This window comes from Pseudomonas sp. 15C (genome assembly GCF_055484735.1).
In genome coordinates this window covers 1-52,683 of the sequence record NZ_JBUDGD010000040.1, presented here as the reverse complement: position 1 = coordinate 52,683, position 52,683 = coordinate 1, and the positions used below count along the sequence as shown (strand labels likewise).

44 protein-coding genes and 1 tRNA gene are annotated in these 52,683 nt (G+C 60.5%); 37 read left to right on the top strand and 8 right to left on the bottom strand.

What is annotated here, in order from left to right; translation table 11 throughout:
- A partial coding sequence (locus ACYYKW_RS19090; RefSeq protein WP_464990843.1) for a retention module-containing protein occupies nucleotides 1-1,278 on the bottom strand: 1,278 nt, incomplete at its 3' end.
- Nucleotides 1,279-1,638: 360 nt separating this feature from the next.
- On the opposite strand from ACYYKW_RS19090, the gene ACYYKW_RS19085 reads away from it, so the two are divergent.
- From ACYYKW_RS19085 to ACYYKW_RS19035, 11 genes are all read left to right on the top strand, one after another.
- A complete protein-coding gene (locus ACYYKW_RS19085; RefSeq protein WP_464990842.1) occupies nucleotides 1,639-2,991 on the top strand; it encodes a TolC family outer membrane protein in 1,353 nt (450 codons plus the stop codon).
- Nucleotides 2,992-3,024: 33 nt separating this feature from the next.
- Nucleotides 3,025-5,181: a type I secretion system permease/ATPase gene (locus ACYYKW_RS19080; protein ID WP_464990841.1), complete on the top strand. Its 2,157-nt coding sequence runs from the start codon at nucleotides 3,025-3,027 to the stop codon at nucleotides 5,179-5,181.
- The gene (locus tag ACYYKW_RS19075; protein ID WP_090288088.1) at nucleotides 5,171-6,538 is read left to right on the top strand and encodes an HlyD family type I secretion periplasmic adaptor subunit; all 1,368 of its coding nucleotides are present in this window, start codon (nucleotides 5,171-5,173) and stop codon (nucleotides 6,536-6,538) included. Before ACYYKW_RS19080 ends, ACYYKW_RS19075 begins: the two co-directional genes overlap by 11 nt.
- A 357-nt stretch (nucleotides 6,539-6,895) precedes the next feature.
- The gene (locus tag ACYYKW_RS19070; RefSeq protein ID WP_464990840.1) at nucleotides 6,896-7,801 is read left to right on the top strand and encodes a TauD/TfdA dioxygenase family protein; all 906 of its coding nucleotides are present in this window, start codon (nucleotides 6,896-6,898) and stop codon (nucleotides 7,799-7,801) included.
- Nucleotides 7,802-7,822: 21 nt separating this feature from the next.
- On the top strand, nucleotides 7,823-8,683 hold the full coding sequence (locus ACYYKW_RS19065; RefSeq protein ID WP_464990839.1) for an ABC transporter ATP-binding protein: 861 nt from the start codon (nucleotides 7,823-7,825) through the stop codon (nucleotides 8,681-8,683).
- A 20-nt stretch (nucleotides 8,684-8,703) separates the two neighbouring features.
- Nucleotides 8,704-9,570, top strand: coding sequence for an ABC transporter permease (locus ACYYKW_RS19060; protein WP_464990838.1), 867 nt, complete (start codon nucleotides 8,704-8,706; stop codon nucleotides 9,568-9,570).
- A 192-nt stretch (nucleotides 9,571-9,762) separates the two neighbouring features.
- A complete protein-coding gene (locus ACYYKW_RS19055) occupies nucleotides 9,763-10,680 on the top strand; it encodes a LysR family transcriptional regulator (protein WP_090288096.1) in 918 nt (305 codons plus the stop codon).
- A 221-nt stretch (nucleotides 10,681-10,901) separates the two neighbouring features.
- Nucleotides 10,902-12,440: an MFS transporter gene (locus tag ACYYKW_RS19050; protein ID WP_464990837.1), complete on the top strand. Its 1,539-nt coding sequence runs from the start codon at nucleotides 10,902-10,904 to the stop codon at nucleotides 12,438-12,440.
- Nucleotides 12,441-12,466: 26 nt separating this feature from the next.
- On the top strand, nucleotides 12,467-13,534 hold the full coding sequence (locus ACYYKW_RS19045) for an HlyD family secretion protein (protein WP_464990836.1): 1,068 nt from the start codon (nucleotides 12,467-12,469) through the stop codon (nucleotides 13,532-13,534).
- Nucleotides 13,531-15,126, top strand: a complete 1,596-nt coding sequence (locus tag ACYYKW_RS19040) for an efflux transporter outer membrane subunit (RefSeq protein WP_464990835.1) — start codon at nucleotides 13,531-13,533, stop codon at nucleotides 15,124-15,126. Before ACYYKW_RS19045 ends, ACYYKW_RS19040 begins: the two co-directional genes overlap by 4 nt.
- 78 nt (nucleotides 15,127-15,204) lie before the next feature.
- Complete coding sequence (locus ACYYKW_RS19035; protein ID WP_464990834.1) at nucleotides 15,205-15,450, top strand: DUF2789 domain-containing protein; 246 nt, start codon at nucleotides 15,205-15,207, stop codon at nucleotides 15,448-15,450.
- Here the strand turns inward: ACYYKW_RS19035 and ACYYKW_RS19030 are convergent, their stop codons facing one another.
- Nucleotides 15,451-15,732, bottom strand: a complete 282-nt coding sequence (locus ACYYKW_RS19030; protein WP_093096013.1) for a type II toxin-antitoxin system RelE/ParE family toxin — start codon at nucleotides 15,730-15,732, stop codon at nucleotides 15,451-15,453.
- Nucleotides 15,729-16,007 (bottom strand): antitoxin of toxin-antitoxin stability system, encoded by a 279-nt coding sequence (locus ACYYKW_RS19025; RefSeq protein ID WP_090288106.1) that lies wholly within the window; start codon nucleotides 16,005-16,007, stop codon nucleotides 15,729-15,731. Before ACYYKW_RS19025 ends, ACYYKW_RS19030 begins: the two co-directional genes overlap by 4 nt.
- A 194-nt stretch (nucleotides 16,008-16,201) precedes the next feature.
- Here ACYYKW_RS19025 and ACYYKW_RS19020 point away from each other — a divergent pair, with 194 nt between their 5' ends.
- The 11 genes from ACYYKW_RS19020 (at nucleotide 16,202) to pgaD (ending at nucleotide 30,389) form a co-directional block, all read left to right on the top strand.
- The gene (locus ACYYKW_RS19020; protein WP_090288108.1) at nucleotides 16,202-16,630 is read left to right on the top strand and encodes a MarR family winged helix-turn-helix transcriptional regulator; all 429 of its coding nucleotides are present in this window, start codon (nucleotides 16,202-16,204) and stop codon (nucleotides 16,628-16,630) included.
- Nucleotides 16,627-18,690, top strand: coding sequence for an FUSC family protein (locus ACYYKW_RS19015; protein ID WP_464990833.1), 2,064 nt, complete (start codon nucleotides 16,627-16,629; stop codon nucleotides 18,688-18,690). Before ACYYKW_RS19020 ends, ACYYKW_RS19015 begins: the two co-directional genes overlap by 4 nt.
- Nucleotides 18,687-18,896, top strand: coding sequence for a DUF1656 domain-containing protein (locus tag ACYYKW_RS19010; RefSeq protein WP_016772264.1), 210 nt, complete (start codon nucleotides 18,687-18,689; stop codon nucleotides 18,894-18,896). The genes ACYYKW_RS19015 and ACYYKW_RS19010 overlap by 4 nt, the downstream gene beginning before the upstream one ends.
- Nucleotides 18,893-19,783, top strand: a complete 891-nt coding sequence (locus ACYYKW_RS19005) for an efflux RND transporter periplasmic adaptor subunit (RefSeq protein WP_093096007.1) — start codon at nucleotides 18,893-18,895, stop codon at nucleotides 19,781-19,783. Before ACYYKW_RS19010 ends, ACYYKW_RS19005 begins: the two co-directional genes overlap by 4 nt.
- On the top strand, nucleotides 19,780-21,222 hold the full coding sequence (locus tag ACYYKW_RS19000) for an efflux transporter outer membrane subunit (RefSeq protein ID WP_464990832.1): 1,443 nt from the start codon (nucleotides 19,780-19,782) through the stop codon (nucleotides 21,220-21,222). The genes ACYYKW_RS19005 and ACYYKW_RS19000 overlap by 4 nt, the downstream gene beginning before the upstream one ends.
- 93 nt (nucleotides 21,223-21,315) lie before the next feature.
- Nucleotides 21,316-21,951 carry an NADH:ubiquinone oxidoreductase subunit N gene (locus ACYYKW_RS18995; protein WP_464990831.1) on the top strand — a complete coding sequence of 212 codons (636 nt, stop codon included), beginning with the start codon at nucleotides 21,316-21,318 and terminating at the stop codon, nucleotides 21,949-21,951.
- Between the two features lie 302 nt (nucleotides 21,952-22,253).
- Nucleotides 22,254-23,759 carry a YdgA family protein gene (locus ACYYKW_RS18990; protein ID WP_464990830.1) on the top strand — a complete coding sequence of 502 codons (1,506 nt, stop codon included), beginning with the start codon at nucleotides 22,254-22,256 and terminating at the stop codon, nucleotides 23,757-23,759.
- Between the two features lie 258 nt (nucleotides 23,760-24,017).
- On the top strand, nucleotides 24,018-26,498 hold the full coding sequence (gene pgaA / locus ACYYKW_RS18985; protein WP_464990829.1) for a poly-beta-1,6 N-acetyl-D-glucosamine export porin PgaA: 2,481 nt from the start codon (nucleotides 24,018-24,020) through the stop codon (nucleotides 26,496-26,498).
- 12 nt (nucleotides 26,499-26,510) lie between these two features.
- Nucleotides 26,511-28,508 carry a poly-beta-1,6-N-acetyl-D-glucosamine N-deacetylase PgaB gene (gene pgaB, locus ACYYKW_RS18980; protein ID WP_093095989.1) on the top strand — a complete coding sequence of 666 codons (1,998 nt, stop codon included), beginning with the start codon at nucleotides 26,511-26,513 and terminating at the stop codon, nucleotides 28,506-28,508.
- Nucleotide 28,509: 1 nt separating this feature from the next.
- Complete coding sequence (pgaC, locus tag ACYYKW_RS18975; protein ID WP_464990828.1) at nucleotides 28,510-29,865, top strand: poly-beta-1,6-N-acetyl-D-glucosamine synthase; 1,356 nt, start codon at nucleotides 28,510-28,512, stop codon at nucleotides 29,863-29,865.
- Nucleotides 29,862-30,389: a poly-beta-1,6-N-acetyl-D-glucosamine biosynthesis protein PgaD gene (pgaD, locus tag ACYYKW_RS18970; RefSeq protein ID WP_336356181.1), complete on the top strand. Its 528-nt coding sequence runs from the start codon at nucleotides 29,862-29,864 to the stop codon at nucleotides 30,387-30,389. Before pgaC ends, pgaD begins: the two co-directional genes overlap by 4 nt.
- 43 nt (nucleotides 30,390-30,432) lie before the next feature.
- On the opposite strand, the gene ACYYKW_RS18965 is transcribed toward pgaD, so the two are convergent.
- Nucleotides 30,433-31,956: an FAD-dependent oxidoreductase gene (locus ACYYKW_RS18965; RefSeq protein ID WP_464990827.1), complete on the bottom strand. Its 1,524-nt coding sequence runs from the start codon at nucleotides 31,954-31,956 to the stop codon at nucleotides 30,433-30,435.
- A 138-nt stretch (nucleotides 31,957-32,094) separates the two neighbouring features.
- Here ACYYKW_RS18965 and ACYYKW_RS18960 point away from each other — a divergent pair, with 138 nt between their 5' ends.
- The 7 genes from ACYYKW_RS18960 to ACYYKW_RS18930 all read left to right on the top strand — a co-directional run bounded on the left by ACYYKW_RS18960 (nucleotide 32,095) and on the right by ACYYKW_RS18930 (nucleotide 37,953).
- Nucleotides 32,095-32,655, top strand: a complete 561-nt coding sequence (locus tag ACYYKW_RS18960; RefSeq protein ID WP_090288133.1) for a YbhB/YbcL family Raf kinase inhibitor-like protein — start codon at nucleotides 32,095-32,097, stop codon at nucleotides 32,653-32,655.
- A 337-nt stretch (nucleotides 32,656-32,992) separates the two neighbouring features.
- Nucleotides 32,993-34,009 carry a glycosyltransferase gene (locus ACYYKW_RS18955; protein ID WP_093095974.1) on the top strand — a complete coding sequence of 339 codons (1,017 nt, stop codon included), beginning with the start codon at nucleotides 32,993-32,995 and terminating at the stop codon, nucleotides 34,007-34,009.
- Entirely contained in the window at nucleotides 34,009-35,157 is a 1,149-nt protein-coding gene (locus tag ACYYKW_RS18950; RefSeq protein WP_464990826.1) for an FAD-dependent oxidoreductase, read from the top strand. The genes ACYYKW_RS18955 and ACYYKW_RS18950 overlap by 1 nt, the downstream gene beginning before the upstream one ends.
- Entirely contained in the window at nucleotides 35,158-35,940 is a 783-nt protein-coding gene (locus ACYYKW_RS18945) for an NAD-dependent epimerase/dehydratase family protein (protein WP_093095964.1), read from the top strand. It begins immediately after the preceding gene.
- Nucleotides 35,937-36,773: a sugar phosphate isomerase/epimerase family protein gene (locus tag ACYYKW_RS18940; RefSeq protein ID WP_464990825.1), complete on the top strand. Its 837-nt coding sequence runs from the start codon at nucleotides 35,937-35,939 to the stop codon at nucleotides 36,771-36,773. Before ACYYKW_RS18945 ends, ACYYKW_RS18940 begins: the two co-directional genes overlap by 4 nt.
- Nucleotides 36,770-37,126, top strand: a complete 357-nt coding sequence (locus tag ACYYKW_RS18935) for an EamA family transporter (protein ID WP_464990824.1) — start codon at nucleotides 36,770-36,772, stop codon at nucleotides 37,124-37,126. The genes ACYYKW_RS18940 and ACYYKW_RS18935 overlap by 4 nt, the downstream gene beginning before the upstream one ends.
- Before the next feature lie 11 nt (nucleotides 37,127-37,137).
- The gene (locus tag ACYYKW_RS18930; protein WP_090288146.1) at nucleotides 37,138-37,953 is read left to right on the top strand and encodes a glycosyltransferase family 2 protein; all 816 of its coding nucleotides are present in this window, start codon (nucleotides 37,138-37,140) and stop codon (nucleotides 37,951-37,953) included.
- 92 nt (nucleotides 37,954-38,045) lie between these two features.
- On the opposite strand, the gene ACYYKW_RS18925 is transcribed toward ACYYKW_RS18930, so the two are convergent.
- Together ACYYKW_RS18925 and ACYYKW_RS18920 are read right to left on the bottom strand one after the other, a co-directional pair.
- Nucleotides 38,046-39,833, bottom strand: coding sequence for a hypothetical protein (locus ACYYKW_RS18925; RefSeq protein WP_464990823.1), 1,788 nt, complete (start codon nucleotides 39,831-39,833; stop codon nucleotides 38,046-38,048).
- Nucleotides 39,834-40,159: 326 nt separating this feature from the next.
- Nucleotides 40,160-40,236, bottom strand: a tRNA-Arg gene (locus ACYYKW_RS18920).
- Between the two features lie 431 nt (nucleotides 40,237-40,667).
- Here ACYYKW_RS18920 and gabD point away from each other — a divergent pair.
- The 3 genes from gabD to ACYYKW_RS18905 all read left to right on the top strand — a co-directional run bounded on the left by gabD (nucleotide 40,668) and on the right by ACYYKW_RS18905 (nucleotide 44,938).
- Nucleotides 40,668-42,110 (top strand): NADP-dependent succinate-semialdehyde dehydrogenase, encoded by a 1,443-nt coding sequence (gene gabD / locus ACYYKW_RS18915; RefSeq protein ID WP_024011131.1) that lies wholly within the window; start codon nucleotides 40,668-40,670, stop codon nucleotides 42,108-42,110.
- 199 nt (nucleotides 42,111-42,309) lie between these two features.
- A complete protein-coding gene (gabT, locus tag ACYYKW_RS18910) occupies nucleotides 42,310-43,587 on the top strand; it encodes a 4-aminobutyrate--2-oxoglutarate transaminase (RefSeq protein ID WP_464990822.1) in 1,278 nt (425 codons plus the stop codon).
- A gap of 139 nt (nucleotides 43,588-43,726) precedes the next feature.
- The gene (locus tag ACYYKW_RS18905) at nucleotides 43,727-44,938 is read left to right on the top strand and encodes a response regulator (RefSeq protein ID WP_090288155.1); all 1,212 of its coding nucleotides are present in this window, start codon (nucleotides 43,727-43,729) and stop codon (nucleotides 44,936-44,938) included.
- A 136-nt stretch (nucleotides 44,939-45,074) separates the two neighbouring features.
- On the opposite strand, the gene ACYYKW_RS18900 is transcribed toward ACYYKW_RS18905, so the two are convergent.
- Together ACYYKW_RS18900 and desA are read right to left on the bottom strand one after the other, a co-directional pair.
- Entirely contained in the window at nucleotides 45,075-46,064 is a 990-nt protein-coding gene (locus ACYYKW_RS18900; RefSeq protein ID WP_093095941.1) for a GGDEF domain-containing protein, read from the bottom strand.
- 145 nt (nucleotides 46,065-46,209) lie between these two features.
- Complete coding sequence (gene desA, locus ACYYKW_RS18895; RefSeq protein ID WP_090288158.1) at nucleotides 46,210-47,394, bottom strand: delta-9 fatty acid desaturase DesA; 1,185 nt, start codon at nucleotides 47,392-47,394, stop codon at nucleotides 46,210-46,212.
- A 146-nt stretch (nucleotides 47,395-47,540) separates the two neighbouring features.
- On the opposite strand from desA, the gene dibA reads away from it, so the two are divergent.
- From dibA to ACYYKW_RS18870, 5 genes are all read left to right on the top strand, one after another.
- A complete protein-coding gene (gene dibA / locus ACYYKW_RS18890; protein WP_464990821.1) occupies nucleotides 47,541-49,460 on the top strand; it encodes a phosphodiesterase DibA in 1,920 nt (639 codons plus the stop codon).
- Nucleotides 49,461-49,675: 215 nt separating this feature from the next.
- Nucleotides 49,676-49,858, top strand: a complete 183-nt coding sequence (gene oscA / locus ACYYKW_RS18885; protein ID WP_007917682.1) for a sulfur starvation response protein OscA — start codon at nucleotides 49,676-49,678, stop codon at nucleotides 49,856-49,858.
- Nucleotides 49,859-49,987: 129 nt separating this feature from the next.
- Nucleotides 49,988-51,001 (top strand): sulfate ABC transporter substrate-binding protein, encoded by a 1,014-nt coding sequence (locus ACYYKW_RS18880; RefSeq protein ID WP_090288162.1) that lies wholly within the window; start codon nucleotides 49,988-49,990, stop codon nucleotides 50,999-51,001.
- A gap of 173 nt (nucleotides 51,002-51,174) precedes the next feature.
- Complete coding sequence (cysT, locus tag ACYYKW_RS18875) at nucleotides 51,175-51,993, top strand: sulfate ABC transporter permease subunit CysT (protein ID WP_090288164.1); 819 nt, start codon at nucleotides 51,175-51,177, stop codon at nucleotides 51,991-51,993.
- Between the two features lie 12 nt (nucleotides 51,994-52,005).
- Nucleotides 52,006-52,683, top strand: a 678-nt coding sequence (locus ACYYKW_RS18870) for a sulfate ABC transporter permease (RefSeq protein ID WP_464990820.1), incomplete at its 3' end; no start/stop codon positions are given.

Here is a 52,683-nt window from a genome sequence, read left to right as displayed (position 1 = left end):
GACGCTGCCAGTGGTCTGGCCCGCGCCGATGGTGATGGTCGAGCCGTTCGACAGGGTGACGGTGACCGGGGTTTGCGCCGGGTTGGTCAGTGTCGCGGTATAGGTGATCTGACCACCTTCAACGACGTTGTTGGTCGCGGTCAGGGTCAGGCCGGTGTTGTCGACCGAATCGGTAATGGTTGTCACCGCTGGCGTCGGATTCGGCACCAGATTTTCAAAGTTGCCACCGGTAGCGCCAGTGATCGTGGTGCTGACGGTGCTGCCATTGTTATAAACGTCGTTTGTCGGGGTCGGCACGTTGACGCTGCCAGTGGTCTGGCCCGCGCCGATGGTGATGGTCGAACCGTTGGACAGAGTGACGGTCACCGGGGTCTGGGCTGGATTGGTCAGCGTCGCGGTGTAGGTAATCTGCCCGCCTTCAGTAACGTTCGGGGCCGTCGTCAGGGTGACGGTGGTGGTGTCGACGGTATCGGTGACCTGGGTAGTCGCCGGAGTAGTCGGCGGGGTCACGGTGATGCCGTTGCCGCCGGTGGTCCCGGTGACGGTCACGTCGATTTGCGTCGGGTCGTTGTACACCGTGTCATTCGGCGCCAGCGGCACGTTGACAGTGCCGGTGGTGGAACCGGCCGGAATCACGATCACCGCGCCGTTGGACAGGGTGATGGTCAGGTCAGTCAGTGGTGCCTGGGTCAGGGTCGCAGTGTACACCAGCACGCCGCCGGCTTCGGTAATGGTCGGCGTGGCAGTCAGGCTCAGGGTCGAGGCGCGCAGGGCGTTGGTGGTGGTGTCGCTTGTCAGGCCACCGGTGGTGTCCTGGGCGACTTGCCCGGCAGCGTTGATCCCGGCAGTCGGGAAACCAATGGTCGGGTCGACCCGGCCCGCGGTCGCGTCGAGCATGACAAAACTGTGGCCGCCACCGGCGGCACCACCGGTACCCGCGGCGCTTGGGCCCGCAGCGGTGGATTCAAGGGCGGTGGTCGGGTCGACGCCGGCGGCGATGGCTTGCTGCAGCTCTTCTACAGAAGGCGCAGCTTGCGCGGTGGCTTCAGCCAGGTCGGTGCTGGAATCGGGCGCGCTGGCGCTCCACTGCGTATCGCGACCCAGATCGAGGGTGCGGCCATCGGCCATTTCCAGCGACACGGCGCCGGACAGGCCGGTGTCGATCTGATCGCCAACATAAAGGCGATCGCCTTCAACGAGTACGCGTCGCACGCCCTCTGGGGACACCACGAAAACCTGACCGACAATGCTTTTGACGATGGCAACAACACTGCTCATTGAAGACTCTCCGGGGTGTCGCGTTCAGTTGACTTCCATGGACCTGACGGGCGTCGGCGCCACTTCAGTCTGGACGTGTTTCTAGAAAATGGATAACTTGTTGACGCTGTATTTCGTCAATAAATTGGCTATAAATTTTCGCAATTAACTTTATGCCAAACTATTGACCTTATGGGTGCCATCCTAAACAATCGCCCCACTAATGTCACATTGATATTTCCGCGGCGACCTGTCCTTCAGCCTGTCATCCAGTTCCTCTTTTGAACTTTCCGACATACGGTCTTTCGGGTTGCCATCATCCGACGCAGCGCCGCGTTTTTGCTGTGATTCAAGACAAGAAGTTCTGGGAAAATTCCAACCATGCGTTCGCTTTTGCTCCTTGCCGTACCCTTCGCTCTCGCCGCTTCATTCGTACAAGCACAATCCTTACCAGAAGCCATGCAACAGGCACTGGATGTCCATCCGGAGATCCAGGCGGGAGTCAACGGTCGATTGGCAGCGGATTATCAGTTGAAGGCGGCGAAGGGCGGCTACCTGCCCAAGGTCGATCTACTGGGCGGTTACGGCCGCGAAGGCACCGACAGCGTGACCACTCGCGCCAACGGCGGCGGCAATCACTGGGAGACGTTGAATCGCAGCGAGTCAAGTTTACGTCTCTCGCAAATGGTTTTTGACGGTTTTGCCACCTCCAACGAAGTTGCGCGTCAACAAGCCAACGTCAGCTCGCGTGCCTACTCGCTGCTCGGCACTTCCGAACGTACCGCGCTGACTGTCGCTCAGGTTTATCTGGATGTGCTGACCCGCCGCGAATTCGTGCGTCTGGCCGAGGAAAATCTCAAGAGTCACCAGCGCATCTACGACCAGATCCAGTTGCGCACTCAGCGCGGCGTAGGCAGTGGCGCCGACCTCGATCAGGCCGAAGCGCGGATGGCCCAGGCCCGCAACAACCTGATCACCGAGCAGACCAACCTCGCCGACTCGGAAACCAATTTCCTCAGCGCCGTCGGCCAGATGCCCGATCAACTGGAGCGCCCGGCGCCGTTCATGGCAATGATGCCGGCCAACCTCAACGAGGCCCGCGCGCAGATGCTGGAAAACAGCCCGATCCTGCGTTCGGCCGAGTCGGATATCGCCGCTGCCGAGAAGCAGTACGCCACCGCCAAGTCGACCTTCTACCCACGTTTCGATGCCGAGCTGGGCCGCACCGCCGACAACGACCTCGACGGCCAGAACGGCCACAACAATGAATGGCAGGCGATGCTGCGCATGCGCTTCAACCTGTATTCCGGTGGCAGCAACAAGGCTGATCTGGAGTCCAAGTCGTACCTGGCCAATCAGGCGCTGGACATCCGCAACAACGCCCTGCGCCAGTTGAACGAGGAGCTTGGCCTGGCCTGGAACGCCCTCAACAACGCCAATGCGCAGGTGCCGATCGCCCAGCAATACGTCGATCACAGCACTTCGGTGCGCACCGCCTACCAGCGTCAATTCAGCCTTGGCGAACGCACCCTGCTGGACTTGCTCGACAGCGAAAACGAACTGTTCACCGCGTCGCGCCGTCTGGCGGAAATCAAGAACATTCAGTTATTTACTCAGTACCGAATCAAGGCGACCATGGGCCAATTGCTCAAAAGCCAGGGAGTGGTCGCGCCGTTGGCATCCGTTGTGCAGAACGATGTGAAGCCCAAGGTCCAGCTGCCTGGGATGAATTGAGTTATCCCTTTCAACTGTCAAAGAGTGTCGAGCGTGGAATCAGAAGTCAGTCGAGTTCAACTCAGCCATGATCCACGCGCGTTGCATGACGATCCGTTACTGGACGGTCTGCTCGCCCTTTGCATGCTGCACCAGAAGCCGGCCAGCGCAGCGATGCTGACCACCGGCCTGCCGCTGCCCAAACAACGTCTGAGTGTCGAGTTGCTGCCGCGTGCGGCGGCTCGCGCCGGCCTGCAAGGGCGAGTGCTGCAGCGCAAACTCGAAGAAATTCCGGCGATCGCCATGCCGGCCTTGCTGCTGCTCAAGGACGGCCGCAGTGCCGTGCTGCTCGGCTGGCAGGGCGATAACGACGCGCGGGTGCTGCTCAGCGAAAGCGATGGCGGCGAGTCGACCGTCAGCCGCGAACTGCTCGCTGACGACTACACCGGCAAAGTCTTCTTCGCTCAGCCGCAACATAAATTCGACGTCAACCACGGCACGCTGATTCCGCGTGCGCGCTCGTGGTTTCGCGACACCCTCAAACGCTCGCGCTGGCTCTACGCCGATGCGATCGCCGCGAGTTTCCTGATCAACATCATCGCCATGGCCGCGCCGCTGTTCGTGATGAACGTGTATGACCGTGTGGTGCCGAACCAGGCTGAAGCGACCCTGTGGGTGCTGGCGCTGGGGATTACCGGCGCGTACATCTTCGACCTGATCCTGAAAAGCCTGCGCAGTCTGTGCCTGGACCTGGCCGGGAAGAAAACCGACCTGATCATCTCGGCGACGCTGTTCGAACGCATCGTCGGCATGGCGATGAAATACCGCCCGGCGCGGGTCGGCAGCTTCGCCCAGAACATCCATGAGTTCCAGAGCCTGCGCGACTTCCTCGCCTCGTTGACCCTGACCAGCCTGATCGACCTGCCGTTTACCATTCTGATTTTCATCGTGATCGCCATTCTTGGCGGGCATCTGGTGTGGATTCCGGTGCTGGCCTTCCCGATCGCCTTGCTGATTGGCTACGCGTTGCAGAAGCCACTGGTCGCGACCATGGAGCGCACCATGGCCCTCGGTGCCGAGCGCCAGTCGAGCCTGATCGAAACCCTCGCCGGCCTCGACGCGGTCAAGGTCAACAACGCCGAAAGCGAGCGTCAGTATCAGTGGGAGCAGACCATCGGCACCCTCAGCCGCCTCGAGCTGCGGGTGAAAATGCTTTCCGGTCTGGCGATGAACATCACCCTGCTGATCCAGCAACTGGCCGGGGTGATCATGATCGTCTTCGGCGTCTACCAGATCATCGCCGGCAATCTGAGCATGGGCGGGCTGATTGCCTGCTACATGCTCAGCGGTCGCGCCCTCAGCCCGCTGGCCTCGCTGTCCGGTCTGCTCACGCGCTATCAGCAGGCACGGGTGACCATGACTTCGGTCGACCAGATGATGGAGCTGCCGCAGGAACGCAATTTCGAAGAACGCCCGCTGAGCCGCAAGGTGCTGCAAGGTGCCATCGAGTGCCGCCAGCTGAGCTTCACCTACCCGGAACAACAGAACCCGGCGCTGAAAAACATCAACCTGGTGATCCGTCCGGGCGAGAAGATCGGCATCATCGGCCGCAGCGGCTCGGGCAAGAGCTCGCTGGCGAAACTGCTGGTCGGCCTCTATCAACCGGACGACGGCGCGCTGCTGGTCGATGGCGTGGACATCCGCCAGATCGACGTCAGCGAACTGCGCTACAACATCGGCTACGTCCCACAAGACATCCAACTGCTGGCCGGCACCTTGCGCGACAACCTGGTTTCCGGGGCGCGTTATGTTGAAGACGAACTGGTTTTGCAGGCAGCGGAACTGGCCGGCGTTCACGAATTTGCCCGACTGCATCCGCAGGGTTATGAGCTGCAAGTCGGCGAGCGTGGGCAGAACCTCTCCGGTGGCCAGCGGCAGAACGTTGCCCTGGCTCGGGCGCTGCTGCTCAATCCGCCGATTCTGCTGATGGACGAGCCGACCAGCGCCATGGACAACACCGGCGAAGAACGCCTCAAGCAACGCCTCGCGGCGGTGATCGAAAACAAGACCGTGGTGCTGGTGACGCACCGGGCCTCGCTGTTGTCGCTGGTCGATCGCCTGCTGGTGGTCGATCGCGGGCAGATTCTTGCCGACGGCCCGAAAGCCGCGGTGATGGAAGCGTTGAAAAAGGGGCAGATCAGTGTTGCTTAAGTCCGGTGTCAAGGAATCGATCCGTCGCTACTTCAAGGGCTCTGCTTCGCTGCAGGGCCAGCCGCTGCCGGAGGTCAACAAGGCGCTGATCGAAGACGCCCCGCGCGTCGTGCGCCTGACCATCTGGGCGATCATCGGCTTCTTCGTGTTCCTCATGCTCTGGGCCAACTTCGCCGTGATCGACGAAGTGACCAAAGGCGACGGCAAGGCGATTCCGTCGTCGAAGATTCAGAAAATCCAGAACCTGGAGGGCGGCATCGTCTCGGAACTATTCGTCAAGGAAGGCCAGATCGTCGAAGCCGGCGCGCCGCTGATTCGTCTCGACGACACGCGTTTTGCCTCCAACGTGGGCGAAACCGAGGCCGATCGCCTGTCGATGTTGTTGCGCGTCGAGCGCCTGAGCGCGGAAGTCGATGATCGTCCGCTGAATTTCCCCGAGGACGTGCTCAAAGCTGTACCGGGCCAGGCTAAAAGCGAAGAGTCGCTGTACATCAGCCGTCGTCAGCAATTGCACGACGAGATCGGCGGCTTGCAGGAGCAGTTGATTCAGCGCCAGCAAGAGCTGCGCGAGTTCAGCTCCAAGCAGGCGCAGTACCGCCAACAACTGGGCCTGCAACGCCAGGAAATCAACATGTCCGAGCCGCTGGTGGCGCAGGGCGCGGTGTCGCCGGTGGAAGTGCTGCGGCTCAAGCGCGCGGAAGTCGAAACCCGTGGTCAGCTCGACGCAACCACCCTGGCCATCCCGCGTGCCGAATCGGCGATCAAGGAAGTGCAGCGCAAGATCGACGAGACCCGTGGCAAATTCCGCAGCGAAGCGCTGACTCAGCTCAACGAAGCGCGCACCGATCTGAACAAGGCCCAGGCCACCGGCAAGGCCCTTGAAGACCGCGTCAGCCGTACGCTGGTTACCTCACCTGTGCGGGGTATCGTCAACAAGTTGCTGGTCAACACCATCGGCGGCGTCATCCAGCCAGGCAGCGACATGGTCGAAATCGTGCCGCTCGATGACACCCTGCTGGTCGAAGCGAAAATTCGTCCACAGGACATCGCTTTCCTGCATCCGGGGCAGGAAGCGATCGTCAAATTCACTGCGTACGACTACACCATTTATGGCGGGCTCAAGGCGCAGCTCGAGCAGATCGGCGCCGACACGATCACCGATGAAGACAAGAAAACCACCTACTACATGATCAAGGTGCGCACCGAGCGCAGCCATCTGGGCACGGATGAAAAGCCGCTGCTGATCATTCCGGGGATGGTCGCTTCGGTGGATATCATCACCGGCAAGAAGTCAGTGTTGAGCTACCTGCTCAAACCGATCATTCGCGCGCGGGCCGAGGCGTTGCACGAACGCTGATTTTCAGTGGCCTCACTGGCCTCATCGCTGGCAAGCCAGCTCCCACAAGGTTCTTGGTTGGAACTTGATTATGTATCCGACACAAAAAACTGTGGGAGCTGGCTTGCCAGCGATGGCGTCAGCAAAATCGCCACTTCGTGCTTGTAAGTGACACAAATCGTCACCCAACCCGTACCAACCGCCATATCGTTATTCTCTAACGGTATTTAAGTTCCAATTCTTATACCTATAAAGTCGTCCCCCTGCGTACCTGCCGACCAATCGGCGCGCCGCACGACCTGAACCAACACGCAATCCAGCGTGAGTGTCTGATCGACGAGCGCGCCCGTGAGCGCGCCGTGCGTGGGAGATGGAAAGATGTCCACAGCTACTGCCACCCTGAGCGCCGCGACCGCCGCGCCGCAAACTTTCGAAGTTCGCCCGTTCAGCGGTGCCGTCGGTGCCGTCGGTGCCGAAATTATCGGACTCGACCTGAGCCGACCGGTCAATGACCAGGATTTCGCGCGCATTCATCGCGCGCACCTCGATCACCATGTCGTGGTGTTTCGCGACCAACGGATCACCCCGCAACAGCAGATCGATTTCAGCCGCCGCTTCGGTGTGCTGCAGATTCACGTGCTCAAGCAGTTCCTGCTGGCCAATCATCCGGAAATCCTCATTGTTTCCAATATCATCGAAAACGGCCAGAACATCGGCCTCGGTGACGCCGGTAAGTTCTGGCATTCCGATCTCTCCTATAAAGAGCTGCCGAGCCTCGGTTCGATGCTTCACGCCCAGGAGTTGCCGGAGGAGGGCGGCGACACGCTGTTTGCCGACATGCACAAAGCCTGGGACAACCTGCCCGCCGCGCTGCGCAAGGCTGTCGAAGGCCGCTTCGCTGCGCACTCGTACACCGCGCGCTACAGCGAAACCAGGTTCGAGGGCAACTGGCGCCCGACCCTGACCCCGGAACAACTGGCGCAAGTCGCCGAAGTGGTGCATCCGGTGGTGCGCACACACCCTGAAAACGGCCGCAAGGCCCTGTTCGTCAGCGAAGGCTTCACCACCCGCATCGTCGGCCTGCCGCAAGACGAAAGTCAGCAACTGCTGAGTGAGCTCTACGCCCACAGCGTGCTGCCGCAAAACATCTACCGCCATCAGTGGCAACCCCATGACCTGGTGTTCTGGGACAACCGCTCGCTGATCCACCTCGCCGCTGGTTGCCCCGCGCACCTGCGCCGCAAGCTGTATCGGACGACCATCCAGGGCGATGCGCCTTTCTGATTCGCGGAGATTGCCAAGACCATGAACGCTCCCTTGCCAGGCCACGCGGCCAGCAACCCGGTCGTCCGCAGCGAAGCGCTGCTGGCGGTCGATCGCGTCAGCCTCGAATACCGCACGCCGCAACGCGTGGTGCGCGCCACCCATCAGGTCAGTTTCGAAATCGACCCGGCCGACCGTTACGTGCTGCTCGGCCCGTCCGGCTGCGGCAAGTCGACCTTGCTCAAAGCCGTCGCCGGTTTCATCCAGCCGTCCGAAGGCGAGATCCGTTTGCAAGGCCAGCGCGTCGATGCGCCGGGGCCGGACCGAATTGTGGTGTTTCAGGAATTCGATCAACTGCCACCTTGGAAAACCGTCAAACAGAACGTGATGTTTCCGCTGCTGGCCTCGCGAACGTTGAACAAAAAACACGCCGAAGAACGTGCGCTGCACTATCTGGAAAAGGTCGGGCTGGCGGCGTTCGCCGACGCCTATCCACACACCCTGTCCGGCGGCATGAAAGCGCGGGTCGCGATTGCCCGGGCACTGGCGATGCAACCGAAAATCCTTCTGATGGACGAGCCGTTCGCTGCGCTGGATGCGCTGACCCGGCGCAAGATGCAGGAGGAGCTGCTGCTGCTCTGGGACGAGGTGCGTTTTACCTTGCTGTTCGTCACCCACTCGATCGAAGAGGCGCTGGTGGTCGGCAATCGCATTCTGTTGCTGTCGCCCCATCCGGGGCGCGTGCGCGCCGAAGTGCACAGCCATCAATACGATCTGCATAGCCTTGGCGGTGTGGCGTTTCAGGAGTCGGCGCGGCGCATTCACCGGCTGCTGTTCGATGAAGGCCAGTCGCCCGACACCGAACGTGATCATGACTTCAACGACATTCGCATCGCCTATTGAGCGGCCAGGAGGACTACCCGATGAGCCATTCATCATCCGTGCGTGAAGAATTCGAAATCGAGCTCGAGCCGCTGACGGCGGTGCCGGTCGAGCGTGAGCTGGCGCTGGGTACGCGGCTGTGGCAACAGGGCTGGCTGCGCAAGAGCCTGATCCTGATCGTGCTGGCGCTGCTGTGGGAAGTGGTCGCGCGAGTCCAGAACAATGACCTGATGCTGCCGAGTTTTCTGCAGACCAGCCATGCGCTGTTCGACGGCTTGCTCAGCGGTGAGCTGTTGGCCAAGGTATGGATTTCCCTGGTGGTGCTGATCAAGGGTTATCTGATCGGTATCATCCTCGCCTTTGGCCTGACCACGCTGGCGGTGTCGACGCAGTTGGGCCGCGATCTGCTCAGCACAATGACTTCCATGCTCAACCCGCTGCCGGCGATAGCCTTGTTGCCGCTGGCGCTGCTGTGGTTTGGCCTGGGGCAGAACAGCCTGATTTTCGTGCTGGTGCATTCGGTGCTGTGGGCGTTGGCGCTGAACACCTATGCCGGTTTCATGGGTGTCTCCGAAACCCTGCGTATGGCTGGGCGCAATTACGGTTTGAAGGGCTTGCGCCTGGTCCTGTTCATTTTGATCCCGGCGGCGCTGCCGTCGATTCTGGCCGGGCTGAAGATTGGCTGGGCGTTTGCCTGGCGCACCCTGATCGCGGCAGAACTGGTGTTCGGCGCCACCAGCGGCAAGGGCGGGCTCGGCTGGTACATCTTCCAGAACCGCAACGAGCTGTACACCGACAAGGTGTTCGCCGGGTTGGCCGTGGTGATCCTGATTGGATTGCTGGTGGAGAATCTGGTGTTCGATTCGCTGGAGCGGGTGACGGTCAAGCGTTGGGGTATGCAGCGCTGATTATGGTGTGACCGCCGGCCTCATCGCTGGCAAGCCAGCTCCCACAGGTTTTGTGATGGTCGCAATATTGTGAGCTCCCAAGGCACTGTGGGAGCTGGCTTGCCAGCGATGGCGTCCTATCCAGCGCCGCCATTTCTGGATGTTTGCTAGCATTGCGCCCAGATCAATCCCGATCAGCCAAGAGTGCTCAGCATGCAACTCCCGGACATGAACCTGCTCGTCGCCCTCGACGCTCTGCTCGACGAGGGCAGTGTGGTCGGTGCGGCGCGGCGGATGAATCTCAGCCCGGCGGCGATGAGCCGCACGTTGACGCGTATCCGCGAAGCCATCGGCGATCCGATTTTGGTGCGCGCCGGCCGCGGTCTGGTGCCGACACCCAAGGCTCTTGAGCTGCGCGAGCAGGTGCGCGACGTGGTCGAGCAGGCCGCGCTGCTGTTCCGGTCTGCCGATAGCGTGGAACTGGGCACCCTGCGGCGGCGCTTCAGCATTCGCGCCAATGACTTTTTCGTCGGCGTCTATGGCGGCAAGTTGTTCGACACCCTCGACAAACTCGCCCCGCACTGCGAACTGCGCTTCGTCCCGGAAGGCGACGGCGACGACGAGGCGCTGCGCGAAGGACGCATCGACCTGAGCGTCAGCAACACCCGGCCGGTCACGCCTGAAGTGAAAGTGCAGAACCTGTTCTCGACGCATTTTGTCGGTCTGGTGCGCGAGGACCATCCGCTGCTCGATGGCGAAATCACCGCCGAGCGCTACGCCGGGTTTTCCCATATCAGCATGTCGCGCCGGGGCATCGCCCGCGGCCCGATCGATACGGCGCTGAATGCGCTGGGCCTGGAGCGGCGGGTGGCGGTGATTGCGCCGAGTTTCCATGCGGCGATGTTTGCCCTGCCGGACTCCGACCTGATCCTGCCGGTGCCCAAGGAAGCCCTGCTGAGTGTCCGTCGCCTGGGCCTGAAACTGCGCTCGTTCAACCTGCCGATTCCCTTGCCGATGCTGATGCTGACCCAGGCCTGGCACCCGCGCTTCGACAAGGACCCGGCACACCGCTGGCTGCGCGAAACCTTGAAAACCTGCTGCGATGAAACGTGGCTGGCGGCACAGCCCTAGACCTGGAACCGACACAAATCCCTGTAGGAGTGAGCCTGCTCGCGATAGCGGTGTGTCATTCGACACCTGAATCAACTGACACACCGCTATCGCGAGCAGGCTCACTCCTACAAGTCTCATTGTTGTGTCTGATGCACTTATAACCTGCCAATAAGTCAATTTTCGGCATTGCCAAGCCCCACTAAAATGCTCCGGTATTTTTCTCTCCGGAGTGTGTATTCATGACATCCCTGACGGCTGCTGCACCTATTGCTGCGGCCAATCCGGCGACGGCGGCTGCGCCACCGGTGTTCGGGGCGCGGATCATCATTGGCCTGGTCGGCGTGCTGCTGGCAGTGCTGGTGTCGGGCCTCAACGAGATGGTGACCAAGGTCGCCCTCGCCGATATTCGCGGCGCGCTGCACATCGGTTACGACGAAGGCACCTGGCTGGTCGCCAGTTACACCGCCACCTCGGTCGCGGCCATGGCGTTCGCGCCGTGGTGCTCGGTGACCTTCTCGCTACGGCGCTTCACCTTGTGCGCGATCAGCCTGTTCACCTTGCTCGGTGTGCTGTGCCCGTTCGCGCCTAACTACGAAAGCCTGCTGCTGATGCGCACTGTGCAGGGGCTGGCGGGCGGCGCCTTGCCGCCCATGTTGATGACCGTCGCCCTGCGTTTCCTGCCAGCGAACATCAAGCTGTACGGACTGGCCGGTTATGCGCTGACCGCGACCTTCGGCCCGGGACTGGGCACGCCACTGGCCGGTTTGTGGACCGAATACGTCGGCTGGCAATGGACGTTCTGGCAAATCGTCGTGCCGTGCCTGATCGCCATAGCGGCGGTGGCCTATGGCATTCCGCAGGATCCGCTGCGTCTCGAACGCCTGAAGACCTTCAACTGGAAAGGTTTGCTGTTGGGGTTTCCGGCGATCTGCATGCTGGTCATCGGCCTGCTGCAAGGCAATCGCCTGGACTGGTTCGAATCGAACCTGATCTGCGCCTTGCTCGGCGCCGGCTCGCTATTGCTGGTGGCGTTTCTGATCAACGAGTGGTCGCAGCCGATTCCGTTTTTCAAATTGCAGATGCTCGGCATTCGCAACCTGTCGTTCGCCCTGATGACGCTGGCCGGCGTATTGGTCGTATTGCTTGCTGTGGTGCTGATTCCGTCGAGTTATCTGGCCCAGGTGCAAGGTTATCGCCCGGTGCAGACCGCGCCGATCATGCTGATCGCAGCCCTGCCGCAGTTGCTCGCGCTGCCGCTGGTGGCGGCGCTGTGCAACCTGCGCTGGGTCGACTGCCGCTGGGTGCTGGGGATCGGTTTGAGCCTGCTGGCGCTGTCATGCCTGGGCGGGTCGCACCTGACCTCGGCGTGGATCCGCGATGATTTTTATGTGCTGCAGTGGTTGCAGATTCTCGGCCAGCCGATGGCGGTGCTGCCGTTGCTGATGCTGTCCACTGGCAGCATCACCCCGCTGGACGGACCGTTCGCCTCGGCGTGGTTCAACACCGTCAAAGGGCTCTCGGCGGTAGTTGCCACCGGAGTGATCGAGGCGCTGACCACTTCGCGCCTGCATTTTCATTCGAGCATGTTGGTCGACAGCCTTGGCAATTCGCCGCTGGCCGATCACCGCGATCCGGGGCTCGCCCATCGCCTGCACGAACAGGCGGTGGTGCTGACGTCCTCGGATCTTTACATCTGCATGGCAGGCGTCGCGCTGGCGCTGATTCTGCTGATTTTCTGGCTGCCGACGCGGATCTATCCGCCGCGCGCGCCGACTTGATCGCTGCACTGAAACAGAAGGTTTTTATGACGACTCAAGCAAAGCAAAAACTCGCGGTGGCCGTTGCCGCTGCGCTGGCTGTCGGCGTGCTGGTGTACCTGGCGCTGCCTGGCCTGTTTGGTAAACGGACCGAGCAAAGCACCAACGATGCCTTTGTCTCGGCGGATTACACGCTGGTGGTGCCGCGCGTCGCCGGGTTCATCAAGCAAGTGCTGGTCGAGGACAACCAGCAGGTGAAGGCCGGGCAATTGCTGGCGCTGATCGACGACCGCGATCTGCGTGCCGCAGCCGAAGCGGCGGACGCGCAAACGCTGGTCGCGCGAGCGCAGCTACAGAATGCCCAGGCGACGCTGGAGCGCCAGACTTCGCTGATCGCCCAGGCTCAGGCCTCCGTGGTGTCGGCCAAGGCTGAGATGGCTTTCGCCCAGCAGGAACTGAACCGCTACAACCACCTCGCCGGTGTCGGTGCCGGTACGGTGCAGAATGCGCAACAGGCGCGCACGCGGATCGATCAGGCCTTGGCGCGGCTCGACACGGCGACGGCGAAGCTAGCCGCCGAGCGCAAGCAAGTGGAAATCCTCACGGCGCAACGGGACGCCGCCGAAGGCAGTCTGAAACACGCGCAAGCGGCGCTGGAAATCGCCAGTTTCAACCTCTCCTACACGCGCATCACCGCGCCGCAGGACGGCATGATCGGCGAGCGCGCGGTGCGGGTCGGTGCCTACGTGACGCCGGGCAGCAAACTGTTGGCGGTGGTGCCGTTGCAGCAGGCCTATGTAGTAGCTAATTTTCAGGAAACCCAGCTGACCGATGTGCAGCCGGGGCAGGACGTGCAGGTGCGAGTCGACAGCCTTGGTGGTGAAACGTTAAGCGGCCGCGTCGAAAGTATCGCACCAGCAACCGGTGTGACATTTGCCGCGGTGAAGCCGGACAACGCCACCGGCAATTTCACCAAAGTCGTGCAGCGGATTCCAGTGAAGATCATGCTGGAGCCGGGCCAGCCATTGGCCGAACGATTGCGGGTGGGGATGTCGGTGGAGGCGAGTATCCATACGGCGCAGGCGAAGGTGGATCGCGAGGTGGTACAGCGATGACCAGTGTTGAATTGACTGGCCTCATCGCTGGCAAGCCAGCTCCCACAGGGTCCATGGGCAGCCCTGAAAAATCTGGACAGCCTGCACAATCCCTGTGGGAGCTGGCTTGCCAGCGATGGGGCCAGTGGCAGCAAATCACTTCAAGTGCCTTGCTCACCCTATGCCTCAGCGCCTGCACTGTCGGCCCCGACTTCCAAAGGCCCGAAGCCACGCCAATCACCAACTGGGCCAAACCCGCCAAATCCGCCCCCAGCCAAGCCGTCAGCGAACCGCTCAACGAGCGCTGGTGGGAGGTCTTCAAAGATCCGCAGCTCTCGGCTCTCACCCAGCGTGCCGTGCGCAGCAACCTCGACCTGCAACTGGCCAGCCGTCGTCTGCAGCAAAGCCGCGCCGCCCGTCAGGTGATCACTGCCGAGCGTTACCCGAACACCGCTGCCAGCGGCAGCTATGGACGCAAGCGCAACAGTGGCGAAGGCCTCAACGATCCTTCCGGGCATAACGGCGATTCGGCCTTCAACCTGTGGGATGCCGGTTTCTCTGCGTCCTGGGAGTTGGACTTCTGGGGCCGCGTGCGCCGTGAAACCGAAGCCGCCAACGCCAACCTGCAAGTCGCCGAAAACGACCGCCGTGGCGTCTTGTTGACCGTGCTCGCCGACACCGCGCAAAACTACATTCAGTTGCGCGGCGTGCAGAACACCCGCGCCGTCACCGAACAGAACCTCGACGTCGCCCGTCACAGCCTCAAGCTTTCACAACTGCGTCTGGCCGACGGCGTGGCGACCGATCTGGACGTCGCCGAAGCCGCCGCGCAGGTCGCCGCCATCGAAGCGCGCCTGCCGGCGCTGGAGCAGCGCCAGGCGCAACTGATCAACGCGATCAGCCTGTTGATGGGCGAGCCGCCGCAGGCCTTGGCCAGAGAGTTATCCACAGACGCAGCGGTGCCGCAGCCGCCGCTACAAGTGGCGATCGGCTTGCCGTCGCAACTGGCCGAACGACGCCCCGACATCCGCCAGGCCGAAGCACGTCTACATGCGGCTACCGCCACTGTCGGCGTGGCCAAGGGCGATTTCTACCCACGCATCACCTTGTCCGGCAACCTCGGCTCGCAAGCCATGCAACTCAGCGACTTCGGTTCCTGGGGCTCGCGCGCGTTCGGCATCGGCCCGCAATTCAGCCTGCCGCTGTTCGACGGCGGACGCCTGCGCGGCATGCTGCAACTGCGCGAAGCGCAACAGCAGGAAGCTGCCATCGCTTATCAGCAAACCGTACTGCGCGCCTGGCACGAAATCGACGATCAACTGACCGCCTACAACGCCAGCCAGCGCCGCCGTGACAGCCTCGCCGAAGCCGTGCGCCAGAACCAGATCGCCCTGCGCACCGCGCAGCAACAATACGTCGAAGGCGTGTCCGACTTCGTCAACGTCCTCACCGTGCAGAGCGCCTTGCTGGCGACGCAGGAACAGTGGGTGGAAAGCTCAACCGGCGTCTCGTTGGCGATGGTCGGCTTGTACAAGGCGCTGGGCGGCGGATGGCAGTCGGTGTATCCGGCGCAGCCGATGGCTGCGGCCACGCCGGACGTCGCGAAGCCCTGAACCAACAGCGCCAGCTATGCTCAACTCCACTGGAACAAGCGGTTTAACGCCGCGCCTGAATGCCAGAGGAGTTGCAGCATGGAAAATCCACAACACAGCCTCCCGGCCCTGTTCAAACAACTCGGCCTCGCTGACGACGCCACCGGCATCGACCAATTCATCGCCAGCCATTCCCCGCTCAAGCCGGAATTGCATTTGGCGGAGGCGTTTTTCTGGTCGAAAAGCCAGGCGCAGTTCCTGCGCGACGAGATTCTGGAGGATGCGGATTGGGCGGAGGTGGTGGATCAGTTGGATGTGATGTTGCGTAAGGGGCGTGAGGGGTGATTACTTCGGCTGAGGCCAAGCTCGTGCCGTATGAACCAGCGCCATGATATAGACGGCGTCGCGCTCCGTTTGATAGACAAGACGGTAACTTGGATGTGGAATCACCTCCCGTGTACCGGCAATGATGCCGGCACGGCCAATCAGCGGGTTGTCAGAAAGGCGATGTACCGCTTCGCTGAAGCGTAAATCCATTTCGATGGCCGCTCTTGGGTTGGCGGCCTGCAAATAATCCCAAATGTCTGCACGATCCTGTGCGGCGGCTGGCGTCCATATAATCCTCATAGGCGATCTTCCGCCTGCCTGCGTTTGGCAGCGAACGCGGCTTCTACATCTTCGTTGCTCAATCCGTTCCCCGAACGCATGGATTCCCGAGCGATTTCAACCTTGCGTTGTAAAAAGGCTTCGTATTCACGCGCCTCTCGTTGGGTTTGTACGTACTGACGCATCATGTCTCGCATAATTTGCGAGGCTGGCCGATGTGCCGCCTCTGCTTCCGCCATGAATTCTTCTCGGAGCTCCGGCTCTAGCTTCATTGTGAAAACGGCTTGTTTTGACATGTCAGTCTCCTACGACTAGTAATGACAACGTATATACCTTGTCATCACTTAATTGGCATTATTTGTTTGATCACGGCGACCAGCGGGGAGATTTGTTTCAAAACTTGACTGAATTTCCTCTCCAATGCGATATTGATAGTTAGCAAACTAACAGTGTCCGTTTTCCCGTGTCCGATTCCCTCGACAATCTCCAGATGAACATCAGCAGCGCCATGGTGGTGGCCGCGCGGCATTGGCGGAAGATCTGCCAGACCACGCTGGTGAACTATGGAATTTCCGAAGCCTGCGCCGTTCCATTGTTGATGATCGGGCGTCTTGGCGAAGGTGTGCGCCAGGTTCAGGTGGCTCAGGCTGCCGGCATGGAGAGCCCGTCGCTGGTGCGCCTGCTCGATCAGCTGTGTCATTCCGGTTACGTCTGCCGTACCGAAGATGCTCAGGATCGCCGCGCCAAATGCCTGAGTCTGACTGACCGCGGCCGTGAGCTGGTGCAAGCGGTGGAGGTCGAGCTGGTGCGCTTGCGCCACGAGGTGCTCGAAGGCATCGATCGGGACGATCTGGAAGCTACGCTTCGGGTACTCAGGGCTTTTGAGGCGGCCAGCCCGCCTGTGGTGGTCAATTCTTGAACGGTTTTTTCACTGGCATTCCGCCGGCCCGGGACTGGTTCTACGGGGTCCGTACCTTTGCAGCGTCGATGATTGCGCTGTACATCGCCCTGCTCATGCAAATGCCGCGTCCGTATTGGGCGATGGCCACGGTGTATATCGTTTCCAGCCCGTTTCTCGGCCCGACCAGTTCCAAGGCGTTGTACCGCGCGATCGGCACGCTCCTCGGTGCTACAGCGGCGGTGCTGTTTGTACCGATGTTCGTGCAGAGCCCGTATGTCCTGGTGGTGGTGATCGCCTTGTGGACCGGGATCCTGCTGTTCATGTCCTTGCACCTGCGCACCGCCAACAGCTACGCGTTGATGCTCGCCGGCTATACCTTGCCGCTGATCGCCCTGCCGGTGGTTGATAATCCGCTGGCGGTATGGGATGTGGCCGAGGCGCGGACCGAAGAGATTTTTCTCGGCATCGCCGTCGCTGCCGTGGTCGGGGCGATGTTCTGGCCGCGTCGCCTGGCACCGGTGTTCAACGATGCGGTGAGCAAATGGTTCGCCGACGCCACCACCTACAGCCAGAAATTTCTCAGTCGCGATGTACAGCCTGAGGAAGTCACGGCTCTGCGCATGGCCATGGTCGCCAATTTCAACAGCCTCGAATTGATGATCGGCCAGTTGCCCCACGAAGGCGCGCGGTCGCAGACCGTGCGCAACACCAAGGAACTGCGCGGGCGGATGATCCACCTGCTGCCGGTGATCGATGCGCTGGAAGATTCGCTGTATGCCCTTGAGCGGCGCACCCCGGAACTGGTCGCACAATTCCAGCCGCTGTTGACGGCGACCCGTGAATGGCTGAGCCACGCAGATGCCAATCTCGACCGCTGGCAAGCGCTGAAAGATCAGCTCGAGGCCTTACAGCCGAGCGCTGCGGCGCTGGAAGATCGCAAACAAGTGCTGTTCTCCAACGCGCTGTATCGCCTCGGTGAATTTATCGATCTGTGGCAGGACTGTCGCAGTCTGCAGGACGCGATTTTGTGCGAACGCCAGGACAGCTGGCGTGCGGTGTATCGCCACTGGCGCCTCGGCCGGTTGACGCCGTTTATCGATCGCGGGTTGATGCTGTATTCGGCGGCTTCGACGATTCTGGCGATCATCGTCGCTTCAGTGTTGTGGATCCTGCTCGGCTGGCCGGACGGCGGCAGTGCGGTGATTCTCGCGGCGGTCGCGTGCAGTTTCTTCGCCTCGATGGATGACCCGGCACCGCAGATCTACCGGTTCTTTTTCTGGACCGGCATGTCAGTGCTGTTCGCCAGTCTTTATCTGTTTTTGATCCTGCCCAACCTGCATGATTTCCCGATGCTGGTGCTGGCGTTTTCCGTGCCGTTCATCTGCGTCGGCACACTGACCGTACAGCCGCGTTTCTACCTCGGGATGCTGCTGACATTGGTCAACACCTCGTCGTTCATCAGCATTCAAGGCGCTTACGATGCCGACTTTTTCGCCTTCGTGAACTCCAACCTGGCAGGGCCGATCGGCCTGCTGTTCGCTTTCATCTGGACCCTGGTGGCGCGGCCGTTCGGCGCGGAACTCGCGGCCAAGCGTCTGACTCGTTTCAGCTGGAAGGACATCGTGCGCATGACCGAGCCGGCCAACCTTGCCGAGCACCGGCAACTGGGCGTGCAACTGCTTGATCGGCTCATGCAGCATTTGCCGCGTCTGGCCCTGACAGGGCAAGACACCGGGATTGCGATGCGTGAAGTGCGCGTGGGGCTGAATATGCTCGATTTGCTGGCCTACACCCCGCGGGTGAGCGGTGCGCCCAAGGCCTTGCTGCAGCAAGTGGTCAGCGAGGTCGGCGAGTATTTCCGCGCCTGCCTCAAGGCTGGCGAACGCCTGCCAGCGCCGAGCGGTCTGCTGATGACCCTCGACCGTACCCGCCGCGCGCTCAGTGGCCAGGGCGACGATGAAACCCGCCTGCACTTGCTGCACGCCTTGAGCGGTTTGCGTCTGGCCTTGTTGCCGGGCGTCGAATTCGTCTCCAGCGCCGAGCCCGAAGAACCGCTGCCCGATGGAGCGCCCCTATGATCGGTGACCTGGACATCAGCGGCATTTTTCTGCCGACGCTGCTGGTTTTGATGGGCATCACTTACGTGTTGTTTTTGCTGGTGCATGGCGTGCTGCAACGCCTGCACTTTTACCGTCTGGTCTGGCACCGGGCATTGTTCAACGTGGCGCTCTATGCCGTGCTGCTGTACGGCGTGGACTCACTCAGTCGATACCTGATGACATGAAAAAACCGTTTCTGACTATTGGTCGCGTGGTCCTGACCCTGCTGATCGTGACCTTCGCCGTGGTCCTCGTCTGGCGCATGGTGATGTATTACATGTTTGCGCCGTGGACCCGCGACGGCCACATCCGCGCCGACATCATCCAGATTGCCCCGGACGTGTCCGGGCTGATCCAGCAGGTGGAAGTGAAGGACAACCAGCTGATCAAGCGCGGCCAGGTGTTGTTCAGCATCGACCAGGACCGTTTCAAACTGGCCCTGCGTCAGGCCAAGGCTGCTGTCGCCGATCGCGAAGAAACCCTTGCCCAGGCGCAGCGTGAAGCCAAGCGTAACCGTGGCTTGGGCAACCTGGTGCCGGCCGAGCAACTGGAAGAAAGCCAGTCGCGCGTAGCCCGTGCGCAATCGGCGCTGGCCGAGGCGTTGGTGGCGGTGGACAGCGCGCAGCTCAACCTCGACCGTTCGGTGATCCGCAGCCCGGTCGACGGTTACGTCAACGACCGCGCGCCGCGTCCACAGGAGTTCGTCACCGCCGGGCGGCCGGTGTTGTCGGTGGTCGACAGCAACTCCTTCCACATCGACGGCTACTTCGAAGAAACCAAACTCGACGGCATACACGTTGGTCAGTCGGTGGACATCCGCGTGATCGGCGACCGCGCCAGACTGCGCGGCCACGTCGAAAGCATCGTTGCCGGCATCGAAGACCGCGACCGCACCAGCGGCAGCAACCTGTTGCCCAACGTCAACCCGGCGTTCAGCTGGGTGCGCCTGGCGCAGCGGATTCCGGTGCGTATCGCCTTTGATGAGGTGCCGGCAGATTTCCGCATGATCGCCGGACGCACGGCCACGGTGTCGATCATTGAGGATGATCAACAGCGGGAGCCTGCGCAATGAGCAGGGCGCTGATCATCGCCGGGCTCGGCCTGATGTTGTCGGCGTGTCAGGTGGTCGGGCCGGATTATCAGGTGCCTGACGACGCGGCGATTCAGCGCAAGGACATTCAGGGCGAACTGACGGTGGCCGGCAAACCGGTGGTCTCGGCGCCGGTGCCGGCGGACTGGTGGCGGCTGTACCAGGATCCGCGTCTGGATCAGCTGGTGCAGCAGGCCATGGCCTCCAACACCGATTTGCGCGTGGCGGCAGCCAACCTGCAACGCGCGCGGGCGCAGGTCGATGAGGCCGAAGCGGCGGGCGGCTGGAGCGGTGGGGTGAAAATGGGTGCCCAGCGTTTGCAGGAATCCGGACAGGCATTTTTGCTGCCGGAAAAAGTGCCGGTGGCCAACATTGCCGATATCGGCATCAGCGCCTCGTATCAGTTCGATCTGTGGGGCACGCTGCAACGTGGTATCGAAGCGGCAAAAGCCAACGCCGACGCGACCCAGGCCGCCGCCGATACCGCGCGCATCACATTGGTTGCCGACGTTGTGCGCGCCTACACCCAAATCTGTGCCGCCAATGAAGAGCGCGAGATCGCTCAGCATTCCCTGGATCTGCAATCGCAAAGCACCTCGTTGATCCAGCGTTTGCGGGACGCCGGGCGTGGCGACGAAACTCAGGTCACCCGTTCGCAAACCCAATTCAAGTCCCTGCGCGCCGACATGCCGCGCTACGAAGCGGCGCGTCAGGCCGGTTTGTTCCGTCTGTCGATGCTGCTGGCCAAACCGGTCGATCAACTACCGGCGGGCACCGCCAGTTGCGCCGAGCTGCCGAAAATCGCTCAGTTGCTGCCAGTCGGTGACGGCGCCGCATTGCTCAAGCGGCGCCCGGATATCCGTCAGGCCGAACGGCGTCTGGCCGCGGCCACGGCCGGGATCGGCATCGCCACCGGTGAGTTGTACCCGGACATCAGCATCGGCGCGACCATCGGCACGGTCGGCATCATCGATGACCTCGGTGATCCGTCGACCAACCGCTGGGGCTTTGGCCCGTCGCTGAACTGGAAAGTGCCGACCAACGGCGCCCGCGCGCGCATCCGCGAAGCCGAGGCCAATACCCAGGGCGCGCTGGCGCATTTCGACGGCGTGGTGCTCAACGCCATCCGTGAAACCCAGACCGGCCTGGCCCAGTACAGTGCGCTGCTGCAACGCCGCGACGCATTGGCCGAGGCCGAGCAGTCGGCAAAACTGGCCGCCGAGCAGACGCACCGCTTTTTCCAGGCCGGCCGCGAGTCGTTCCTCGCCGACCTGCAAGCGACCCGCACCTACACCGATGTCACCGCGCAACTGGCCGCCGCCAACACGCAAGTCGCGATGAGCCAGATCGATTTGTTCCTCGCCCTGGGCGGCGGCTGGGAAAGCGGACGAACGCACGCTTCAAGTCCCGGCAAACCCTGAGGTCATTGCTATGCTTTGAAGTGTTGGAGGCGCGCCCCGTGCAAAGCGCGCCTTCTGCACGCATCGCTGGCGCTGGTCCGGGGGAAACCAATAATGAAAAACCCTTATGCTCTGGGCTTCTGGTGCGCCTTGATAGCGCTGGTGCTGCTATCGGCCACCTATTTCTACGGCATCATGCTGGCCCACCAGATCGACACGGCCATGATCTTCCTCGACAGTGCTGTGGCGCTGATCGCGGTCATGGCGATCGTCGTGGTCGCGTGGGCCTCGGTTCAGGTGCAGCGGGTCAAGAAACGCCAACTGGAACAAGGCAAGGTCCTGGTGCTGATCTGGGACACCAAAGTCGCCCTGCGCCGGGTCGAAACCGTGTTCGACCGCTATTTCTGGGGCAGCTACTGGCAGCCCGGGCGCACCTTCGCCGAAGTCATGGGCGAACTCACCGGCACTCCGCTGGAAAAAAGCCTCGATGCCCTGAAGAAACAGTGCCTTGAACTCGACAAGCAGATCGCCGACGAGGGTTGGCACTGGCTGAACAACGCCCGTGAACTGTCCGACGTTGCCACCGCCATGGCCCGCGAACGCTATCAACTGGATTTCTGCGACCCACGCGCCGAGGGGCCAGAGGGCGCGGTGATCGATCGTGACTTTGAAGTGCTGGTTTATACCTGGACGGCGCGGCTCAAAAGCTTTGATCATCAACTCGATGAGATCGAGGCTGAATATTCCTGATGCTCGGCTGAATCACCTGGCCTCATCGCTGGCAAGCCAGCTCCCACCGGGGTTTGTGTTTACCGCTCATCCCCTGTGGTAGCTAGCCTGCTAGCGATGGCGGCTTCGCTAACCGCGAAACTCTCACTGCCTGCTCACTGTCCATTCCCCCCATGGACACTCTTTAACCTTTAAACATTGGGCCGGTTCCCGCGCCCGGTGCTAATCTCCACCGCTGAATTCAGCGCAGTCGAGCCGCGACCCGGTCACGGGTTCAGGGAAGACGACCACACTCACAGCCACGGAAATCGATCAGGTCATTCATGAATAAATCAGCAGGCGTGCTTCTCGGAATTGTTGTTGCCATCGGCGCGATCAGCGCGGGCGGGGCCTGGTACACCGGGACCAAGATCGAGGGCGTGCTGAACAACGCCGTCAGCAACGCCAACAAAGAGCTGCAGACCGCCATGGCCGGCTCCAACGGCACGGCGTCTCTGGAACTGGTGTCGCTGGAGCGCCACACGTTCACCAGCACCGCGCACTACCGCCTCAAAGGCGAGGGCGAGATGTTCGGCGATGCACAGGTCGAGTTGCTGTTCGTCGACCACATCGAGCACGGCCCGCTGCCATTCTCGCGTCTGGTGTCGTTGAAGTGGCTGCCGGTCATGGCCACCAGCAACTACGAGCTGGAGAGGAGCCCGACCACTGAAAAATGGTTCGCCGCGACCAAGGGCGCCGCGCCGCTCAAAGGTGTGACCAACATCGGCTACGACGAATCGACCACCAGCACGCTGGACCTGGTGCCGTTCGAAACCGCGCTGGATGCACAGTCGAACCTGAAATTTTCCGGCCTGACCATGGACATTTCCGCCAGCGCCCAGGCGCAGAAGGTCAAGGCGGACGGTTACATGGACAACCTGAAACTGGTCACCGTGGCCGAAGACCAGACACCGGTGCAGGTCGAAATCAACGGGCTGACCCTGGCCAGCAACCTCGCCAAAAGCAGCTATGGCTACTACACCGGGGAAAACACCCTGGAAGTGACCAGCAGCAAAACCACCTTCGGTGCGCAGCCGATGGTGCTGGGTGTGAAGAACTTCGAAATGAAGAACCGCACCGAAGAAAACGCCAGCAATGCTTCCGGCCGCGCTGACTACAAGATTGGCGAAGTGACCCTCAACGACAAGAAAGTCGGCTCGGCGGCCATGGCCATGAGCCTGAAGAACCTCGACATTCCGTCGACGATGTCGCTGATGCAGATCTACCAGACCAAGCTGCAGCCTTATGAAAAAGCTGCCGCCGAAGCGGCCGCTCAGGGTTTGCCGGCACCGGAGCTGAACCTGACCGAAGCGGAAAACGCGCAGGTCAAAGCCGACCTGCAGAAACTGCTCGCCGCCGGCCCGCAACTGGCGCTGGAGAACCTCTCGTTCAACACCGCCAACGGCGAAAGCCGCGCCAATCTGGTCATTGACCTGACCAAGCCGCAGTCGATGGATCTGCCACCGGATCAACTGGGCAAGCAACTAATCGCTCTGCTGGACCTGAATATTCAGGTATCGAAACCGATGCTGGTCGATCTGCTCAGCGTGCAAGCGCAACTGGATGGTCAGACTGACGCCAAAGCCATTGTCGATCAGTCCAAGGAAGCAGCAGACATGTTTGCTGGCATGGCCGTCGGTTCGCAATTGGCGGTGGTCGACGGCACCAACGTGGTGACCAAGCTGCATTACGCGGCCAATCAGGTCGAATTCAACGGCCAGAAAATGACCGTTGAACAGTTCGTCGGCTTCCTGATGAGCAAGTTCGCCGGCGTCACGCAAGTGCAGTGATCGAGCGGCATCAATAGAAACGCCCGGCCTCTGTCACCCACAGGCGCCGGGCGTTTTGCCGTCTGGCGTTCGGGATTTACGCAGCCTCCTACCCCGCACTACGTGGATTCTGAACAATTATTGCGTTGCGAAAACTGGTCTACGCTTGCGTGCAACACTGCCTGACTAAGCGTGGCCATGGATGTTGCCATTGGCCACCGTTACGAATGGGCAAAGAGGGGCATCGCGACCCGGCTGGCCATGTAAGGATGCTGACGAATGCCGCGTATTGATGGTTCTGTATTACATCGTGGTTTACGCCCTTTGTTTCGAGTCGCGCTGTGCAGCCAGTTGCTCTGGCCGGCCCTGGCGTTCGCCGACACACCCTATGATCAGATGGTGCGCGACGCCCGTGTCGGGCATTACACGCCTGCGCTGACGCTGCTTCGCCAGATGCCGCCGGGTCAGGCGAGCACCGGGCAGATCAGCGATCACCTGCAAATCGCCAGTTGGGCCGGACTCGACGCCGAAGTGGTGCAGGTCTACGAGACCCAGGGCCGCGACCGCGTGCTGCCGGTGCAGGCGCTGACGGCCACCGCGCGGGCCTATCGCAACCTCAAGCGCTGGGATAAAGCCACTGAGGTCTACAACAAGGCCTTGGCCCTGGCGCCGGACAACGCCGACCTGCAACTGGGCCTGGCCCTGACTCAGGCGGATGCCGGCAAACCTGATGAAGCGGTGACACGCGCCAAAGCGCTGGTCGCCGCCAAACCCGATGATCCTGCGCGGCGCCTCGCGCTGGGCTATGCGCTGACCCGCGCCGGCAAGCAGTACGACGCCTTGTTCGAATACGATCAGGCGTTCATTCGTGCCGGCAGCAAACCGGAAGTTGCCCGCGAGTATGTGGTCGCGCTGCAAAAGGCGCGCTTGCCAGAGCCGGCGCTGCGTCTCGCTAAACAGCGTCCGGGGCTGATCGATCCGGTCACCTTGCGCCGCCTGGAAGGCGATCTGGCTGCCGAACGCGTGCGCCTCGCCGAACTCGCCACGCGCAGCGAAAAAGAGCGTTACGTCATTGCTGACCGCGCCTTGGCCGATTACGACCAGTTGCTCGCCACCTGGACGCCGGACGCCACGGCTCACGACGACGTGATCCGCTGGCGCATCGACCGCATGGGCGCGCTCAAGGCGCGAGCACGCACGGCTGAGGTCATCAGCGAATACCAGAAACTGCAAGGCGAAGGCGTGAAGATTCCCACCTACGCGTTGCGCTGGGTCGCGGCATCCTATCTGGATCAGCGTCAGCCGGAAATCGCCACCGACCTGTATCGCCAGGTGCTCTCGGCACCGGACGCCGATAGCGGCGATCGCCTCGAAGACACCACCGCACTGTATTACTCATTGCTGGAAAGCGATCGTGCCGAAGAAGCGCGCAAGGTCGCCGAAGACCTCGCCAAGTCACAGCGCCCGCGCGTCGAGCTCAAGGGCCTGCCGATTGGCAATCCCAACGATGAATGGATAGACGCCCAGCAACTGGCAGCGCAGGCCGGCACCTACGGCGCCGATCTGCCCCACGGCGAGGAACGCTTGCAAACCCTGGTCGATCAGGCGCCGGGCAACGTCGGTTTGCGTCTGGCTCAGGCCGATCTGTATCTGGCCCGGCAATGGCCACGCCGCGCGGAAAACCAGCTCAAGGAAACCGAAAGTATCGCGCCGCGCGACATCGGTCTGGAAGTGGCGCAAGCGCGCACCGCCATGGAATTGCAGGAGTGGCGGCAGAACGATGCGCTGGTCGGCGACGTGCTGGCGCGTAACCCGGACAACCGCCAGGTGCAACGTCTGGCCCGTGAGCGCGAAGTCCACGACATGGCCGAATTGCGCGTCGAAGCCTACGGCGGCAAGGCCAACGGCGGCGGCAGTGGCGATGCCGGTGCGGTCAGTGGCAGTCGCGACTTCGGCATCCAGAGCACCCTGTACAGCCCGCCGATCAATGAAGACTGGCGCGTGTTCGCCGGCCTCGGTTACGCCACCGGCGATTTCGCTGAGGGCACCGGTCACCATCGCTTCCAGCGTGTCGGTCTGGAGCGGCGCACCCGTGACATGACCCTTGAAGCCGAAGTGTCCAGTCACGACTACGGTTTCGGCGACAAGCAGGGTGCACGGCTGGCGCTCGCCCGTGACATCAATGATCACTGGCAGTACGGCGGCAGCCTCGAATACCTGTCGGCCGAAACGCCGCTGCGCGCACTCAACAGCGATATCAAGGCCAATGGTGGCAGCGCGTTCCTGCGCTGGCGCGCCAATGAAAGCCGCGAGTGGCGCCTGTCGGTGAGCCCGTCGCACTTCAGCGATGGCAATAACCGCGTCGAAGCCTTGCTGACCGGTCGTGAGGGGGTCTATAGCTCGCCGAAACTGCAGGTCGATGCGGGGCTGGAAGTCGGCACCAGCCACAACTCGCAATCCGATGACGTGCCGTACTTCAATCCCAAATCCGACTTCAGCGTGATGCCGCTGGTCAACGTCAATCACGTGCTCTACCACCGCTACGAAACGGCCTGGAGCCAGCAATTCCAGGCGGGCGCGGGGACTTACAGTCAGCGTGATCACGGCACCGGCGGCATGGCCCTGCTCGGCTATGGCCAACGCTATGCATGGAACGACGTGTTCGAGGTCGGCGGCCTGTTCAGTGTGATCAACCGGCCCTACGACGGAGATCGAGAGACTGATCTGCGTCTGCTCGTCGACCTCACTTTCCGCTTCTAGAAGAGTTTTAAGATGCCTTTTATCTCGCGTTTGATACTTCTGCTGGGAGCGCTGCTGATCAGCGCCTGCGCCCAGCAAGCCCCGGCTTTCACGCCCCCCTCCGAACGTCCGGTGGTGGCCAGTGAAAAGCCATGGCCGAAAAACCATGTTTTTGGAATCGCCTATCACGATGTCGAAGACCTTGATCCCGATCAGGCCGTGGTGGCGGTACGCACCGAGCGCATGATCGAACAACTGGCGTGGCTGCGCGAAAACGGCTACCAACCGGTGACGGTCGACCAGATCATGGCCGCACGCAAGGGTGGCCCGGAGCTGCCGGCAAAAGCCGTGCTGCTGAGTTTCGACGACGGTTATGCGAGCTTTTACACTCGCGTACTGCCGGTGCTGCGCGCTTATAAATGGCACGCACTGCTGGCGCCGGTCGGCAGCTGGGTCGACACGCCGCTCACTCAACCGGTGGATTTCGCCGGCACGCCGCGTGCACGTTCCGACTTCCTGACCTGGGATCAGGTGCGCGAGATCTCGCAATCCGGTCTGGTGGAAATCGCCGCGCACACTGACGCCAACCACAAGGGTATCCTCGCCAACCCGCAGGGTAACCTGCAGCCGGCGGCCGCGGCCCGACGCTACGACCCGGTCACCAAACGCTATGAATCCGAAGCTGATTTCCGCGCACGGATTCGCACCGACGTGAGTAATATTTCCGAGAAGATCCGCAAGGCCACCGGCAAGAAACCGCGGGTGTGGGTCTGGCCGTATGGTGCGGCGGACGGCACGTCACTGACGGTGGTCGGTGAGGAAGGCTACGAAATGGCCTTGACGCTGGACGATGGTCTCGACGCCCTCGATAACCTGATGAGCAGCCCGCGTTTCCTGGTGGCCTCCGACCCGGACGGCGAGCATTTCGCCAACAGCGTGGTCGGTGTGCAGGCGCAGCAGGCCATGCGCGTGGTGCATGTCGATCTGGACAATGTCTACGACCCGGACCCGGCACAGCAGGACATCAACCTCGGCAAACTGGTGCAGCGCATGGCCGACCTGGGCGCCAATACGGTGTTCCTGCAGGCCTTCGCCGATCCCAAGGGCGACGGTCTGGTGCACTCGCTGTATTTCCCCAATCGTCACTTGCCGATGCGCGCCGATCTGTTCGACCGTGTCGCTTGGCAGTTGCGTACCCGGGCTCACGTAAAAGTCTACGCGTGGATGCCGGTGCTCAGCTTCGAGCTGGACGCGAAGCTGCCGCGAGTGACGCGCTGGGACCCGAAAACTGCCACCACTTCGGTGGATCCTGATCAGTACAAACGCCTGTCACCGTTCGATCCGGAAGTGCGGCGCATTATCGGCGAAATCTACGAGGACGTGGCGCGACTGACCTCGGTCGACGGCATTCTCTACCACGATGACGCGGTGCTTTCGGACTTCGAAGACGCCGGTCCGCAAGCGCTGAAAGCCTACGCCGCTCAGGGTCTGCCGGGTTCGATTGCCGCGCTGCGCGATGACCCGGCAGCGATGCAACGCTGGACGCGCTTCAAGAGCCGCTACCTCATCGATTTCACCAACGAGCTGACGGCCAAGGTCCGCGCTATTCGCGGTCCGCAAGTGCAGACCGCGCGCAACATTTTTGCCGAACCGATGCTCAACCCCGACAGCGAAGCCTGGTTCGCGCAGAACCTCGATGACTTCCTCGCGACCTACGACTGGACCGCGCCGATGGCGATGCCGCTGATGGAAAAACAGACCCAGGCAGAGTCGGGCCCGTGGCTGGAGAGATTGGTCGCCACTGTCAGCAAACGTCCCGGCGCGCTGAACCGCACCGTCTTCGAATTGCAGGCGCGGGACTGGACCAAGAAGGACCAGGCCGATATCGACGCTGCGCAGCTGGCCGACTGGATGGGCCGTCTCAAGCGTCAGGGCGCGACCAGCTTCGGTTATTACCCGGACAATTTTCTCGACAACCTGCCGGACCTGAAAACCGTACGGCCTGCGCTCTCCAACAAATGGAATCCCTGAGATGCTGGATAGACTGTTAGCCCTGCTGGTTCTGGCGCTCGTCCTCGGCGTGCCGCTGGGCCTGATCTTCCTGGTCACCGGGCAGTTCCTGATGGACTTCGTGTTCTTCTACCCGCTGTTCATGTCGGGCCTGTGGATTGCCGGCGGCCTGTATTTCTGGCTGCACTGGGAGCGCCACTGGCCATGGAAGGACGACACCTTGCCACCGCCGCTGGCAGGCGAGCCGCTGATTTCGATCCTGATCCCTTGCTACAACGAAGGTGAAAACGCCGCTGACACCATTCACGCGGCACTGGCCCAGCATTATCCGAACATCGAAGTCATCGCGATCAACGACGGTTCCAGGGACAACACCGCCGAAGTCCTCGATGCGCTGGCCAAGGAAGATCCACGCCTGCGCGTGCTGCATCTGGCGGAGAACCAGGGCAAAGCCGTGGCCCTGCGCATGGGTGCAATCGCCGCGCGCAGCGAGTACCTGGTGTGCATTGACGGCGACGCGTTGCTGGCGCCAAACACCGCGGCTTATCTGGTCGCTCCGATGCTGGATAACGCCCGCCTTGGCGCGGTGACCGGCAACCCACGGATCCGCACGCGTTCGACGCTGGTCGGGCGGGTTCAGGTCGGCGAGTTCTCGTCGATCATCGGCCTGATCAAACGCACGCAACGGGTGTTCGGGCGGATCTTTACCGTGTCCGGAGTCATTGTCGCGTTCCGTCGTACGGCGCTGAACCGGGTCGGCTACTGGAGCCCGGACATGATCACCGAAGACATCGATATCAGCTGGAAGCTGCAACTCGATCACTGGAGCATCTTTTATGAACCGCGCGCGCTGTGCTGGATTCTGATGCCGGAAACCCTCGGCGGCCTGTGGAAGCAGCGCCTGCGCTGGGCTCAGGGCGGTGCCGAAGTGCTGTTCAAAAACATCCGTGGCATCTGGCAGTACCGCCATCGTTACCTGTGGCCGCTGCTGTTCGAATACTGCCTGTCGACCGGATGGGCGTTCACCTTCCTGCTCTCGGTGATTTTCTGGGGCGTGGGCAAGTTCGTGGTCATGCCTGAAGCGATCGCTGTGCATCACTTGATGCCGCCGGCATTCACCGGGTTGCTGCTGGCGTTCGTCTGCCTGGTGCAGTTTGCCGTCAGCATCATTATTGACCGCCGCTACGAGCCGGGTTTGGGCAAGACCATGTTCTGGGTGGTCTGGTACCCGGTCGCGTTCTGGTTCGTCAGCCTGCTGACCACGCTGGTCAGCTTCCCCAAAGTCTTGTTTGGCCAACATCAGCAACGTGCGCGCTGGGTCAGTCCTGACAGGGGTATCAAACCGATCGGCGACGACGAAGAGGAGGTCATCAAATGAAAATCATCCGGACCCGCCAGCGACCCTTGCTGCTCGTGATCGATGTGCTGGTCACGCTGGTGGCGTGGATCGGCCTGCTGTTCCTGCTGATTCGCGGCCTGTGGCCGCTGGTCGAAACGCACGTCGGCGGGCCGCGCATCGACAACTCGGCGTTCGATGCGCTGGGCACATTGCAGATCTATTTATGGGTGGCGCTGGCCAATGCGGTGGTGCTGATTGGCTGGGCGCGTTATCAACAGCGTAAAAGCCGCAGCTTTGCCCAGCGCCGTTTGCCCTCGCCAGTGATCGACGATCAAGGGCTGAGCAAGAGCTTCAAGCTGTGTGATGACCGATTGCAGAAACTGCGCACGCCGGGGGTGATGACCATCCACAACGATCAGGACGGCGACATCAGTCATGTAGAAACGCATTTCTGGCCGGTACAACCGTCAGAGCTGCCGCCACCGCTGGCGCCGCTGGAGCATCCGCGAGTGATCTTTCTGCATGCCGAAGATGACGACCAGCGCGAAACCCTGATCCGTTGATCAAGTCCGATCGTTCCCACGCGGAGCGTGGGAACGATCGGTGTTAATCGCGAATCAGCTTCCACGCTTCAGCCATCGAAAGCGGCTGTTTCATCCGCTCGGCAAGCAGCGCAATCGCGCGTTGCCTGTCGCACGCCACCGCCGCGACCACAACGCCGTCATTGGCGAACAGGCCAATGAACGGCGGTTTCTCCGGCTCGCCATCAAATTCGACTTCATCCCACGCCTCGGCGTGACCCAGATAGTCGTAGTTCTTGCCAAAGTGGAAGGTCCAGAAATACGGCACATCCAGGTAATGCTCATCGCCTCCGAGCATGTTGGCGGCCGCGATGCGCGCGTGTTGTTGCGCCAGGCGCCAGTGTTCGATGCGTTGCGGCTGGCCGTTCAGCGGGAACGTGGCGATATCACCCACGGCCCATAACCCTTCGCTCACGCGCATGCCGCCATCGACGCGCAATGATTGGTCGTCTTCCCTGGGCAATGACGCGAACGCTTCGGTGGCCGGGTGTACGCCGATCCCGGCGAGCACCAAATCAGCCGTGAGGCGCAGACCGTTGTCCAGCAGCACCGCCTCGACCCTATCCTCACCAAGAATTTCCGTGGCCTCATGATCAGTGATGAACTTCACCCCATGCGCCTCGTGCAATGCGCGAATCGCCTTGCCCACGGCTTCGCCAAATTGCTTGGCAAAAGGCGTCGCATGACGGGCCAGTACCGTGACGTCGAGGCCGTGCTGACGCAGCGCCGAAGCGCATTCGAGTGCGATGAAGCTGTCGCCGATGATCACCGCGCGCTGATCTGCTTGAGCGGCGCCGATGATCTGTTCGACGTGGGTTTTCGAGCGCAGCACGAAGACATTGGCCAGATCGGCGCCGGGCAGCTTCAGCGGGTTCGGCGCGCCGCCGGTAGCCAGTACCGCAGCGTCGTAACGCAGAACTCCGCCGTTGTTCAAATGAAGGGTTTTACTCGGTGCGTCGAGTGAGCTGACTTCGCCTTGCACCCGTTCGATGCGCTGCGCTTGGTAGAACGCCTGATCACGCAAGGGCGGTACTTCTTTTGGCGACATCTCGCCGGCGAGAACGAATTTGCTCAGCACCGTACGGTCGTAGCCGGCATCCGCTTCGCCGTCGACCAGTACAATTCGTCCGCCAAAACCTTTCTCCCGCAGCGCGGCTGCACACGCGGTTCCTGCCGCACCGGCTCCGACCACCACAAACGTTCGCGGATCGTCGGCAGGCGGCATGTGTGGATCGTGCAGCGGCTGGTCATCGACCCACACTTCATCGTCGCGCAACTCCAGAGGATAACGCTTGAGACTGTCCAGTGAAGGCGGCTCGCACAGGGCACCATCCTCGGCGCGGTACGCGGCTTTATGCCATGGGCAGATCAACCGCCCATGGCACAACGCGCCCTCCGCCAACGGCGCACCGGCATGCGGACACAGCCCCTGAAACGCGCGCAATTGGCCGTTGGTCCGCAACAGCACGATCTTGCAGTCGCCGATTTCCACTTGCAGGCCTCGATCTTGCGGAACATCGGCGAAACGGGCGACACGGTGCAGGGGCATGGTGGTTTCCTCACAGGCATTTTTCTTGTGAACGCGTGCGGCATTTCGAGGTTCAGCCAATTGCTACTGCCACGGCACGAACGGTACGGCTATAGTTTGCAGGCCGACGACGGCCCCACTGCACAAGGTGCTCCCGGAATGACCCGATTGACCTCTCTCAACCCTTGGCTGGCGGCCGTTGCCGTCGCCCTTTGCGTGCAGTTTCCGGCGCAGGCCCAGGAACGCTTCACCCTGAGCATCCCGGGGGTTTCCGATAACCGCCTGTTCACCTCGGCCGCCGCCAGCGACGCCCCGGGTTGCGGCGGCAAGAATCAGTCGCCCGCGCTGAGCTGGAACGCCGGCCCGGCCGGAACCCAGAGCTACGCCATCGTCATGCATGACCCGGACGGCCAGAAAGGCCTGGGTGTCGATCACTGGATTCACTACGGCATCAAACCCGCGACCCGCCAGATCGCCGCCGGCGTCGGCGCCAAATCCGCCCTCGAAGGCGTCGGCGGCACCAACAGCAAAGGCAACACCCATTACATGGGCCCATGCCCGCCCGTGGGCGATAGCGCGCACCACTACATCATCCAGATCTATGCTCTGGATCTGGCCCCCGACGCCTTGCCCGCCGGCCTGACGCGCGCCGAGCTGATGGAAAAAATCAAAGGCCATGTGCTGCGCAACAGCAGCGCGGTGCGGCGTTATCACCGCTGAGCATTGGCCTGAGCAGGAAAAAGCGCGCACTATTAAGGTACTTTTCAGTGCGCCAGAGGCTGGCATGACACAACGAGTCGACCGAATTGCCCAATTGCTCAACTGCCCGATCAAGGGTAAGGAGATTCGTCAGGCAATCCTCGAAACCCGAAAGGAACTGGAGGCAGCGGACGACGAACCCGACGATTCTCAGGCCATGCCAACCACAGCGGACTCGAGGCGAGACGGCGAGGATGACGTTTGAGTCTGACAGCGTTTGCTTGAAATGCGATCCTTCGATCCCCTCGCGTCAAAACGATTCCTGTCCCTATCAGTCAGCTTAAAAGTGAAAAATTAAATGGATTTTTACCCGTGTTTTCTTTCTGTGGTGTTCGTAGTACGTAACCAATCAGAATCCATTGAGTTCATGCTTTCCGAAGCGACTGCGGTGATTGCGCCGATTGTCAGTGATTTCGAATTGATCGTTGTGGACAATGCTTCCGAAGATGACACCATCACCATCATGAAGCGTCTGACCGGTGAGCAAGGCATGGCTAACTTGCAAGTCTATGCGCTGACCAAGGAAGTCGATGCCGATTCGGCTTGTTGGGTCGGTATGGAAAGCGCGTTGGGTGATTTTGTTGCGGTCATCGACCCGTTGGCGGACGACATTCATTTCCTGCCCCAAATGCTCGACAAGTCGGTTAAAGGGGCCGACGTGGTCTTTGCCAATAATCGCGAGAAACCCCTTCAAAGCGTTGCCTACCGTGCGGCCTACAATCTGTTTCACACGTTGTATAACTGGTGCAATGGCGTGCATCTGGCCAAAGAGGCGCCGTCCTACCGCATTCTAAGCAAAACCGTAATCAACTATATTCTCCAGCATCCCCAGCCGACGCTTTCCTATCGCCACCTTCCGGCTACGGGTGGATTTGCGCGCGCCTCGCTTGAATACAGTGCGGCGGCCCGAACCGCTCCGAAAAAAAGCCTGAGCGACAGTATCGATCGGGGCATGCGCCTTCTGGTGTCGACCACTCGGGCGCCGATGCGACTGGTGACCGGGCTGTCGATGTTCGGTGCGCTGGCAAATCTGGTCTACGGTGTCTACGTCATGATCATTGCCCTGCTGAAAACCGATATTGCGCCGGGCTGGGTCAGTCTTTCGCTACAACAGTCGGGCATGTTCTTCCTGATTTCGCTGGTGCTGCTGGTACTGGGTGAATACATTCTCAACATGGTCAGTTTGTCGAATGAAGGGCCGCGTTACCATGTGGGGCAGGAATTCACCAGCGCGCGCATGACGCGGCTGGAAAAGCTCAATATCGAAGAAGTCGCCGACAAGGCCGGCGGTAGCCGTAGCGAACAGGTCTCTTGATGCGTCACCCTGAACAGGATGTCGTGGTGATCGGCGGTGGGTTCTACGGTGCCGCGATCGCGATCTATATGGCCAAACAGCGGAATCTGAAGAATGTGGTGCTGATTGAACGAGAGGCGCGTCTGATGAAGCGTGCGTCTTACAACAATCAGGCCCGAGTGCATAACGGTTTCCACTATCCGCGCAGCTTCACGACTGCTTACCGCAGTCGTATCAATCTGCCCAGGTTCGTTCGCGATTGGCCAATGGCAGTGAAAACCGATTTCACCAAGCTCTATGCAATCGCGCGTCGTAATTCGAAATGCACGGCGGGGCAATTCGAGCGGTTCTGCCGCGAGATCGGGGCAGCCATCGAACCCGCTGCGCCGCCATTGCGAGCGTTGTTCGAGCCACGTCTCATCGAGGACGTGTTTTTGGTGGAGGAGCATGCGTTCGATTCCACTCGTCTGGCCGCCTGGGCAGAGCGGGAGCTTGCCGAGAGCGGCGTGAAGATTCGTTATCAGACGTGCGTCAAAGCCATTTCCAGAGCTACCGATGCGTTGCAGGTGACGTTGGCCAGACCCGACGGCGTGAGCGAGCAATTGACTACTCGCTACGTGTTCAATTGCAGCTACAGCGGGTTGAACCAACTGGGTGGGGACTTTCCCGGCGTCAGTACAGGACTGAAGCAGGAAGTCACCGAAATGGCTCTGATGCAGATGCCCGACGCCCTGGTGAACCTGGGGATCACCGTGATGGATGGGCCGTTCTTTTCAATGATGCCTTTTCCGGCGCGCGGTCTGCATACGCTGTCCCACGTCCGCTATACCCCGCATTTGCACTGGACCGACGAGAAGGGGATCGATCCGTACCGGAAACTGGCGGAGTACGAGCGCCTCAGTCGCGTAGACCGTATGGTTCGTGACGTCGCTCGTTATATACCGGCAGTGTCGCAAGCCAGGTACGAGGATTCGCTTTTTGAAGTGAAAACCGTGCTGGTTAAAAACGAAGGCGATGACGGCCGGCCGATTCTTTTCGAACAGCATGCAGCCTTGCCGGGGTGCTTTTCGATCCTGGGCGGTAAAATTGACAATATTTACGACGTTCTGGAACGGCTCGATTCGCTTGTGTTCATTTCGAGCGAGCCCCGGAACATGCAGGAGCGGTAAATGAACAACGCACTGATTGGTTTTTCCGGATTCGTGGGCACCACTCTGCTCAAGCAGGCGCAATTTCAAGCTCTTTATCGTTCGACCAATATCGCCGATATCGAAGGTCAATCATTCGATACCGTCGTATGTGCCGGCGCGCCGGCACAAAAGTGGATCGCCAACCGCGAACCTGAAGCAGACCGCTTGAAGATCGAAGGCTTGATTTCGCATTTGAAGACGCTCAAGTGCCGCCGTTTTATCCTCATCAGTACGGTTGACGTCTTCAAGTCATCGGTAGGTGTCGATGAAGATTCCCCGGTGGACGAGTCCGGTTTGCACGCCTATGGCTTGAACCGTCGCCTGCTGGAAAAATTTGTGGAGGCGCACTTTCCCGAGCACCTGATCGTACGTCTTCCCGGATTGGTAGGGCCAGGTCTGCGCAAGAATGTCATTTTCGACTTCCTCAACGATAACAATCTGCATGCCATTGATAGCCGCGGGGTCTTTCAGTTTTACCCGATGATCAATCTCTGGTTCGATATTCAGCTGGCAATCGAGGCGGGCATCAAACTTGTCCACCTGACCGCGCAACCTGTCAGTGTGGCTGCCATTGCGAAGGACGGTTTTGCGCGTGAGTTCGCCAACGCTTTGGACAATCCCGTCGGCTTTTACGACATGCAGACTCGGTACGCAAATGTGTTCGGTGGCGAAGGTCGTTACCAGTACAGCTTGCGCGAGACCCTGTTGGCCGTCAGAGCGTATGCCCAGTCCGAGCCGCGCGGGGCGCTTGTAAAATCATGAGACTGGCCATTTCCAACATCGCCTGGGATGTCATTGAAGACGACGCCGTTGCGCAGCTGCTGCGAGCCTATGGCATTGATGCAATCGACATCGCCCCCGGCAAATACTTTCCCGACTGCAGCAAGGCAACCGATGCGGATATTGCACGGGTCAAGACCTGGTGGGCTCAACATGGCGTCGAGATTACCGGCATGCAGTCATTGCTGTTTGGTACCAGTGGTCTCAATGTGTTCGGTGACCCGCAAAGCCAGTCGGCATTGTTGCAGCATCTGACCGGCGTATGCCGTGTCGCGGGACGTCTGGGCGCCACCCGATTGGTGTTCGGCTCGCCGAAGAATCGCGATAGAAGCGGTTTGACCGATCAGCAGGCGCTGGAGGCTGCGGTGGTGTTCTTCCGTCAGTTGGGCGATATCGCCAGGACATGCGGCGTATTTATCTGTCTGGAGCCGAATCCTACCTGTTACGGCGCCAACTTCATGACCACCAGTGCTGAAACGGCTGCTGTGGTCAGGCAAACCGCGCACCCGGCCATCCGCATGCAATTGGATACCGGCGCTTTGACAATCAACGATGAGCGGCCCATGGCAGTGCTTGGAGACTGTGCATCATTGATTGGCCATATCCATGCGAGTGAGCCGAACCTGCTTCCATTGGGCGATGGTTCTACGAACCACGAAAGCATGAGTGCCGCGGTACGGCAATATCTGCCGAATCATCTGGTATCCATCGAAATGGTCGCCACTTCTGCCGAGCCACACCTGGCTTCGATCGAGCGTGCGTTGATCAAGGCCGTTGACTGCTATCGGGTCCGGGACATGGAGCGCAAGCCATGAAATGGATGATCCTGTTGCTGGGAATCCTGTCCAACGCGTCAGCGAGTGTCTTGATCAAGATTGCAATGACCCCGCCACGCCGCTTCCCTTCTCCGACCGACCCGCTGGGAGCCTTGAGTAATTGGCCGTTCTGGCTCGGACTGGGTCTGTACGGCGCGGCGTTCCTGTTGTACGCCGCCGCGCTTGCACGTTTGCCATTGAACGTTGCACACCCGGTGCTGACTGCAGGCGCGGTGGCGGCTGTGGCCCTGTCTTCGGTGTTGATTTTTCGAGAACCCTTTCACTGGACGACCGGTGCAGGGATTTTATTGGTAATCGCCGGCGTGGCTTTGATTACTGCGCGCGTGGCCTGATGGAACACAAGATGACGTCCTCCTTGATTGATCCTGTCGTGCGTAGCTCCTGGCACGTACCCACTTTCGATACACCGCTGTGGCTGGGCCGGCAGCGTGATTTCTGCGTGGTTATTCCGCTGATCAACGAAGGCGAACGGATCAAGAATCTACTGGCGAGAATGGCCGCGTGCGGTATTCCTTCCCACGCCGACATTATTATTGTCGACGGGGGCAGCACCGATGGCTCGCTGGCGCTGGATGCGTTGCAGCAGGCAGGTGTGCGCGGGTTATTGGTCAAGACCGGTCCAGGCAAGCTCAGCGCGCAGTTGCGTTGCGCGTACGCTTTCGCTCTGGATCAGGGTTACGAAGGCATCGTAACCATCGACGGTAATGACAAGGATGACCCGGATGCCATTCCTCGCTTCATCGAAGCGATGAAGCAAGGGGTGGATTTTGTCCAGGCATCACGTTTCGTGGCAGGCGGCGTCGCAGAAAACACGCCTGCCTCGCGAGATTTTGCGATCCGTTTCATCCATGCGCCGTTGCTGAGCCTGAGCTCCGGTTTCAAATGGACCGACACTACCCAAGGTTTTCGCGCCTACAGCCGCAAACTGCTGCTCGATCCACGCGTGGCGCCTTTTCGTGATGTTTTCATGACGTACGAACTGTTGGCCTATCTGTCCTTTCGCGCGCCGAAGCTGGGCTTCCAGTGCGTCGAGTTGCCGACAGTACGTCGTTATCCAAAAGGTGAAGTGCCCACCAAGATCAGCGCCTTCAAAGGCAATCTGTCGGTATTGGAGATTCTGTTCAAGGCGTGCCTGGGGCAATTCAACCCTAAAAGCTAAGCGCTCCAGTTGTCATCAAAGCCGGAAACAAAGACCCCGCCTGTGGCGGGGTTTTTGTTTATGTCAGTTGAGCGCTTTGGCAGGTTTGCGAATCATTTTTCCAGGAGTATTGCGCTGCAATACACTGAACCATTGCGAATGACTTTATAGACGTGACCGCCCTTCGTATCGAACGGCTCGCCGTTGCGCGTCCAGAAATCTTCCGGCGGACTGTCTGCATAAACGTAATCAAACTGACAAATCGCGCGTTTGAACCGATCAATGTTCTTGGCGTTGTCGGTCGCTGGCTGGTTTATGAACGATGTGCTGCTGTACGACAGGTAGCGCAGCGGTTGAGTCTTCAATCTGAAAATGAAGTAACCGAAGCTTGAATCCTTGCCGTCAACATACATGACCCTTTCGGTGCCGGTGGTGTACTTGAGCAATTGGGCTGCTTTTGCCCGGTAAACTTCATGAAGTGGTACGGACGGTCGCTTTTCTTGCACGAAAAACATGTTCAAGGGTGGCGCGGTTACGTATGCGGCGCCAATCATGAGGACTGCGATCAGGGCGCACCGCAGTATCGAAAGCCCATCTCTCGCAACGAAGTATTGGAGAAAGAATGTAGCGAACAGGGCAACGATAAAGTATCTGGAAAACGATACATGATCGTTGAACCATCCCGAGGCAATAGTCACATACGACAGGAAGAGCAGATAGCCGACGGTTGTCAGTAAAAGGAAAGCAAAGGTGAGCGCCATTTCCTTTTGGCTACTGCTCCGGTTGTAGGTCAGCACCAGCGCGGCGGCTGTTGCGATGCTGATGAACATCCATAGTGGAATCCCTGGCGTTAAAAACTCCATCTGATGAGCGGGTGGCAAAAACGCTGCGTGGGGAAACAGGTTACCCAAAACATGATGCAAACCGATCGATACGTTGCTCAACAGTCCCGCACCTTTGAGCATCACTGACATGCCTTCGAATTTGATCGTCAGGTCATATGCCGCGACGTACCACTCCCAAGACAGGTAAGTCAGCAGCGGTACTGCCATTAATACCAGCGACCGAGGGAGAATGGTCTTGATCTCGAGCTTGTCGGCAAACAGGCGCATGCCGACGTAATAGGCCCATACGAATGCCGCCAGGATGATACCGACGTGTTTGAGCAGCACCACCGCAATGACCGCCAGCAAGGCAACCTTGAAGCTGTCGCGGTCATTTTTGTAGGCAAAGCGCAGAGCACACAGGAACAGCAGCGACTGCAACGGGTCGATCAGCAACGTCAGCGTCAATGCCTGATAAAAAGCCAGATAAGCAAAAAACAAGGTGATGATGGTGATGGCCCACTTGGTGCGGGACTCTGAGTTCGATACACAGTAAATGGTGGAGAGACCCAGCAGCCAAGTGATGAAATAGGCCGACGCTACGCCACTACCCTGCAGCAAGCTTTCGCCGAAATAACGCAGCAACGATATGCCGGGAATGTAGTTGGGGAAAACCTGAACTTCCTTGCTTGTAGGCAGGTTATTCGTCAGCGACAGGTATTCGACTGCAGCACCCCAGTGGGAAAACTCATCCCATACCCAATACTGCGAACCCCACGACAGGATCAGCGCCAAAGCGAACAGCACCGCCAGTTCCACGGCTTGACGCACTATTGAAAAACGCTCTGTGCCTCCCTTCATCAACGTCCAAAAGCCTGCGACACAGCCAATGGCCGCGCACGAAAGCACGACTTTTATTCCGACGCCAAGCAACTGAACACAGCCGAAGAGATAAAGAATGATCATCGCCAGTATGAGCGAAACAGGATGTTCGGCCCGAAACTTGTTGATGATGAATCTTGAGGTAAAAGCTGTTAGCCCAAGAAAAACAAAATACGTCAGCAGTACATATTGCACTGGTCCCTCCCTAGGAATTTCAAAGCACAAAACGAGTGAGCTATTGTTTCAAGAGCTGTTGGCTGAAGAGCCGGGTCGGAATTCTTTCAAACATCTGATCACCTTGGTGAGCCTGCTCGATGGAGGCAAGAGCCTTTCAAAGGTGACGAGGCAGCGATAGGTGCATGACTCAGTCATATTCGCGAAGATGACATCGAGCGGGATACTAACGTAAAACATCGGGAAACTCAGGAGCCGCCAGGTAATCGCCTGCGGGGCGCAGCGCCGCTGAGCAAAAAAAAAGCAAAAAAAAGCCTCCGGTGTGATCACCCGAGGCTTCGTTAATATGGTGCACCAGGCGGGATTCGAACCCACGACCCCTGCCTTCGGAGGGCAGTACTCTATCCAGCTGAGCTACTGGTGCAGCGGGCGACATCATACCTAGGTCGACTCGGGGCGTCCATGCCGGGTTTCGGCGGGTTTTGTCAGGGCGCGTGTCGGTGAAATCGCTGCATTCCAGAAAGCGGTAACGTCCTGCAAAACCCTCGCTTGGCGCTTTGCCGGGGTTGATCTAAGGTTTTTCCTGCGGTTCGGGTTTCTGGTGCGTTGATCTGAAAAACGGGCTTTTTGTTCTTTTTTTCGAACGACCTATTGTCCTTTAACCCCTTTGATCCTACGATCCGTTTGAGATTTCAAACGCTCTTTGCTGGGTGTCGAAGCGCTGGTGTTGCTAATCGTGCACTGCTCCTGCGCCACACCCGGTCACTGATTTCCCTGACGGCAGCCTTGCGAGGCGCCTTTCTACAATCATAATTTTGCTCCGCGCTGGCCGCGGTGCTGTTAAGGAAAGCCGACATGCAGCTTAAAGACACCCAGTTGTTCCGCCAGCAAGCCTTCATTGATGGCGCTTGGGTCGATGCGGACAACGGTCAGACGATCAAGGTCAACAACCCGGCCACTGGCGAAATCCTCGGCACCGTGCCGAAGATGGGCGCTGCCGAAACCCGTCGTGCCATCGAAGCCGCTGACAAGGCGCTGCCGGCTTGGCGTGCGCTGACCGCCAAAGAGCGTGCCGGCAAGCTGCGTCGCTGGTTCGAACTGATGATCGAAAACCAGGACGACCTCGCGCGCCTGATGACCCTCGAGCAGGGCAAGCCACTGGCCGAAGCCAAGGGCGAAATCGTTTACGCCGCGTCGTTCATCGAGTGGTTCGCTGAAGAAGCCAAGCGCATCTACGGTGATGTGATTCCGGGCCACCAGCCCGACAAGCGCCTGATCGTGATCAAACAGCCGATCGGCGTCACCGCCGCGATCACCCCGTGGAACTTCCCGGCGGCGATGATCACCCGTAAGGCCGGTCCAGCCTTGGCCGCCGGTTGCACCATGGTGCTCAAGCCGGCTTCGCAAACGCCATTTTCCGCTTTCGCCCTGGCCGAACTGGCCCAGCGTGCGGGCATTCCGGCGGGCGTGTTCAGCGTGGTGTCCGGCAGCGCCGGCGACATCGGCAGCGAGCTGACCAGCAACCCGATCGTGCGCAAGCTGTCCTTCACCGGCTCGACCGAAATCGGTCGCCAGTTGATGGCCGAATGCGCCAAGGACATCAAGAAAGTCTCGCTGGAACTGGGCGGCAACGCGCCGTTCATCGTGTTCGACGATGCGGACCTGGATAAGGCCGTCGAAGGCGCGATCATCTCCAAGTACCGCAACAACGGCCAGACCTGCGTCTGCGCCAACCGTCTGTACATTCAGGACGCGGTCTACGACGCGTTCGCCGAGAAGCTGAAAGTGGCAGTTGCCAAGCTGAAGATCGGCAACGGTCTGGAAGACGGCACCACCACCGGCCCGCTGATCGACGAGAAAGCCGTGGCCAAGGTGCAAGAGCATATCGCTGACGCCGTGAGCAAAGGCGCGACCGTTCTGGCCGGCGGCAAGGCGATGGAAGGCAACTTCTTCGAACCGACCATTCTGACCAACGTGCCGAAAAACGCTGCGGTGGCCAAGGAAGAAACTTTCGGCCCGCTGGCGCCGCTGTTTCGCTTCAAAGACGAAGCCGAAGTGATCGCGATGTCCAACGACACCGAATTCGGTCTGGCTTCGTACTTCTATGCGCGCGACCTCGGTCGTGTGTTCCGTGTCGCCGAAGCGCTGGAATACGGCATGGTCGGCGTCAACACCGGGCTGATCTCGAACGAAGTCGCGCCGTTCGGCGGCATCAAGGCCTCGGGCCTGGGTCGTGAAGGCTCCAAGTACGGCATCGAAGATTACCTGGAAATCAAATACCTTTGCCTGGGCATCTAAGCGCGAAAGCTTGGACTCCGACAAGGATCGCTGTAAACGCACAGGGCACGAGAGCGCTGTCCCTTTGCGTGGTTTGAAACCTGCATTTTCTCTGCGGCCGGGAACGCCGTGGCAGTCGATCATCGCATGCTGCCACCGCCGATTCCTCCCGCTTCATCCTTGAACCACGCCGCCCGATGAGCGGCGAATGAGGACTGTAATGAGCAAGACAAACGCTGAACTGATGGCCCGTCGTACCGCTGCTGTACCACGCGGTGTTGGCCAGATTCACCCGATCTTCGCCGAATCCGCGAAGAACGCCACAGTAACCGACGTTGAAGGTCGTGAGTTCATCGACTTCGCCGGCGGTATCGCGGTATTGAACACCGGCCACGTGCACCCGAAAATCATCGCCGCCGTGACCGAACAGCTGAACAAGCTGACCCACACCTGCTTCCAGGTGCTGGCCTACGAGCCGTACGTTGAGCTGTGCGAAAAAATCAACGTCAAGGTTCCAGGTGATTTCGCCAAGAAAACCCTGTTGGTCACCACTGGTTCCGAAGCCGTTGAGAACGCCGTGAAAATCGCCCGTGCCGCCACGGGTCGCGCTGGCGTCATCGCCTTCACTGGCGCCTACCACGGCCGCACCATGATGACGCTGGGTCTGACCGGTAAAGTCGTGCCGTACTCGGCCGGCATGGGCCTGATGCCAGGCGGCATCTTCCGCGCGCTGTACCCGAACGAGCTGCACGGCGTGAGCATCGACGATTCGATCGCTTCGATCGAGCGCATCTTCAAGAACGACGCCGAGCCGAAAGACATCGCTGCAATCATCATCGAGCCGGTGCAGGGCGAAGGTGGTTTCTACGTCGCGCCGAAAGAATTCATGAAGCGCCTGCGCGCGCTGTGCGATCAGCACGGCATCCTGCTGATCGCGGACGAAGTACAGACTGGCGCTGGCCGTACCGGTACGTTCTTCGCCATGGAGCAGATGGGCGTTGCTGCCGACCTGACCACCTTCGCCAAATCGATCGCCGGCGGCTTCCCGCTGGCCGGTGTGTGTGGCAAGGCCGAATACATGGACGCCATCGCCCCAGGCGGCCTGGGCGGCACCTATGCCGGTAGCCCGATCGCTTGCGCTGCGGCCCTGGCCGTGATGGAAGTGTTCGAAGAAGAACACCTGCTGGACCGCTGCAAGGCCGTCGGCGAGCGTCTGGTCACTGGCCTGAAAAACATTCAGGCCAAATACCCGGTCATTGGCGAAGTGCGTGCCCTGGGCGCGATGATCGCGGTCGAGCTGTTCGAGAACGGCGACAGCCACAAGCCAAACCCGACTGCCGTAGCGGCCGTGGTGGCCAAGGCTCGCGACAAGGGGCTGATCCTGCTGTCCTGCGGCACCTATGGCAACGTGCTGCGCGTACTCGTACCGCTGACCTCGCCGGACGAGCAACTGGACAAAGGTCTGGCGATCATCGAAGAGTGCTTCTCGGAGCTGTAAGCCCCGGCATTCTGTGATCGGCTCGACAAAAAACCCGCTTCGGCGGGTTTTTTCATGCCGGCGCAAACATATCGGCGTTTCGCGCTGTAACGATTGGCCAGCATTGGCTAAGGTCAAGGCATTGCCAGGGAGTGCGTGCATGATTGCCGTTGAATTACCCGCCGTACCGCGCGTGCTGATTGCCGAGGCCGACCCGTGGTCGCGCGATCTGCTTAAACAAGTGCTACTGAACGTGCGTTGCGATGCGCGGCTGGATCTGTGTGCCGATGGTCAGCAAGCGCTGTCGATGCTCACCGAAATTCCCTATGACCTGGCCATCGTCGATTGGGAACTGCCCGGCGTCGATGGTTTGAACGTGCTGCGCAGCGTGCGTCAGCGCAAGCGCAACCCGCCGCTGCCATTCATTTTGATGAGCAGCCGCAACGACAGTGCCAGCGTGCGCGAAGCCATCCCGCTGGCACCGACGGCGTATCTGACCAAACCATTGAACATGGAGGGCCTGACCGAGCGTCTGCAGGGCTTGCTGCTCAACGCCGGGCAGGAGGTGTTCTGTGAAGTGCCGGCCCTGGCGCCGGGCATGACCCTCTCGGTTTTTCTTGAGCGGCGCCGTGAGCAAACCGACGGCGCGCCGTTGATGACCGATGTGCAACTGGCGGTGAAGCGCAGCCTCAATCCCGATGGCCTCGACCTGAAGCTGCTCGAAGAAGAGATTCGCACCGACCCGCAGATCACGGCGGTACTGATCGCCGCGGCCAACAGCGCGGCGCAGCACCATGGCGCGCCGGTGCAGACACTGGCGCAAGCTCTGCATCGGCTGGGCACCGGGCAGAGCATGAATCTGATCCTCGGGCTGGCGCTCAAGCGCAGCGCCCGGCTCAGCGATCCGTGTCTGGCGGACTACGCCGAGCGTTATTGGGGCTTGTCACTGCACACCGCTGAATATGCGCGCACCCTGGCGCGGTTGCTCGATCTGGATCAGGAGCGCTGCTATTGCGCCGGCATGCTTCACCGCCTCGGCGATCTGGCGCTGTTGCGTTGTCTGCAGGAGTGGCAACAGGCGGGCGGGGCGCTGGACGAGCAGGAGGAAGTCGGCGAGGCGCTGGCGCAGTTTGGTGCGGCGTATGGTTCTGCGTTGCGCACGCGCTGGCGTCTGCCGCTGGAACTGCGCGAACTGATTGCCTCGGCCTATCAGCTCGGTGGCGGGGTGTATTCCCGTGAGGCGCTGGTGATGAATATGGCGGCGCAGATGGCGCGGCTGACCGAGCACGAGGGCGTCGAAGAACTGGCGAAGAGCCGCACGGCGCGGTTGCTGAAGATTGGATTGCCGGAGCTGATGCGGATGCGCAAATAACCGGCTGAAACAAACCCTTGTAGGAGTGAGCCTGCTCGCGATAGCGGAGAGTCAGTCGAATAATTGTTGCCTGACACTCCGCCATCGCGAGCAGGCTCACTCCTACAGTTCATCTGTGTGAGGCATGGGTTTGGCGTCAGGCAGAGATGATGCGGTTCTTGCCTTGGCGCTTGGCTTCATACATCGCCGCATCTGCCCGGGCGAACAGGTTGTCGAGGCTTTTGTCGTCATCGGTCAGGCTGGTCAGCCCTTGGCTCACGGTGATGCTGAACGTCTGGCCGTCATGGCTGAACCGTAAACGCTGAATTTCCTGCTGCAAGCGTTCCGCCACTTGCATGGCCATTTCTGGTGCGCATCCGGGGAACACTGCAGCAAATTCCTCACCACCAATTCGCCCGAACAGATCGCCACGGCGCAATGAACTGCGTCCGCACTCGGCAATCCGTTGCAGCACGGTGTCGCCTTCCGGGTGGCCGTAGCTGTCGTTGATCGCTTTGAAGTCATCGATATCCAGCAGCAGAAACGCCATCGGCGTACCGCGCAGGCGTGCTTCTTCGAATTCGCGGTTGGCGCACTCGAAGAAGTGTCGGCGGTTACTGCTTTGCGTCAGCACGTCGGTGGTCGCCAGGCGTTGCAGCTCGGTTTCCATGTGCTTCTTGTCGGTGATGTCTTCGGCGATGCCGACGATGATCACCGGTTGGTCCGGATCGTCCTGTCGATTGATGAAGCATTTGTCGCTGAGCCAGCGCACCTGGCCGTCGGCGGCGATGATCCGGTACTCGCGGTCTTCTACCGCGCCCTTGTGCAGCACTTCGGCGAGGCTGCGCTCGGCGTAGTCCAGATCATCGGGGTAGATGCTGTCGCGCCACTGGTTGTAGTCACCGAGCAGCAGCCCGGCGGAGCGACCGAAAATCCGTTCATAGGCGGGGCTGACGTACAGCACCTGACGGGTTTCCCAGTTGAATGCCCAGAGCACAGCGTTGACGCTGACCAGCAAGGAACTGAACAACTGTTCGCGCTCGCTCAGGCGTGCAACCTCGCCTTGCGCATGCATCAGCGCCATCAGGGTTTGCGCGGCCTCGGGCCACTGCGGGACGGATGAGTCTTTTGGATTGTTGTTGACCATCGGCACAGATCTCAAAGGGCGTGCCGCGATTTCGACAGCGGCCACATTACAGCCCGCCGGGGTGGCGAAGTGTCTTTGAGATAGGAGATTTTCGGCGAAGTTCAAAACGGTGCACTCGCCTGGGCGAGTGCACCGATCAACGGTCTCAGACTGCTGCAGGACGCAGCGAGTAGGTTTTCAACTGGTCGGCGAATTCACGCAGGGACTGAATGCCGCTGGCCTCGGCCTCGTGAATCCAGTCCTTGATGGCGGCGAGCATGTCGTGGCCATTGGAACTGGTCTTGACCCAGATCTGTTGCAGGGCCAGACGCTTTTCGTAAATGACCTTCAACGCCTGGCTGTGCTCGAGCATGGTCTGGATGCGCAGGTGGTGACGGTCTTCCAGCAGGCTGGTTTCGCGCGACAGCAGGCGCTTGGCGCGGTGGAACTGGTGGCGCACCGAATGATCGACCTTGGCCAGCTCCTGCTTGACCAGCGGACCGATCACCAGCTTGCGGTACTGGGCCATGATCTGGAAGCGGTTGTTGAGGATCGCCATGGCGGTGTCCATGTCCAGGCTGCCTTTGCCTTCGACCCGATGTGCGATCGGCGCAACTCGCTGAACCCTGGCCAGACCGAGGAAGCTGAAGACCTTGATCCACGCCCAGCCGAGGTCGAATTCCCACTTCTTCACCGACAGCTTGGCCGAATTGGGATAGGTGTGATGGTTGTTGTGCAGTTCTTCGCCGCCGATCAGGATGCCCCAAGGCACCAGATTGGTCGCCGCGTCGCGGCATTCGAAGTTGCGATAGCCGACAGCGTGGCCCAGACCGTTGATCACGCCAGCAGCCCACACCGGGATCCACATCATCTGGATCGCCCAGATGGTGATGCCGATGGTGCCGAACAGCAGCAGGTCGATAACGCCCATGATTGCCACGCCCAGCAGCGGGAAACGACTGTAGAGATTGCGCTCGATCCAGTCTTCCGGGCAGTTCTTGCCGTAGATGCGCAGGGTTTCCGGGTTCTGCGCTTCGGCGCGGTACAGCTCGGCACCGGTGCGCAGCACCGTGGACAGGCCTTTGATCACCGGACTGTGCGGGTCATCTTCGGTTTCGCATTTGGCGTGGTGTTTGCGGTGGATGGCCGTCCACTCGCGGGTGTTCTGTGCCGTGGTCAGCCACAGCCAGAAGCGGAAAAAGTGTTTCAGACCGGCATTCAGCTCCAGCGAGCGATGCGCTGAATAACGGTGCAGATAGACCGTGACGGCAACAATCGTCACATGGGTCATCAGCAGGGTGACCGCGACCAGCGACCAGGCCGACAAGCCAAGAAAACCTTCGTACCACATAGGCTATAGGGCCCTCGATAAAGATAAAAACAGCCGTTGCATTATCACCAAGCACACGGATAAAACCAGCCGCCCTTCAAGGAAAGCGTCGCTGGATGTTTCTTGACCTATAATTCCAACCTTTTTGTAGGGACATGGACAGCCGAATGCCTGCCACTCACCGCGATGCCTTGCGTGCAGCGCTGCTCTATCTCGTGCTTGCCGCCATCTGGCTGCAAGGTACTGATCATTTATTAAACAATTTCTTCGATGATCCCGTCGATCTTGCCCGATGGCAACTGATCAACGGTTACCTGTTCGCCGCGGTGAGTGCCGGGTTGATCTTTCTGGCGCGGGCGCGCCTGTACGGGTTTCTCGGCATCGGCGCACGGTTGCGCGAGCGTCACGCCGATCGCGAGCGTTTGCGTCAGGCGGCAGCGGTGTTCGACTGCACCCGCGAAGGCGTGCTGGTCACCAATCATCAGGGCCTGATCGTCCACGTCAATCGTGCGTTCATGGCGATCACCGGTTATCAGCGCGAAGAAGTCATCGGTCAGCAGCCGAGTCTGTTCAAGTCTGGCCATCATCCGCCGGGTTTCTATCAGGCCATGTTCGCCACGTTGCAGGCGCAGGGTGAATGGAGCGGGGAGATCTGGAACCGGCGCAAGAGCGGCGAAATTTATCCACAGTGGCAAACCATCCGCGTGATTCACGATGATCATGGCCGGCTCAGCCATTACGTCGCGGTGTTTTCCGACATCAGTGCGATCAAGCATTCCGAGGACGAACTCAAACACCTCGCGCACCATGATCCGCTGACCGATCTACCCAATCGCCTGCTGTTCAGCGACCGCACCGAGCAGGCGCTGGCCTCGGCGCAAATCCACAAGCGCGACTGCGCGCTGCTGATGCTCGATCTCGATCACTTCAAAATGATCAATGACAGCCTTGGCCATAACGTGGGTGATCGCTTGCTCAAGGCCGTGGCGGCGCGTTTGCAGGGGTTGTTCGGTCCCGGCATCACCCTCGCGCGGCTGGGCGGCGACGAGTTCGCCGTGCTCGCCGAAAGTTGTCCACAGCCGGTGCAGGCCGCGGCGCTGGCGCAACGCATGCTCGACGCGTTCAAGGACACGTTTCGCGTTGATGGCCACGAGTTGTTGATCAATGCCAGCATCGGCATCAGCCTGTTCCCCAGCGATGCCTTGAGCGCCGAGCAACTGCTGCGCAATGCCGATGCCGCTTTGTTCAAGGCCAAAAACAGCGGGCGCAACGGGTACGCCTTGTACACCGAGGAACTCACCGCCCACGCCCAGCAACGCGTGGAACTCGCCTTTGAATTGCGCCGCGCGCTGGCGCAGCAGGAACTGCGGGTTTATTACCAACCGGTGCATGACCTGCACAGCAGTCGGCTGATCGGCGTCGAGGCCTTGGTGCGCTGGCAGCATCCGCAACGCGGTCTGGTCTCGCCGGCGGAGTTCATCCCGATTGCCGAGCGTACCGGGCTGATTGCCGACATCGATGCGTGGGTCATGCAGCAGGCTTGCCGGCAAATGTGCCAATGGCAGCAGGCCGGCGTGGTGCTGTCGTTTGTCGCGGTGAATGTGTCGTCGCGACTGTTCGCCCGGCGCGAACTCTATGAGCAGGTGGCGCAGGTGCTGCACGACACTGGCCTTGAGCCGGCGTATCTGGAGCTGGAAGTGACCGAAAGCGCGGTCATGGACGACCCGGAAGTCGCGCTGGAGCAGATGCATCGTTTGCGTGAGCTGGGTATCCGCCTGGCGATCGATGACTTTGGCACCGGCTATTCATCGCTGTTGCGGCTCAAGCGTCTGCCGGTACAGAAACTCAAGATCGATCAAGGCTTCGTCGCCGGTTTGCCGTGGGATGAGGACGACGTGGCGATTGTCCGGGTGATCATCGCGCTGGCCCGCAGCATGGGCATGCAGGTGCACGCCGAGGGCATCGAGCAGGTTGAGCAGGCGAAATTCCTGCTCGAACAGGCATGCGATCTGGGGCAGGGCTACTGGTTTGGCCGGCCGAGCCCGGCGCAGGAGATTGATTGGGCGCACGCGCCGTTGATTGGCTGACGCGCTAACCCATACCCGTCGCAAAGGCTCTTGGAATCTCAGCGCGAAGCGCCGCTGGGGGCGTTCCTGTGGAATACGTGGGAAGAGCGGTTTTCTGGTTATATAAACATTCTTAAATAGTCTTTTTAAGAATATCTCCCTCTCTCTTATATTGCTCCCACGCCGAACGCAGTGCCGCCCACTGCCAGGCATATCCCCTTCAAAGGAGCAGCACCATGAGCGCATCCCTTCGCAGCGTTGACGGTCAGGACGAAAGCACGATCTTGCGTGAAATCCAGAGCGCCCTGCGCGATCTTCGTTTTGGCGCGGTGGAAATCACTGTGCACAACGCCCAGGTCGTGCAGATCGAACGCAAAGAGAAATTCCGCTTGCAGCAACCCGGCAAGCAACCGGGCTGAAAGATTGCAGCCTGCGCCAGCTCCTGCGGGGAGCTTCAGACAAGAGCTGGCGCGGCGATCTTTGACCGGCAGCCGATTACGCATTCCATAAGAAAAAAGCCACCACCAGGAATTTCAGGAGCTTTCACCATGTCGTCGATTCGCCGTTACGCTTTGGCCGCGCTGGCCAGTGCCGTGTTTGCCGGTTCCGCGGTTGCCAAGGATTACGAACTGCTCAACGTCTCGTATGACCCGACCCGCGAGCTGTATCAGGACTACAACGCCGAATTCATCAAGTTCTGGCAGAAGGACCATGCCGGCGATACCGTGAAAATCCAGCAATCCCACGGCGGCTCTGGCAAGCAGGCGCGTGCGGTGATCGACGGTCTGCGCGCCGACGTCGTGACCCTGGCCCTGGCCGGCGACATCGACGAAGTGGCCAAGCTCGGCAAGAGCCTGCCGGCCGACTGGCAGAAGCGTCTGCCGGAGGCGAGCACGCCATACACCTCGACCATCGTCTTCCTGGTGCGCAAGGGCAACCCGAAAGGCATCAAGGACTGGGGCGATCTGGTCAAGAACGACGTCTCGGTGATCACCCCCAACCCGAAAACCTCCGGCGGTGCGCGATGGAATTTTCTTGCGGCCTGGGCCTACGGTCTGAAAGCCAACGGCGGTGACGAAGCCAAGGCCAAGGAATACGTACAAACCCTGTTCAAGCATGTGCCGATTCTCGACACTGGCGCACGCGGTTCGACCATCACTTTCGTCAACAACGGACAGGGTGACGTGCTGCTGGCCTGGGAAAACGAAGCGTTCCTGGCGCTGAAAGAAGACGGCGGCGCCGACAAGTTCGACATCGTCGTGCCTTCGCTGTCGATCCTCGCCGAGCCACCAGTGGCCGTGGTCGACAAAAATGCCGAGAAAAAGGGCAACGCGCAGATCGCCGAAGCCTATCTCAAGCACCTGTACAGCCCGGCCGGTCAGGAGATTGCGGCGAAGAATTTCTACCGTCCGCGTGACAAGGACATCGCCGCCAAGTACGCCCAGCAGTTCCCGAAACTGGAACTGGTGACCATCGACAAGGACTTCGGCGGCTGGAAATCCGCCCAGCCGAAATTCTTCAACGATGGCGGCGTGTTCGACCAGATTTATCAGGCGCAGTAATCTGACTTCAGCCACACATCAAGCCTGAAGCCACGCGCGGAAAATGTGGGAGCGAGCCTGCTCGCGAAAGCGCAGTGTCAGACGACGTAGAGTTGACTGATACTCCCTCTTCGCGAGCAAGCTCGCTCCCACATTGATGCGTTCAGCGGAATGCTTTTTAACCAGGGACTTTTATGTCGCGTCGTATCTCCCCCGTCATACCCGGCTTCGGGCTGACGCTGGGCTACACCTTGGTGTACCTCAGTCTGATTGTGCTTATCCCGCTGGCGGCGATGTTCGTCCACGCCGCTCAGCTGACCTGGGAGCAGTTCTGGGCAATCATTTCCGCACCGCGGGTGCTGGCGGCGTTGAAGCTGAGCTTCGGCACCGCGCTGTGCGCGGCGATCATCAACGGCATCATCGGCACATTGCTGGCCTGGGTGCTGGTGCGCTACACCTTTCCCGGGCGCAAGGTGATCGATGCGATGATCGATCTGCCGTTCGCGCTGCCCACAGCCGTGGCCGGTATCGCACTGACCGCGCTGTACGCCCCGACCGGCCTGGTCGGGCAGTTCGCCACTGACCTGGGTTTCAAGATCGCCTACACGCCGCTGGGTATCACCCTGGCGCTGACCTTTGTGACTCTGCCGTTCGTGGTGCGCACAGTGCAACCGGTGCTGGCCGACATTCCTCGCGAAGTCGAAGAAGCCGCCGCGTGCCTCGGGGCCAAGCCGATCCAGGTGTTTCGCCATATCCTCGTACCGGCGCTGCTGCCCGCATGGCTGACCGGTTTCGCCCTGGCGTTTGCCCGTGGCGTCGGCGAGTACGGTTCGGTGATCTTCATCGCCGGCAACATGCCGATGAAAACCGAGATCCTGCCGCTGCTGATCATGGTCAAACTCGACCAGTACGATTACACCGGCGCCACGGCCATTGGCGTGTTGATGCTGGTGGTTTCCTTTGTCCTGTTGCTGCTGATCAACTTGCTGCAGCGGCGCATCGAAACCCCATAAGGAGGCGCGCACATGTCCCAATCGTCTATTGCGGCCGCCTCGGCGGCCAACGCCGCGCGGCGTGGCAGTGCCACCTCGCGCAGAGTCCTGATCGGTCTTGGCTGGCTGATCTTTTTCCTGTTTCTGCTGCTGCCGTTGTTCATCGTCGTATCGCAGGGTTTGAAGAATGGCCTCGGTGCGTTTTTCACGGCGATTTTTGAGCCGGACGCGTTGTCGGCGCTGAAACTCACGGTGTTCGCCGTGCTGATTTCGGTACCGTTGAATCTGGTGTTCGGCGTCAGCGCCGCGTGGTGTGTGAGCAAATACTCGTTCCGCGGCAAGAGCATGCTGGTGACGCTGATCGACTTGCCATTTTCCGTGTCGCCAGTGATCGCTGGCCTGGTCTACGTGCTGATGTTCGGCGCGCAGGGCCTGTTCGGGCCGTGGCTGCAGGATCACGACATCCAGATTGTCTTCGCCCTGCCGGGCATCGTGCTGGCGACGATTTTCGTGACCGTGCCGTTCGTGGCCCGTGAGCTGATTCCGCTGATGCAGGAACAAGGCACCCAGGAAGAAGAGGCCGCGCGCCTGCTCGGTGCCAATGGTTGGCAGATGTTCTGGCACGTCACCGTGCCCAACATCAAATGGGGCCTGATCTATGGCGTGGTGCTGTGTACGGCGCGGGCCATGGGCGAGTTCGGGGCGGTGTCG

Excerpts from the sequence above, each read along its gene's own strand:
- ACYYKW_RS19085 (WP_464990842.1), top strand. The coding sequence starts at position 1,639 with ATGCGTTCGCTTTTGCTCCTTGCCGTACCCTTCGCTCTCGCCGCTTCA.
- ACYYKW_RS19070 (WP_464990840.1), top strand. The coding sequence starts at position 6,896 with ATGTCCACAGCTACTGCCACCCTGAGCGCCGCGACCGCCGCGCCGCAA.
- ACYYKW_RS19065 (WP_464990839.1), top strand. The coding sequence starts at position 7,823 with ATGAACGCTCCCTTGCCAGGCCACGCGGCCAGCAACCCGGTCGTCCGC.
- ACYYKW_RS19060 (WP_464990838.1), top strand. The coding sequence starts at position 8,704 with ATGAGCCATTCATCATCCGTGCGTGAAGAATTCGAAATCGAGCTCGAG.
- ACYYKW_RS19055 (WP_090288096.1), top strand. The coding sequence starts at position 9,763 with ATGCAACTCCCGGACATGAACCTGCTCGTCGCCCTCGACGCTCTGCTC.
- ACYYKW_RS19050 (WP_464990837.1), top strand. The coding sequence starts at position 10,902 with ATGACATCCCTGACGGCTGCTGCACCTATTGCTGCGGCCAATCCGGCG.
- ACYYKW_RS19045 (WP_464990836.1), top strand. The coding sequence starts at position 12,467 with ATGACGACTCAAGCAAAGCAAAAACTCGCGGTGGCCGTTGCCGCTGCG.
- ACYYKW_RS19040 (WP_464990835.1), top strand. The coding sequence starts at position 13,531 with ATGACCAGTGTTGAATTGACTGGCCTCATCGCTGGCAAGCCAGCTCCC.
- ACYYKW_RS19035 (WP_464990834.1), top strand. The coding sequence starts at position 15,205 with ATGGAAAATCCACAACACAGCCTCCCGGCCCTGTTCAAACAACTCGGC.
- ACYYKW_RS19030 (WP_093096013.1), bottom strand. The coding sequence starts at position 15,732 with ATGAGGATTATATGGACGCCAGCCGCCGCACAGGATCGTGCAGACATT.
- ACYYKW_RS19025 (WP_090288106.1), bottom strand. The coding sequence starts at position 16,007 with ATGTCAAAACAAGCCGTTTTCACAATGAAGCTAGAGCCGGAGCTCCGA.
- ACYYKW_RS19020 (WP_090288108.1), top strand. The coding sequence starts at position 16,202 with ATGAACATCAGCAGCGCCATGGTGGTGGCCGCGCGGCATTGGCGGAAG.
- ACYYKW_RS19010 (WP_016772264.1), top strand. The coding sequence starts at position 18,687 with ATGATCGGTGACCTGGACATCAGCGGCATTTTTCTGCCGACGCTGCTG.
- ACYYKW_RS19005 (WP_093096007.1), top strand. The coding sequence starts at position 18,893 with ATGAAAAAACCGTTTCTGACTATTGGTCGCGTGGTCCTGACCCTGCTG.
- ACYYKW_RS19000 (WP_464990832.1), top strand. The coding sequence starts at position 19,780 with ATGAGCAGGGCGCTGATCATCGCCGGGCTCGGCCTGATGTTGTCGGCG.
- ACYYKW_RS18995 (WP_464990831.1), top strand. The coding sequence starts at position 21,316 with ATGAAAAACCCTTATGCTCTGGGCTTCTGGTGCGCCTTGATAGCGCTG.
- ACYYKW_RS18990 (WP_464990830.1), top strand. The coding sequence starts at position 22,254 with ATGAATAAATCAGCAGGCGTGCTTCTCGGAATTGTTGTTGCCATCGGC.
- pgaA (WP_464990829.1), top strand. The coding sequence starts at position 24,018 with ATGCCGCGTATTGATGGTTCTGTATTACATCGTGGTTTACGCCCTTTG.
- pgaB (WP_093095989.1), top strand. The coding sequence starts at position 26,511 with ATGCCTTTTATCTCGCGTTTGATACTTCTGCTGGGAGCGCTGCTGATC.
- pgaC (WP_464990828.1), top strand. The coding sequence starts at position 28,510 with ATGCTGGATAGACTGTTAGCCCTGCTGGTTCTGGCGCTCGTCCTCGGC.
- pgaD (WP_336356181.1), top strand. The coding sequence starts at position 29,862 with ATGAAAATCATCCGGACCCGCCAGCGACCCTTGCTGCTCGTGATCGAT.
- ACYYKW_RS18965 (WP_464990827.1), bottom strand. The coding sequence starts at position 31,956 with ATGCCCCTGCACCGTGTCGCCCGTTTCGCCGATGTTCCGCAAGATCGA.
- ACYYKW_RS18960 (WP_090288133.1), top strand. The coding sequence starts at position 32,095 with ATGACCCGATTGACCTCTCTCAACCCTTGGCTGGCGGCCGTTGCCGTC.
- ACYYKW_RS18955 (WP_093095974.1), top strand. The coding sequence starts at position 32,993 with ATGGATTTTTACCCGTGTTTTCTTTCTGTGGTGTTCGTAGTACGTAAC.
- ACYYKW_RS18950 (WP_464990826.1), top strand. The coding sequence starts at position 34,009 with ATGCGTCACCCTGAACAGGATGTCGTGGTGATCGGCGGTGGGTTCTAC.
- ACYYKW_RS18945 (WP_093095964.1), top strand. The coding sequence starts at position 35,158 with ATGAACAACGCACTGATTGGTTTTTCCGGATTCGTGGGCACCACTCTG.
- ACYYKW_RS18940 (WP_464990825.1), top strand. The coding sequence starts at position 35,937 with ATGAGACTGGCCATTTCCAACATCGCCTGGGATGTCATTGAAGACGAC.
- ACYYKW_RS18935 (WP_464990824.1), top strand. The coding sequence starts at position 36,770 with ATGAAATGGATGATCCTGTTGCTGGGAATCCTGTCCAACGCGTCAGCG.
- ACYYKW_RS18930 (WP_090288146.1), top strand. The coding sequence starts at position 37,138 with ATGACGTCCTCCTTGATTGATCCTGTCGTGCGTAGCTCCTGGCACGTA.
- gabD (WP_024011131.1), top strand. The coding sequence starts at position 40,668 with ATGCAGCTTAAAGACACCCAGTTGTTCCGCCAGCAAGCCTTCATTGAT.
- gabT (WP_464990822.1), top strand. The coding sequence starts at position 42,310 with ATGAGCAAGACAAACGCTGAACTGATGGCCCGTCGTACCGCTGCTGTA.
- ACYYKW_RS18905 (WP_090288155.1), top strand. The coding sequence starts at position 43,727 with ATGATTGCCGTTGAATTACCCGCCGTACCGCGCGTGCTGATTGCCGAG.
- ACYYKW_RS18900 (WP_093095941.1), bottom strand. The coding sequence starts at position 46,064 with ATGGTCAACAACAATCCAAAAGACTCATCCGTCCCGCAGTGGCCCGAG.
- desA (WP_090288158.1), bottom strand. The coding sequence starts at position 47,394 with ATGTGGTACGAAGGTTTTCTTGGCTTGTCGGCCTGGTCGCTGGTCGCG.
- dibA (WP_464990821.1), top strand. The coding sequence starts at position 47,541 with ATGCCTGCCACTCACCGCGATGCCTTGCGTGCAGCGCTGCTCTATCTC.
- oscA (WP_007917682.1), top strand. The coding sequence starts at position 49,676 with ATGAGCGCATCCCTTCGCAGCGTTGACGGTCAGGACGAAAGCACGATC.
- ACYYKW_RS18880 (WP_090288162.1), top strand. The coding sequence starts at position 49,988 with ATGTCGTCGATTCGCCGTTACGCTTTGGCCGCGCTGGCCAGTGCCGTG.
- cysT (WP_090288164.1), top strand. The coding sequence starts at position 51,175 with ATGTCGCGTCGTATCTCCCCCGTCATACCCGGCTTCGGGCTGACGCTG.